The 56717-nt window shown below is 68.3% G+C and carries 48 protein-coding genes, 2 tRNA genes and 1 pseudogene (1 of these 51 running past the window's edge); 20 read left to right on the plus strand and 31 right to left on the minus strand.

Annotated elements, in window-relative coordinates; translation table 11 throughout:
- The first annotated feature begins 158 nt into the window (after positions 1-158).
- From ACFV15_RS28660 to cimA, 3 genes are all read left to right on the plus strand, one after another.
- On the plus strand, positions 159-3512 hold the full coding sequence (locus ACFV15_RS28660; RefSeq protein ID WP_378353918.1) for a S8 family serine peptidase: 3354 nt from the start codon (positions 159-161) through the stop codon (positions 3510-3512).
- Between the two features lie 212 nt (positions 3513-3724).
- Positions 3725-4765: a 3-isopropylmalate dehydrogenase gene (locus tag ACFV15_RS28665; RefSeq protein ID WP_378353920.1), complete on the plus strand. Its 1041-nt coding sequence runs from the start codon at positions 3725-3727 to the stop codon at positions 4763-4765.
- Positions 4766-5360: 595 nt separating this feature from the next.
- A complete protein-coding gene (gene cimA, locus ACFV15_RS28670; protein WP_378353921.1) occupies positions 5361-6989 on the plus strand; it encodes a citramalate synthase in 1629 nt (542 codons plus the stop codon).
- Positions 6990-7032: 43 nt separating this feature from the next.
- Here cimA and sigJ read toward each other — a convergent pair whose 3' ends face one another.
- Positions 7033-7881, minus strand: a complete 849-nt coding sequence (gene sigJ / locus ACFV15_RS28675) for an RNA polymerase sigma factor SigJ (protein ID WP_378353923.1) — start codon at positions 7879-7881, stop codon at positions 7033-7035.
- Between the two features lie 85 nt (positions 7882-7966).
- Here sigJ and ACFV15_RS28680 point away from each other — a divergent pair, with 85 nt between their 5' ends.
- Entirely contained in the window at positions 7967-8530 is a 564-nt protein-coding gene (locus ACFV15_RS28680; protein WP_378353925.1) for a lipoprotein, read from the plus strand.
- A 177-nt stretch (positions 8531-8707) separates the two neighbouring features.
- Positions 8708-9478 (plus strand): fumarylacetoacetate hydrolase family protein, encoded by a 771-nt coding sequence (locus ACFV15_RS28685; RefSeq protein ID WP_378353926.1) that lies wholly within the window; start codon positions 8708-8710, stop codon positions 9476-9478.
- On the opposite strand, the gene ACFV15_RS28690 is transcribed toward ACFV15_RS28685, so the two are convergent.
- On the minus strand, positions 9456-10700 hold the full coding sequence (locus ACFV15_RS28690) for an FAD-dependent oxidoreductase (protein ID WP_378353928.1): 1245 nt from the start codon (positions 10698-10700) through the stop codon (positions 9456-9458). The two genes, ACFV15_RS28685 and ACFV15_RS28690, sit on opposite strands and share 23 nt — an antisense overlap.
- Positions 10701-10964: 264 nt before the next feature.
- Here ACFV15_RS28690 and gltX point away from each other — a divergent pair, with 264 nt between their 5' ends.
- From gltX to ACFV15_RS28710, 4 genes are all read left to right on the plus strand, one after another.
- Positions 10965-12446 carry a glutamate--tRNA ligase gene (gene gltX / locus ACFV15_RS28695; protein ID WP_378353929.1) on the plus strand — a complete coding sequence of 494 codons (1482 nt, stop codon included), beginning with the start codon at positions 10965-10967 and terminating at the stop codon, positions 12444-12446.
- A gap of 144 nt (positions 12447-12590) precedes the next feature.
- On the plus strand, positions 12591-13364 hold the full coding sequence (locus ACFV15_RS28700) for an HAD family hydrolase (RefSeq protein ID WP_378353994.1): 774 nt from the start codon (positions 12591-12593) through the stop codon (positions 13362-13364).
- Positions 13365-13414: 50 nt separating this feature from the next.
- Positions 13415-13486, plus strand: a tRNA-Gln gene (locus ACFV15_RS28705).
- Positions 13487-13543: 57 nt separating this feature from the next.
- Positions 13544-13616, plus strand: a tRNA-Glu gene (locus ACFV15_RS28710).
- Positions 13617-14455: 839 nt separating this feature from the next.
- Here ACFV15_RS28710 and ACFV15_RS28715 read toward each other — a convergent pair.
- The 9 genes and pseudogenes from ACFV15_RS28715 to ACFV15_RS28755 all read right to left on the minus strand — a co-directional run.
- Positions 14456-15466, minus strand: a pseudogene (locus tag ACFV15_RS28715) (recombinase family protein); the annotation flags it as partial.
- A gap of 39 nt (positions 15467-15505) precedes the next feature.
- Positions 15506-15742 carry a hypothetical protein gene (locus tag ACFV15_RS28720; RefSeq protein WP_378353931.1) on the minus strand — a complete coding sequence of 79 codons (237 nt, stop codon included), beginning with the start codon at positions 15740-15742 and terminating at the stop codon, positions 15506-15508.
- Positions 15743-16534: 792 nt separating this feature from the next.
- A complete protein-coding gene (locus ACFV15_RS28725) occupies positions 16535-17275 on the minus strand; it encodes a recombinase family protein (protein WP_378353933.1) in 741 nt (246 codons plus the stop codon).
- A 25-nt stretch (positions 17276-17300) separates the two neighbouring features.
- Positions 17301-18197, minus strand: a complete 897-nt coding sequence (locus ACFV15_RS28730) for a hypothetical protein (protein WP_378353935.1) — start codon at positions 18195-18197, stop codon at positions 17301-17303.
- Entirely contained in the window at positions 18194-18742 is a 549-nt protein-coding gene (locus ACFV15_RS28735) for a VUT family protein (RefSeq protein WP_378353937.1), read from the minus strand. Before ACFV15_RS28735 ends, ACFV15_RS28730 begins: the two co-directional genes overlap by 4 nt.
- The gene (locus tag ACFV15_RS28740) at positions 18739-19659 is read right to left on the minus strand and encodes a hypothetical protein (RefSeq protein WP_378353939.1); all 921 of its coding nucleotides are present in this window, start codon (positions 19657-19659) and stop codon (positions 18739-18741) included. The genes ACFV15_RS28735 and ACFV15_RS28740 overlap by 4 nt, the downstream gene beginning before the upstream one ends.
- Positions 19656-21116, minus strand: a complete 1461-nt coding sequence (locus ACFV15_RS28745; RefSeq protein WP_378353941.1) for a DNA cytosine methyltransferase — start codon at positions 21114-21116, stop codon at positions 19656-19658. Before ACFV15_RS28745 ends, ACFV15_RS28740 begins: the two co-directional genes overlap by 4 nt.
- Positions 21113-22225 (minus strand): TRM11 family SAM-dependent methyltransferase, encoded by a 1113-nt coding sequence (locus ACFV15_RS28750; RefSeq protein ID WP_378353943.1) that lies wholly within the window; start codon positions 22223-22225, stop codon positions 21113-21115. The genes ACFV15_RS28745 and ACFV15_RS28750 overlap by 4 nt, the downstream gene beginning before the upstream one ends.
- The gene (locus ACFV15_RS28755) at positions 22222-23322 is read right to left on the minus strand and encodes a hypothetical protein (protein ID WP_378353945.1); all 1101 of its coding nucleotides are present in this window, start codon (positions 23320-23322) and stop codon (positions 22222-22224) included. Before ACFV15_RS28755 ends, ACFV15_RS28750 begins: the two co-directional genes overlap by 4 nt.
- A gap of 547 nt (positions 23323-23869) precedes the next feature.
- Between ACFV15_RS28755 and ACFV15_RS28760 the strand changes: the two genes are divergently transcribed.
- The 9 genes from ACFV15_RS28760 to ACFV15_RS28800 all read left to right on the plus strand — a co-directional run bounded on the left by ACFV15_RS28760 (position 23870) and on the right by ACFV15_RS28800 (position 37190).
- The gene (locus ACFV15_RS28760) at positions 23870-24904 is read left to right on the plus strand and encodes a hypothetical protein (protein ID WP_378353947.1); all 1035 of its coding nucleotides are present in this window, start codon (positions 23870-23872) and stop codon (positions 24902-24904) included.
- A 155-nt stretch (positions 24905-25059) separates the two neighbouring features.
- Positions 25060-25425, plus strand: coding sequence for a pilin (locus ACFV15_RS28765; RefSeq protein ID WP_378353996.1), 366 nt, complete (start codon positions 25060-25062; stop codon positions 25423-25425).
- A 60-nt stretch (positions 25426-25485) separates the two neighbouring features.
- Positions 25486-27684, plus strand: a complete 2199-nt coding sequence (locus tag ACFV15_RS28770) for a hypothetical protein (RefSeq protein WP_378353949.1) — start codon at positions 25486-25488, stop codon at positions 27682-27684.
- A complete protein-coding gene (locus tag ACFV15_RS28775; protein WP_378353950.1) occupies positions 27681-28874 on the plus strand; it encodes a PrgI family protein in 1194 nt (397 codons plus the stop codon). The genes ACFV15_RS28770 and ACFV15_RS28775 overlap by 4 nt, the downstream gene beginning before the upstream one ends.
- A complete protein-coding gene (locus tag ACFV15_RS28780) occupies positions 28871-30814 on the plus strand; it encodes a VirB4 family type IV secretion system protein (protein ID WP_378353952.1) in 1944 nt (647 codons plus the stop codon). Before ACFV15_RS28775 ends, ACFV15_RS28780 begins: the two co-directional genes overlap by 4 nt.
- Positions 30815-30868: 54 nt before the next feature.
- Positions 30869-33499 carry a helicase HerA domain-containing protein gene (locus tag ACFV15_RS28785; RefSeq protein ID WP_378353954.1) on the plus strand — a complete coding sequence of 877 codons (2631 nt, stop codon included), beginning with the start codon at positions 30869-30871 and terminating at the stop codon, positions 33497-33499.
- 723 nt (positions 33500-34222) lie between these two features.
- Complete coding sequence (locus tag ACFV15_RS28790) at positions 34223-35284, plus strand: replication-relaxation family protein (protein WP_378353956.1); 1062 nt, start codon at positions 34223-34225, stop codon at positions 35282-35284.
- Positions 35281-36231, plus strand: a complete 951-nt coding sequence (locus tag ACFV15_RS28795; protein ID WP_378353958.1) for an NlpC/P60 family protein — start codon at positions 35281-35283, stop codon at positions 36229-36231. Before ACFV15_RS28790 ends, ACFV15_RS28795 begins: the two co-directional genes overlap by 4 nt.
- Before the next feature lie 275 nt (positions 36232-36506).
- Positions 36507-37190, plus strand: coding sequence for a GIY-YIG nuclease family protein (locus ACFV15_RS28800; protein ID WP_378353960.1), 684 nt, complete (start codon positions 36507-36509; stop codon positions 37188-37190).
- 582 nt (positions 37191-37772) lie between these two features.
- Here ACFV15_RS28800 and ACFV15_RS28805 read toward each other — a convergent pair.
- Genes ACFV15_RS28805 through ACFV15_RS28815 form a run of 3 tightly spaced genes read right to left on the minus strand, consistent with a single transcriptional unit; the run spans position 37773 to position 40332 of the window.
- Positions 37773-38213, minus strand: coding sequence for a hypothetical protein (locus tag ACFV15_RS28805; protein WP_378353962.1), 441 nt, complete (start codon positions 38211-38213; stop codon positions 37773-37775).
- Between the two features lie 50 nt (positions 38214-38263).
- Positions 38264-39400, minus strand: coding sequence for a hypothetical protein (locus tag ACFV15_RS28810; protein ID WP_378353963.1), 1137 nt, complete (start codon positions 39398-39400; stop codon positions 38264-38266).
- Entirely contained in the window at positions 39397-40332 is a 936-nt protein-coding gene (locus tag ACFV15_RS28815; protein WP_378353965.1) for a hypothetical protein, read from the minus strand. Before ACFV15_RS28815 ends, ACFV15_RS28810 begins: the two co-directional genes overlap by 4 nt.
- A 318-nt stretch (positions 40333-40650) precedes the next feature.
- On the opposite strand from ACFV15_RS28815, the gene ACFV15_RS28820 reads away from it, so the two are divergent.
- Positions 40651-41601, plus strand: coding sequence for a MarR family transcriptional regulator (locus ACFV15_RS28820; protein WP_378353967.1), 951 nt, complete (start codon positions 40651-40653; stop codon positions 41599-41601).
- 74 nt (positions 41602-41675) lie between these two features.
- Here ACFV15_RS28820 and ACFV15_RS28825 read toward each other — a convergent pair whose 3' ends face one another.
- The 14 genes from ACFV15_RS28825 to ACFV15_RS28890 all read right to left on the minus strand — a co-directional run bounded on the left by ACFV15_RS28825 (position 41676) and on the right by ACFV15_RS28890 (position 54116).
- Entirely contained in the window at positions 41676-42317 is a 642-nt protein-coding gene (locus tag ACFV15_RS28825) for a hypothetical protein (protein WP_378353969.1), read from the minus strand.
- Positions 42318-42546: 229 nt separating this feature from the next.
- Positions 42547-42912 carry a hypothetical protein gene (locus ACFV15_RS28830; RefSeq protein WP_378353971.1) on the minus strand — a complete coding sequence of 122 codons (366 nt, stop codon included), beginning with the start codon at positions 42910-42912 and terminating at the stop codon, positions 42547-42549.
- Entirely contained in the window at positions 42912-43226 is a 315-nt protein-coding gene (locus ACFV15_RS28835) for a hypothetical protein (RefSeq protein WP_378353973.1), read from the minus strand. Before ACFV15_RS28835 ends, ACFV15_RS28830 begins: the two co-directional genes overlap by 1 nt.
- Positions 43227-43282: 56 nt before the next feature.
- Positions 43283-43621, minus strand: a complete 339-nt coding sequence (locus ACFV15_RS28840; RefSeq protein ID WP_378353974.1) for a hypothetical protein — start codon at positions 43619-43621, stop codon at positions 43283-43285.
- Positions 43622-43624: 3 nt separating this feature from the next.
- Positions 43625-43969 (minus strand): hypothetical protein, encoded by a 345-nt coding sequence (locus tag ACFV15_RS28845; protein ID WP_378353975.1) that lies wholly within the window; start codon positions 43967-43969, stop codon positions 43625-43627.
- A gap of 126 nt (positions 43970-44095) precedes the next feature.
- A complete protein-coding gene (locus ACFV15_RS28850; RefSeq protein WP_378353976.1) occupies positions 44096-44857 on the minus strand; it encodes a hypothetical protein in 762 nt (253 codons plus the stop codon).
- A gap of 43 nt (positions 44858-44900) precedes the next feature.
- The gene (locus ACFV15_RS28855; protein WP_378353977.1) at positions 44901-45413 is read right to left on the minus strand and encodes a hypothetical protein; all 513 of its coding nucleotides are present in this window, start codon (positions 45411-45413) and stop codon (positions 44901-44903) included.
- Positions 45413-45637, minus strand: a complete 225-nt coding sequence (locus ACFV15_RS28860) for a hypothetical protein (RefSeq protein ID WP_378353978.1) — start codon at positions 45635-45637, stop codon at positions 45413-45415. The genes ACFV15_RS28855 and ACFV15_RS28860 overlap by 1 nt, the downstream gene beginning before the upstream one ends.
- On the minus strand, positions 45634-45912 hold the full coding sequence (locus ACFV15_RS28865) for a hypothetical protein (RefSeq protein WP_378353979.1): 279 nt from the start codon (positions 45910-45912) through the stop codon (positions 45634-45636). The genes ACFV15_RS28860 and ACFV15_RS28865 overlap by 4 nt, the downstream gene beginning before the upstream one ends.
- A 24-nt stretch (positions 45913-45936) precedes the next feature.
- Positions 45937-47694 carry a VWA domain-containing protein gene (locus ACFV15_RS28870; RefSeq protein WP_378353980.1) on the minus strand — a complete coding sequence of 586 codons (1758 nt, stop codon included), beginning with the start codon at positions 47692-47694 and terminating at the stop codon, positions 45937-45939.
- A gap of 50 nt (positions 47695-47744) precedes the next feature.
- Positions 47745-48959 carry an AAA family ATPase gene (locus tag ACFV15_RS28875; RefSeq protein ID WP_378353982.1) on the minus strand — a complete coding sequence of 405 codons (1215 nt, stop codon included), beginning with the start codon at positions 48957-48959 and terminating at the stop codon, positions 47745-47747.
- A 43-nt stretch (positions 48960-49002) separates the two neighbouring features.
- The gene (locus ACFV15_RS28880) at positions 49003-49206 is read right to left on the minus strand and encodes a hypothetical protein (protein ID WP_378353983.1); all 204 of its coding nucleotides are present in this window, start codon (positions 49204-49206) and stop codon (positions 49003-49005) included.
- Positions 49207-50377: 1171 nt separating this feature from the next.
- Positions 50378-53545: a BTAD domain-containing putative transcriptional regulator gene (locus ACFV15_RS28885; RefSeq protein WP_378353984.1), complete on the minus strand. Its 3168-nt coding sequence runs from the start codon at positions 53543-53545 to the stop codon at positions 50378-50380.
- 130 nt (positions 53546-53675) lie between these two features.
- The gene (locus ACFV15_RS28890; protein ID WP_378353985.1) at positions 53676-54116 is read right to left on the minus strand and encodes a hypothetical protein; all 441 of its coding nucleotides are present in this window, start codon (positions 54114-54116) and stop codon (positions 53676-53678) included.
- 182 nt (positions 54117-54298) lie between these two features.
- Between ACFV15_RS28890 and ACFV15_RS28895 the strand changes: the two genes are divergently transcribed.
- Positions 54299-55408: a DUF4037 domain-containing protein gene (locus tag ACFV15_RS28895; RefSeq protein WP_378353987.1), complete on the plus strand. Its 1110-nt coding sequence runs from the start codon at positions 54299-54301 to the stop codon at positions 55406-55408.
- A gap of 62 nt (positions 55409-55470) precedes the next feature.
- Here ACFV15_RS28895 and ACFV15_RS28900 read toward each other — a convergent pair whose 3' ends face one another.
- The 3 genes in view from ACFV15_RS28900 to ACFV15_RS28910 are tightly spaced (at most 46 nt apart) and all read right to left on the minus strand, a layout consistent with a single transcriptional unit that may run on beyond the window.
- The gene (locus ACFV15_RS28900; RefSeq protein WP_378353988.1) at positions 55471-55959 is read right to left on the minus strand and encodes a pilus assembly protein TadG-related protein; all 489 of its coding nucleotides are present in this window, start codon (positions 55957-55959) and stop codon (positions 55471-55473) included.
- Positions 55956-56363, minus strand: coding sequence for a TadE/TadG family type IV pilus assembly protein (locus tag ACFV15_RS28905; protein ID WP_378353989.1), 408 nt, complete (start codon positions 56361-56363; stop codon positions 55956-55958). The genes ACFV15_RS28900 and ACFV15_RS28905 overlap by 4 nt, the downstream gene beginning before the upstream one ends.
- Before the next feature lie 46 nt (positions 56364-56409).
- Positions 56410-56717: the final stretch of a hypothetical protein gene (locus ACFV15_RS28910; protein ID WP_378353991.1), read on the minus strand. The gene runs 535 nt beyond the window's last position; the window shows 308 of its 843 coding nt (coding positions 536-843); its start codon lies beyond the right edge, outside the window — the gene reads right to left on this strand; the stop codon is at positions 56410-56412.

Genomic DNA, 56717 nt, shown 5'->3' on the forward strand with positions numbered 1-56717 from the left:
CCGCCCGCCCTGCGCGGCGGCGGGGCCCCCCCCCCCCCCCGCCCCCCACAAGGGCGCCTCCCCTCTGGTTTGTGCTCCCGCGTTTAACACCGCCCCACACCACTCACGACCCTTTTTACCCTTTTGCGGCGGCTGATCTTCGGGTTAGGTAGCCGCCTATGAGAAGACGCATACCGGTCTACGCCGCCGTGGTGCTGGCAGCTGCGGTAGTCATCGCCGCCCCGCCCGCCTCGGCCCAGGACGTGCCGCTCGCCGATGGGGTCGGCGCGGCGAAGGTCAACGCAGCGGGCATCAAGGGGAAGCTGTCGCCGCGCGTGAGCGCCGCGCAGGGCAAGATCACCGCGTTCGTCGAGCTGGCCAAGAAGCCCGCTGTCGACGCCTTCAACGCGGAACAGCACAAGGGCAAGGAAAAAGCCAAGCAGGCTGCCAAAGCCGCGAAGGCCGAGACGGCCGCCGCGGTGGATTCCGTGCTGGGGCAGCTGAAAGCGGGCGACCGCAGCGCCAAGGTCATCACCCAGACCGCCAACGCCGTTTCCGGCGCTGTCGTGACCGCGGACGCCGCGAAGCTGCGTGAGCTCGCGAAGCGCCCGGACGTCGTGGCCGTGCGGACCGTGGTGCCCAAGTCGCGCACCAACTCCAGCGCCGTGCAGCTCACCAACACCCTCGCGAGCTGGCAGCAGACCGGACGCCTCGGTGACGGCGTCCGCGTCGGCGTGATCGACGACGGCATCGACTACACCCACGCCGACTTCGGCGGGCCCGGCACGCCCGAGGCGTACAAGGCCATCGATCGCACGAAGGTCGACGCCGCGTACTTCCCGACCGCCAAGGTCGTCGGCGGCACCGACCTGGTCGGCGACGACTACGACGCCAACCGCGGCGACACCCCCGTGCCGGACCCGAACCCGCTCGCCTGCGGTGAGCACGGCACGCACGTGGCGGGCACGGTCGCCGGTTTCGGCGTCAACGCCGACGGCTCCACCTTCAAGGGCGACTACTCGAAGCTCAACGCCAAGAAGATCGAGGCGCTGAAGGTCGGCCCCGGCACCGCGCCCAAGGCGCTGCTCTACGCCGTCAAGGTGTTCGGCTGTGAGGGCTCGACCAACGTCGTCGCGCAGGCGCTCGACTGGTCACTCGACCCGGACGGCGACGGCGACTTCACCGATCACCTCGACGTCGTCAACCTCAGCCTCGGCGGCGACTTCAACGCCCCCGACGACCCCGACTCGCTGTTCGTGCGCAAGATCGCCGCGAACAACGTGCTCCCGGTCTTCTCCGCGGGCAACGGCGGCGACCTCTACGACGTCGCGGGCGCGCCGGGCAACACCCCGGAGGCGCTGACCGTCGCCAGCAGCCGTGACCGCTCGATCCTGCGGGACGCGGCCGACATCGTCGCGCCGATCACCGGCGCCAAGGGCGGCCAGTTCAGCCAGAACTTCGCCGGTTTCGACACGCTCGACCTCACCAAGCCGGTCGCGAAGCCCTCGGCCGCCAACGCCGACGGCTGCAAGCCGTACTCGGACGCCGACAAGGCCGCGGTCGCGGGCAAGTTCGCCTGGCTGGAGTGGGACAACAACGACGCGACGCGCCTGTGCGGGTCCGCCGTCCGCGCGAACAACGCGCAGGCCGCGGGCGCCGCGGGCACGCTGCTTTCGTCCACTGTGGAGCACTTCTCGGCCGGTATCGCGGGCAACGCGACCAACCCGATGTTCCAGTTCACCGCCTCGGCCACCAACGCGGTGCGTCCCGGGCTGAACGCGGGCACCCTGCAGGTCCACCTGAGCGGCAAGGGCCGCGCCAGCCTGCAGACCTACGACAACTCCATTGTGGACAGCCCGAGCTCGTTCAGCTCGCGCGGTGTCCGCGGCCCGGCGTCTAAGCCGGACATCACCGCACCCGGTGACACGATCTCGTCGGCCTTCCGCGGCAGCGGCAGCGACCGGACCGTGCTCTCGGGCACCTCGATGGCCGCGCCGCACACCGCGGGCATCACCGCGCTGATCCGCGAGGCGCACCCCGACTGGACCGTCGAAGAGGTCAAGGCCGCGGTCATCAACACCGCCGGTCACGACCTCAAGGACGCCGCGGGCCACACCTACGCGCCGCAGCGCGTCGGCACCGGCCGGATCGACGCGAAGGCCGCGCTGGACAACCAGGTCCTCGCCTATGTCGTCGACAACCCCGGCGCCGTGAGCGTCAACTTCGGCACCGTCGAAGCCGGTGGCCCGGTGAGCCTGACCAAGACGGTCAAGGTCGTCAACAAGGGCGTCAAGCCGGTCGAATACAGCGTCGCGTACCAGGGTGTGAACACCCTTCCGGGCGTGGAGTACCAGCTGGACAAGGACACTGTGAAGCTGAGCCCGCGCGGGGTCACGACGGTCAAGGTGACGCTGAAGATCACCGACCCGAAGGCACTGCGCAAGGTCATCGACCCGACCATGGCCACCGAGCAGGCCGGGCTGGCGCGCCAGTTCCTCGCCGACGCTTCCGGCCGGGTCGCGTTCACCCCGCGCGGCGGCGCGACGGTTCCGTTGCGGGTGGCCGTCTACTCCGCACCCAAGCCGGTTTCGGCGATCGCCACCAGCGCCGAGGCGAACTTCCACGGCGGCGCGCAGGCCGTGGTCAATCTGACCGGCAAGGGCGTGGACCAGGGCAGCGGCGCGCAGCGCTACCGCTCGCTGATCAGCGTGCTCGAACTGCAGGCGGAGTCGCCGCAGCTGGCCGAATGCGACCACTCGACGACCACCGACTGCACGATCAACAACACAGCCAAGGGCGCTGACCTGCGCTATGTCGGCGCCGCCTCGACGGCTCCGCTGGCCAAGCAGCAGGGCGAGCCGGAGAACGCGCTGCTCGCGTTCGGGCTCACCACCTGGAGCGACTGGGCCAACCTCGGCAGCAACACCATCCCGTTCGTCGACATCGACACCACCGGCGACGGGCGTCCGGATTTTGAGACCTTTGTGACGAAGGCGCCCTCGACGGACGTGCTGCTGGCCCAGACCGTCGCGCTGGCGGACGGCTCGGTGGTCGACGTCCAGGCGGTCAACGGCCAGCTGGGCGACGTGGACACCAACGTGTTCGACACCAACGTGGTCACCCTTCCGGTCGCTGTCGCAGCTTTGGGTATCGACGTGAACGGTGCTTCGCACAAGATCAGCTACTCGGTCGGCACGGCCGGTCCGTACGTCGCGCCGGGCACGACCAACGGGCTGATCGACTTCGTCGCAGGTCCGCTCTCGTTCGACGTGCTCGCGCCGGGCTACTCGGTGCAGGGCGGCGGCGACGCGGCGCTCGGGTACACGGCCAAGCCGGGCACCGCGCTCGTGGTCAACCGGAACGCGGCCACGACCGACACCGTGCTCGGCCTGCTGGCGCTGGAACACCACAACGCGTCAGGCGATCGGGTGAACATCATCAAGATCAACACTGGTCAGAGCGCTCCCAGTGAGCCTCTTCCGGTCTCCGGGCCGGGCCGTCAGGGCGGTCGTCAGCCCATCGGGGTCGGTTGATCTTCCGGGTGTGAGGGGGTTCTTTCTGCACTCCGTGCAGGGGGAACCCCCTCTTTTCTACCCGTCTGGGTGTTCCAAACCTCGGGATGATCAGACATAGGGGTGGTGCGGCTACATCGCGTTGTCTACGGCCGGTAACCTTCGGTCGCTGGCGTTTTCTCGAGGATGGGCCATCCGGGAAATCCGGAGGCCTCGTCGACGGAGGTGTGTGGATGCGGCTCGCAGTGATCCCAGGTGACGGGATCGGACCCGAGGTGGTCGCCGAGGCGCTCAAGGTGCTCGGTGAAGTCGTCCCCACGGCTGAGATCACCAACTACGACCTCGGGGCGGCGCGCTGGCATTCGACCGGTGAGCTGCTTCCCGAGTCAGTGCTGGGCGAGCTTCGCCAGCACGACGCGATCCTGCTCGGCGCCGTCGGCGACCCGAGCGTCCCCAGTGGCATCCTCGAGCGCGGGCTGCTGTTGCGCCTGCGGTTCGAGATGGACCACCACGTGAACCTGCGGCCCGCCCGGCTGTACCCGGGTGTGCGCGGACCTCTCGCCGACAACAGCGAGATCGACATGGTGGTCGTGCGTGAAGGCACCGAGGGCCCGTACGCGGGCACCGGCGGCCTGCTGCGCAAGGACACCGAGCACGAGATCGCGACCGAGGTGAGCGTCAACACCGCGTTCGGCATCCGCCGCGTGGTCGCCGACGCGTTCAACCGCGCCGAGGCCCGCCCGCGCAAGCACCTCACGCTGGTGCACAAGACCAACGTCCTCGAGTACGCCGGCGGCCTCTGGTCCCGGATCGTCGAAGAGGTCTCGCTGGAGCACCCGGACGTCACGGTCGCCTACTCCCATGTGGACGCCGCGACCATCCACATGGTCACCGACCCGTCCCGCTTCGACGTGGTGGTCACCGACAACCTGTTCGGCGACATCATCACCGACCTCGCCGCCGCCGTCACCGGTGGCATCGGCCTCGCGGCCAGCGGAAACCTGGACATCACCCGCCGCAACCCGTCGATGTTCGAGCCGGTGCACGGTTCCGCCCCGGACATCGCCGGCCAGGGTCTCGCCGACCCGACCGCAGCGGTCCTCTCCGTCGCGCTCCTGCTCGACCACCTCGGCCAGAAAGAGGCCGCGCGCCGCATCGAGGCGTCGGTCGCCTTCGATCTCGCGACCCGCGACCAGGCCAACCCCGGCCCGACGCACTCCATCGGTGACCGCTTGGCCGCACTGGTCTCGTCGAACGTCCGGCCGACCGTTTAAGTAGCCCGAAAGCCACTTTCGTCAGATCCGAGCTGACGAAAGTGGCTTTCGTGGTTTCGCGGGATAAATCCGCGTTGTGCCAGCGTCGCGGTGACTGCCGTGACCAAGCAGACGAGTTCAAGCTCTCGACGAGCGAGCGAGACGTTCCGGCTGTGAAGAACGCCCGCTTCTACGCGTTGCCCTACGCGGCCGCGCCGCGGTCAAGGCTTTCGTCGCCTGCCTGCGGGGCGACGCCGGGTTTTGTGAAGGCTCCCTTCACGCAGCCTGAGTGGGTGAGGGAGGCCCTCACTAACTTGGCTGGGTGGGGGAGGCCCTCACCCAGGCCACCTTTCCCACGCGAAACCCGGGGTAGGCCCGCTTCACCCCCGCTCCCACCGGAGCGTGACTGGACTAGACCAGCGTCCAAAGAATGGGATAGGGGCCCGAGGCTTGGAAAGCTTGACGGGCTGTGGCATGATGCCGTTATGGCTTCCTTCTCCATCATTATTGCGCAGCGCGCCGGTTAGGTGCTCCACAAGAGCACATCGGCGCGCAAACCTCTCGCACCCCTGCGGGAGGTTTTTTTTGTTGCCCTGCCTCAAGAGGAGATAACCCAGTGACCCGCCAGGAGCCCGCCGATACGCCGCTCGGCGACGATTTCCACCTTTACGACACCACCCTGCGCGACGGTGCGCAGCGTGAAGGAATCACCTATTCCGTCGCGGACAAGCTGGCCGTCGCCAGGTTGCTCGACGAACTGGGTGTGGGTTTCATCGAGGGCGGCTGGCCGGGCGCGCTGCCGAAGGACACCGAGTTCTTCGCCAAGGCCGCGGCGGGCGAACTGCAGCTCAAGCACGCGGCGCTGGTCGCGTTCGGGGCGACCCGCAAGGCGGGCGCCAAGGCCGACCAGGACAAGCAGGTCAGGGCGCTGCTCGACTCGCAGGCGCCGGTGATCACGCTGGTCGCGAAGTCCGATCTGCGGCACATCGAACGGGCGCTGCGCGTCGACGTCGACGAGGCGTGCGAGATGGTGCGGGACACCGTGAGCTTCCTGGTGGCCGAGGGGCGCCGGGTTTTCGTTGACCTGGAACACTTCTTCGACGGCTTCGAGTACTCGCCGGAGACCTCGTACCGGGTGCTGGACGCGGCCGCGGGCGGCGGTGCGGACGTCATGGTCCTTTGTGACACCAATGGGGGACAGCTGCCGCTCGGGCTCGCGGAGACCGTGCGCACGATCAAGGACAAGACCGGATTCCGGCTCGGAATCCATTGCCAGGACGATACTTCCTGCGCGGTGGCGAACTCCATCGCCGCGGTGCAGGCCGGCGCGACGCACGTCCAGTGCACCGCCAATGGGTACGGCGAACGGGCAGGCAACGCCGATCTGTTCGCTGTCACGGGAAACTTGGTGGCCAAGCTCGGCATGGAGGTGCTCCCGACCGGACGCGCCGCCGAGCTCACCCGGGTCTCCCATGCCCTTGCCGAAATCGCGAATCTCGCACCCGACACCCATCAGGCGTATGTCGGTTCGTCTGCTTTCGCCCACAAGGCGGGACTGCACGCGAGCGCGATCAAGGTGGATCCGTTGCTGTACAACCACATCGATCCAGCTTCTGTCGGCAATGACATGCGGGTTCTGGTCACCGAGATGGCCGGCAGGGCCAGCCTCGAACTCAAGGGACGTGAGCTCGGGGTTGACCTTGCCGGTCAGCCCGAAGCCTTGACGCGCTCCGTGCGCAAGGTGAAGCTGCTGGAGTCGGAGGGCTGGTCGTTCGAAGCCGCCGACGCCTCGCTGGAACTGTTGCTGCACCGCGAAATCGGCAGCGGCTTCCTCGACGAGCCGCCGTTCACGCTCGAGTCCTACCGGGTGGTGATGGACCACCGCGCCGACGGCGAGGTGGTCTCCGAGGCGACGGTCCGCCTGCACGTCGCCGGGCAGCGCGTCATCGCGACCGCCGAGGGCACCGGGCCGGTCCACGCGCTGGACGCCGCGTTGCGCGAGGCGCTGAGCCCGCACCTGCCCTGGCTGGACACGGTGGAACTGGCCGACTACAAGGTGCGCATTCTTGCTGGGCATCCCGGTACTGACGCGGTCACGCGAGTACTGGTCGAGACCACCGACGGCCGGACGGAATGGACGACCGTCGGCGTGCACGGCAACATCGTCGAGGCGAGCTGGCTCGCCCTTTGCGACGCACTCGTGCACAAGGCCGCCACCATCCGCGAATCCTTGGTCAGCAAGTAAAGGGGTCGTGAGTGGTATGGCCGGTTAGAACCGGCCGTACCACTCACGAGTCCTTGACCTCCAACCGCTCGAGCCGTTCGGGGTCGGCCAAGATGTGCAGCTCGGCCACAAGGCCGTCGCGCACCGTGAAGGCCATGACCGACGCGGGCTTTCCCTCGGGCGCGGTGAGAATGCCCCAGGCGCCGTTGATGAGCGCGGGCCGTGAATACGGCGCGAGCCGCGAGAACATGAGTGCCTGACCCGCGACCTCGGCCGCGCCACGCACGAGCTTCGAGAACGCGCCGCCGTCGACGTGCAGCACGACGTCGGGATCGAGCACCGCGACGAGCGCGTCGAAATCGCCACCGCGCGACGCGGCGATGAACGCCTCGACGACCGTCCGCTGGCGCGTGAGATCGGTCTCAGGCGCCGGAACACCCTGCACCCGACGCCTGGCGCGACTCGCGAGCTGACGCGTCGCGGCGGGCGTGCGGCCCGCGATGGTCGCGATGTCGTCGAACGGCACGCCGAACATGTCGTGCAGCACGAACGACAGGCGTTCGGCGGGGGAGAGGGTCTCCAGCACGACGAGCAGCGCGAGGCCGACCGAGTCGGCCATCAGCGTTTCCTGCTCGGGATCGAGGCTCACGATCGGATCGGGGACATGCACGCCGAGCGGCTCCTCGCCGCGTGATTTGCGTGAGCGCAGCATGTCCAGGCAGACGCGGCCGACGACCGTGGTCAGCCAGGCGGCCAGGTTCTCGACCTCGCTGGTGTCGGACCGGCTCAGCCGCAGCCAGGCCTCCTGGACGGCGTCGTCGGCCTCGCTGGTCGAGCCCAGCATCCGATACGCGACCGAGCGCAGCCGGCCGCGATTCTCTTCGAAGCGCCCCGCCAGGGAGAAGTCGTTCATCATGTCCCCTCGACGTGTGAAACCCGGCAGACGTGACATGGCCGCCAGGCTAGGGTGATCATGCCTGAACATCATGGGGGAGATCATGAAGAAGATCGCACTGCTCGCTGCCCTTTTCCTGGCCGCCGGATGCGGCTCGGAAAGCACTGGGAACACGGGAAGCGCCGACGCCAAACCGCAGCAGGCCGCGGCGGGCGCCGAGATCGGCGCGGCGGGCTCGGCCTGCCCGATGCCGGTCACCTTCAAGGTCGCCGAGAAGTGGAAGCCGAAGGCGGTCACTTCGGCCGACGCGCGGATCGGCGACGCCACGGTGATCTGTGAGGTCGACTCGAAGCCCGCGGGCAGCTTCGGCTTCCTGCGGGTCTACAAAAACCCGGGCAGCGACGCGCAGGCGGCGCTGAAGGCCCTTTCCGAGAAGTCGAAGGGCTTCGGTGCGCAGAAGTTCACCGACGTCTCGGTCGGGTCCGTCGCCGCCAAGGAAGTGAGCTACACGGTCACCGACGACGGTGATGTGACCCCGAAGCGGATACTGGCCGTACCGGTCGCAGGCGGTCTGGTGTTGCTCGAGGTCGGCTGCATCGACAAGGAGACCTTCGACACCAACGTCAAGGCATACGAGCTGGCCAAGAGCACGCTCAAGTTGACCTAGGTCGCGTTTCTCGGCTCGGGCACGCGATAGCCGCGCCCAGGCGGCCCCTGGCGGCACCGTGGGATCGCGCGAGTACAACCCGGTACGAGCCGCGACCCCACGGCGCCGCCAGGAGCCACCTGGATCACGACTCTCACCCACCCGAGCCGAGAAACACGACCTAGTAAGCTCGCCCGCGTGCGCTTAGCCCGTATTGCTCATCCCGGTGGTGTCGCCTTCGCTTCGGTCGAGGGGGACGGTGACGACGCCCAGGTGCTCGAGATCGCCGAGCACCCCTTCGGTACCCCGAACTTCACCGGCAAACGGTGGCCGCTGGCGGATGTCCGCCTGCTCGCCCCGATCCTGCCGTCGAAGATCATCGCCGTCGGGCGCAACTACGCGAAGCACGCGGCCGAGTTCGGCAATGAGGTTCCGGCCTCGCCGATGACCTTCATCAAGCCGTCGACCACGGTGATCGGCCCCAACGCGGCCATCAAGCGGCCCGGCAACGTCGGCCGGATCGACTTCGAGGGCGAGCTGGCCATCGTCATCGGCCAGCCGATCAAGAACGTCAGCGCGGCGCGCGCGTCGAGCGTGATCCTCGGGTACACCGTCGCCAACGACGTCTCCGCGCGTGACCTGCAGAAGTCCGACGGGCAGTGGGGCCGTGCCAAGGGCTACGACACGTTCTGCCCGCTGGGCCCGTGGATCGAGACCTCGATCGACGCGTCCGACCTGGCGCTGCGCACCGAAGTGGACGGTGAGCTCAAGCAGGACGGGCGCACCTCCGACCTGGTGCACAAGATCCCCGAGCTGGTCGAGTTCGTCTCCGGCGTCATGACGCTGCTGCCCGGCGACGTGATCCTGACCGGCACCCCGGAGGGGGTCGGCCCGATCGTCGACGGGCAGCAGGTTTCGATCACCATCGAGGGCATCGGGACGCTGACTAACCCTGTGCAGGCTCTGTAGCGCGCTTCGCGAAGTCCGGTGCGTGCTCGGGGCGGAAGCCGACGCCGAGCATGTACGCGGGCAGGATCGACAGGCGCGGGAACCGCTCCATCAGCTTGATCATCAGCGCTGGCGGGCCATTGCGCCTGCCTTCCATCACCGGGCGCATGACCGCTTTGTGCAGCAGCCGCTGCAGGCCCTGCACCGCGACAGTCGGCATCCAGCGCCGCGCGCGGACCTTCGCCAGGTCCTTGCCGGTGATGCTGCCGGACAGCAGCGGCTTCGCCAGCAGATGCGCCGTCGCGACCGCGTCCTGCACCGCCAGGTTGATGCCGACGCCGCCGACGGGTGACATCGCGTGCGCCGCGTCGCCGATGCAGAGCAGGCCCTCGACGTGCCAGCGGTGCAGCCGGTTCAGCTTGACGTCGAGCAGCTTGATGTCGTCCATCGACTCGAGTTCGCCGACGCGGTCCGCGAACTCCGGGAACAGCCCGGCGACGGTCTCCCGGAACTTCTCGATGCCTTCGACCCGCAGGTCCTCACGCTTCGGGGCCAGGTAGGCGATCTGGTAGTACCCCACGCGCGGCAACGGCACGGCGAAGCGGCGGTTCTTCATGACCGGCATGATCGAGTAGCCGGTCAGCCCGGTGACGTCCGGCCGTGACAGGCGGAACCACCAGGCGTCGAACGGCACGCCGAAGTCCTTCGGCCGCAGTCCCGACTCGCGCCGCGCGAGCGACCAGCGCCCGTCGGCGGCCACGACGAGCCGGCTGCGCAGTTCGCCTTCCTCGCCGCCGTTCGTGCGGTAGCGCACGCCGGTGACCTTGCCGTGCTCACGGATCAGCCCGGTCATCTCGGTGCTCATTCGCAGATCGAAGGTCGGCTCGGCCTTGCCCGCGTCGGCGATCAGGTCGAGGAAGTCCCACTGCGGGACCATCGCGACGTACGGGTGCGGCACCTTGAGCCTGCTCAAGTCGCCGAAGGTCAGGATGCCGCCGTCCGGCTTCGGGAAGCCGACCTGCTTGATCTCGCTGTGCGGCAGCGCGTGGAACTTCTCGCCCAGCCCCAGCTCGTCGAGCAGCGTCAGCGTCGACGGGTGCACGGTGTCGCCGCGGAAGTCGCGGAGGAAGTCGGCGTGCTTCTCCAGCACGGTCACCTTGACACCGGCCCTGGCCAGCAGCAATCCCAGCACCATCCCGGCCGGTCCGCCGCCGACGACCACGCAGTCCGTGCGCTCGGTCATCTTCATCATCCCCTTATTCATCACTTGTTGAATAAAATGAGGATGCACCGGCACCTTCGATGCGTCAAGGACTAAAGGGGGTGTTTCTCGGATGAGGCACGCGATAGCCGCGCCCTGGCGGCCCCTGGCGGCACCGCGGAATCGCTCGAGTACAACGCCGGTACGAGAGCGATCCCGCGGCACCGCCAGAAGCCACCTGGATCACGACTCTCACGCACCCCATCCGAGAAACACCCCCTCAGGGGCAGATACGCTGATCGGGCTATGACTGAGACCACGCCTGTTCGCGCCCGCTTCTGCCCGTCGCCGACCGGAACCCCGCACGTCGGGTTGATCCGCACGGCGCTGTTCAACTGGGCCTTCGCCCGTCACCACGGCGGCACGCTGGTGTTCCGCATCGAGGACACCGACGCCGCGCGCGACTCGCAGGAGTCGTACGAGCAGCTGCTCGACGGGCTGCGCTGGCTCGGCCTCGACTGGGACGAGGGCCCCGAGGCCGGCGGCGAATACGGCCCGTACCGCCAGAGTGAGCGGCGCGACATCTACGCCGATGTCGCCGCCAAGCTCCTCGCGGCTGGCGAGCTTTACGAAGCCTTCTCGACCAACGAAGAGGTCGAGGCCCGGCGCAAGGCCGCCGGTCAGGACCCCAAGCTCGGGTACGACAACTTCGACCGAGACCTCACCGAGGAGCAGCGCGAGGCGTTCCGCGCCGAGGGCCGCAAGCCGGTGCTGCGGCTGCGGATGCCGGACGAGGACCTCGGCTGGACCGACCTCGTGCGCGGCGACATCTCGTTCCCGGCAGGCACGATCCCGGACCCGGTGCTGGTGCGCAACAACGGCGAACCGCTGTACACGCTGACCAACCCGGTCGACGACGCGCTGATGCGCATCACGCACGTGCTGCGCGGCGAGGACCTGCTGCCGTCGACGCCGCGTCAGATCGCGCTGTACGCGGCACTGCGCCGTATCGGTGTAACCGATTTCACGCCGGAGTTCGGCCACCTTCCGTCCGTGCTGGGCGATGGCAACAAGAAACTGTCCAAAAGGGACCCTTCGTCGAACCTCTTCAACTACCGCGACCGGGGTTTCATCAAGGAAGGCCTGCTGAACTACCTGTCGCTGCTCGGCTGGTCGATCGCGGACGATCACGACATCTTCAGTGTCGACGAGCTCGTCGCCGCCTTCGATATCTCGAAGGTGAGCGCGAATCCGGCGCGCTTCGACCTCAAGAAGGCCGAGTCGATCAATGGGACGCACGTGCGTGCACTGGCGCCGGAGGACTTCGTCACCCGTGTGGTGCCCTACCTCGTGACCGCGGGCGTGCTGCCCGCCGAGCCGAGTGACGAACTGCTCACCAAACTCCGTGCGATCGCGCCGCTGGTACAGGAACGGGTGACCGTGCTGTCCGAGGCGGCGCCGATGCTGGGCTTCCTCTTCGTCGACGAGGAAAACTTCGCACCGGAGCCCGATGCGGCGTCGAAGAACCTCGGCGCCGACGCGGAACCCGTGCTCCAGGCGGCGATTTCGGCGCTGGAGGCGTTGCCGTCCTGGGAGACTTCCGCAATCGAGGAGGCGCTCAAGGCGGCCCTTGTGGACGGTCTGGGTCTCAAGCCGCGCAAGGCTTTCGGACCGGTCCGGGTGGGGATCACCGGACGTACGGTTTCCCCGCCGCTGTACGAATCGATGGAGCTGCTGGGCCGCGAGGTCTCACTGGGACGGTTGCGCCGCGCGCTGCCCGGTAACTGAAAGATCGCGTCTCACCAACTGGGAGTAGTACCGGTTCGTCGAAACAGACCCCTGCTAATCACCTCCTTGGCCGAGTCGGAGCGGCCGGACTTGGCCTAGCCTCGCTAAGTGGATTTTGCGCTTGCCTCCCCGACGACACCGCAAATCGCCCCCGCTCCGTGGTCGCCGCCAGAGTTACGTCTGGTCTGTTTGGACATTGACGACACGTTGATCGACTGCACGGCGGCGATCCGTTTCACGCTGGGCGCGTTGACCGGGCGGCCGGACATGTGGCCGTTGTGGGACTTGATCACCGAAGAGCACGTGGCGATGGTGGTGGCGGGCGAGCTCGACTACGCCACCATGCACCACCGCCGCACGGAGTGCTTCCTCGCGGAGATGGGCGTGCTGGCGGCCGCCGAGGACGTCGCTGACTTCGAGCGACGCCGTCGGGAGCTGCTGGCCCGCTCGTTCCGCCTCTTCGACGACGTGCTGCCCTGCCTCGACTGGCTACGCGCGGCCGGCGTCCTCATCGCCGCCGTGACCAACGCGTCCGGTGTGCACCAGCGCCGCAAGATCGCCGACCTCGGCCTCGCCTCGTACTTCGATCACGTCGCCATCGCCGGCGAGCTCGGCGTCGCCAAGCCGCACCCTGTGATGTTCCACTCGGTCTGCCACGCGGCGGCCTGCGCGCCCGCCGACACCGTGCACATCGGCGACAAACTCGACACCGACGCGATCGGCGCGCACAATGCGGGCCTGGGCGCCGTCTGGCTCGACCGCGACGGCACCGGCCACACCGTGCCCGAAGGCGTGCACACCATCCGCGGTCTCGACGAGCTCCCTGAGCTGCTCGTTTCGGAGTTCGCGAGCGTCGGAGTGCCTGCTCAGCGAGCACTTGGCACCCCCGCTGTCAGGCTTGGGAAGGCGGTACTCTAGTATTTCTTCTCGTTGGACGGCACGCCAGCAAGATCGGCGAGTCACTCCGATGGGGTATGGTGTAATTGGCAACACGACTGGTTCTGGTCCAGTTATTCTAGGTTCGAGTCCTGGTACCCCAGCTGCAGAGCGACAAACCAGCCTGGTAAGTTCTCTCTCGCAACAAATGAAGTTCCTAAGCCCCCGTCGTCTAGCGGCCTAGGACGCCGGCCTCTCACGCCGGTAGCGTGGGTTCGAATCCCATCGGGGGTACGCGCAACATCCACACTAATGCCGCCGACCATATTGGTCGGCGGCATTAGTGTTTTCGGCTGGCTATCGGTGATCTGTTCAGTGAGGTGGATCATGTCTGCTACCCGGTCTGCGGGCAGCTTGATAGTGATGTTCACGTGGTCGCCGCCCGGTTGCAGCTGAAGGGTGAGCTGGGTTACCTCGAAGAGTCGGGCGAGTAGTTGCTGGGGTGCTTGTGCCAGGTTCACCGTGAGGTAGGGCAAAGCGTCGAGTAGTTCCAGGTCGGTGATGCTGGGGCGATCGGCCTGGTCGTCGGTGGCAGAGTCCAGTTCGGCGATGGTGTCCAGCGTGATGACTTTCTGCGCTTCGAGTTCGTTGTAGGTTTGCCGTAGGCCTTTGGTGAACGGATCGTCGGTGTCGGCTTCCTGGGCCTGTCGGAGGATCGAGTTCTGTCGGCGTGCCAGATTGGCGATCGTGCGCTGGAGACGCTCTCGTTCCGCCTGGCGTTGTTCGTGTGCGCGATCGTCGACGGTGTCGAGGTCGGCGGCCAAGATGTCGCGGCGGCGGGGGCCAAGGACGCGGTCGGCGAAGAAGTTTGAGATAGCGTCGAGTAGTGCGTCCTCGCGGAGGCGGATCGACTTGGGGTGGTCTGGGTCTGTGACGGTGCGGCCTCGGTTGTTCTTGGCGGGCCAGCATAGGTAGTGAGTGCGGTTGTGCTGGTAGTCGCCGGTCATTTTGCGTTCGCAGAAGCAGGTCATTCTGCTGCGTAGTAGGTAGGTCCGGCGGGTGGCTGGGTGGGTGTTCTTGGTGTCGCCGTCGCGGGAACCGCGTTTCTCTACTGTGGGTTTGGTGGTAAGGGCGTCGTACATCCACTTTGGAATCAGTGGCTCGTGTACGGGTTCGGGGGACCAAACCCACTTGTAGGGCTCGTTGACCTTGCCGTTCCTGGAGCGCATTGCACGCCGGTTGAACACTTGATACCCGGTGTACTTCGGGTTTCGAAGTACACCGGCGACGCTGCTCTTGCTCCAGGCGCCCCGGGCCCGCGCTTTGGACGGGGGCTCGGGTGGCGGGTGCTGGTCGGGTTTAGCGTTGAGACGATCGGCGATCGTGTTGTAGCCGAGGCCTTCGTGGTACCGCCAGTGGGCGATCAGAGTCACTGTCTCACTGCGCGTGCCATCTGGCTCGAGCCGGGTCTTGGTATGCCCCTTGTCTGCCTTGCTCCTGTTCGGGTGCGGGACAATCTTGGCCTTGTAGCCGTACGGGGGCATGCCGATGTTCCAGCCATCACGCACATGCGTGCACAGCCCGCCCCAGGATTGTTCGAGGGTGTTGAGGACTTCGTACTCGGCGATTGACTGATTGATCCGCCGCTGCAGGATGCGCTGCGCATGGCTACCCGAGATGCTGATCGGCTCGTTGGAAGCGAACAGCGGCACCCCGGCGTGTTCCAGCGCGCGCTCGACTGAGAGGCCTTCAAACGTGCGACGAGCTACGCGGGAGACGCTTTCGCAGATGACAACGTCGAATCGCCGATCGGCCCAGGTCGCTTCTTTGAGTAGGTCGGCGATACCGCCGTCGCGGGCAATTGGGATGTCGAACCGCTCGTAGTCGGTCTTGTGGCCTCGCTGCTCTAGCTCCATGCGTCCGGACTCGACGTCGTAGAAGTGTGCCACGATAACCCAGGATTCGGGCAGGGCGTGCTTGCAGTTGCCCAGTTGGCGCATCGCGGACTGGCGTGGATCCTGCTGGTCTTCTGTCGATGTGCGCGCCAGGAACGCGACTTTGACTTCTTGCTGAAAGAGTGCGGCGGGCATTCCGAAGGGTGACACCGCATAGTCGGACAGGTTGCCAGGATCTGTTGCGCTCATTTTGCTGCCCCTCTTTCCGTTGCTGCAAATATGACGTGATCATACCTCCGGCAACTGGGGTGTATTGGCGTTCTCTGATTCGGGGGTTTCTGGAGTTTTCTGTGACGACGACCATGTCAGAAGATCGCGGATCGCGATAGCGAGTTCACGTCGCAGGCGGTCGCCTTCCTGGCCATCTACTTGGATAATGTCGCCTGAATAGAGAAAATCGCTTTTGGATTCGCGTTGCTGGCGGTACCGCCAAAGCGAATCTGGCCGCTGTTGCTGTGTCGTCATGCCGCAGCTCCGCAGAGTTCGATGTCATCGCCGTGTTTCGCCGCGCCGGCCAGTCTGTCCGTGATGATGTGCTGAGGGGACAAGTCACGATTGTGGCGGGACATCGTTCGGCTGCGGCGACCTCGGATAACTTTCGTTGCATAGTTCGTTGTCGAATTTCCGCTGCAACGCGCTGCGGCCGCTCTTGAAGCAACGCCCGGATCTGAGGCTCGAACCGATCCGCCACCGACCACGCGGCGCCCGCCGATTCTGCGGCGGACCGTCCGAAGCCAGCGCGCGATCTCCTTGATCGGAACCTGCTCAGCCCGATTCAACCAGCGGATCTTTGCCCAGTCCTCCACGTTCAACACCCCGCATTTGATCATGGAGTGTGGTGACGAGACCTAGAACCCGAGTAACTCTCAGGGGTCAGTTTTCACGAGTCGGCGACACGCGGTCGCCGATGGGACGCACCTGTTGTTGGCGCTACTCGCGCGCGGCCGCTGCCGGTAGGAGCCGCTGTTTCGAGTGCGTCGCCCGTACTGCCGTCGCCGAACCACCGGCAGCACGGGCGACACCGGGTACCGTGACACCTGTTCGCGGCAGCTCCAGCATCCCTTGCCTGGCGGGCCCGGGGCTTGCTTGGGCGAGCGGTCAACCGCGGCCCTTTCGGTGCAGGGCTGGGTGGCTTGGCGACGACCGCTGGCCGCGACTCAACGAGATAGCCTTCTCGCCTGAGTTCATCATCGACCTCCCGCTGCAGCTCGGTGATGACGTCGATCGTCAACCCGTCCGGATGGTGGTTCGCGGCCATCACGCGGCCCTCCCGCGATCAGGCGGCAGCACGATCGACAAGGCGCCTAAAGTTCCGGCCGACGCGGTGGCCTGCCACGAGCGCCGGTCCGCGGAGGCGAACTCCTCGGCGGTCACCAACGGCGGGTGGACTCCGATCTCTGACCAGACCCAGTCGGCTTGCGGAGTTGGCTTTCCGAGGTGGGTGCGTCCCCAGACCTGGCGGCCGAGGTATTTCGGGTTGCACAGGATTGCTCGCACCATCGCCACTGTCCACATGCCGGGCTCGCCCGTCTCGGGGTCCAACGGCGCGGGGTATCGGGACGCGGCGAGTCGGCGACGGATCTCCGTGGTGGACAAGCGATCCTCGCCCCTCCACACGAAGATGATCCGCACCGTGGACGCTTCGACCGGTTCGATCAACAGTCGGGTGCGCCAGCGCGGTCGTCGGCCCGCCGGAGTGACCCGGACCCGCCGGGCGCGATAGCCGTAGGGCACGTCTCCGGTGTTGAAACCGGCGCGCACCAATTCCTCGGACACGGTGCGGGCCGCAGCGAGGTTCGCGGCGTGGTAGTCGCGCAAGACGTGCTGCCGCACGTGCCACGACGGCGTTGCCTCGCCTTTGTCCGGGTCCGTCGCTGACCGGAACAGCCGGGCGCCCATCGCTGTGAGGCGCTGCCCGAGGGTCTGGTGGCCGGCGGTCGCAGCCCAGCGCGGAATGCGGTCGCCGGACTCATCCTGCGCGGTGTTGTTCGAAGGCATGGCGGTTCTCCAATTCCGGGAAGGGCTATCCGGCGGTCGAGCTCTGCGCGCGAGCGGTTGTCCGGCCTCCGGCCTGGCGCGGGCGCGGCGAGCCAGGGCGGGTGCGTCCGGTTCTCTGGCCGCGCGTTCGCGGTCCCTTGCCGCGCGCGGGAGTCGGCCCACAGTCGGGCTGCTGGCCGGGTTCTTCGGTGCGTAAGGAGGTCAGAAGCCGGGTGTGCCAGGCCAGCGCGAAGCGCAGGCAGTTGGATTCGCTGCGGTGGCTGGGCGTGCAGCCGGGGACATACCGCCCCCGGAAGCTCCACGATGCCGAGTCGCTGCTGGAGATCGCGTCGGCATAGCGTCCCAGCCCGAGCACCTTTGCCCCGAAAGCGTGCAAGCGGTAGCCGCGTGCCGCCAGCGATCGCATGATCTGCTCGACTTCGGCGGTGTGCTGGCGGCGGCACACGCTGCCCACCCCGACCAGCGGCAGTGCGGCGAGATCGACGCCGTTTCGTTCGTAGAGATCCGCGCATCGGTTGTAGTCCGTAATGGACTGTCCTTGCAGCACGGGGATGATCGGTAGCTCGGGCGCGAGATCGCGCAGCCGCAGGTAGTTGGCGACGGTGCGGTGCTGGTGGACACGCACCGTCGCACCGGTGCGTGCCAAGACATGGCGCTCCGTCATGTGGTCCATTGGCGCGGCCCACGCGAGGTTGCTGATCTCGTTGGCGTAGCGGCGAAGTGCCGCGACGTAGCCGCGTTCGTCGGTGCGCCACCGGCCGTGCATCGACAGCTCCGTGAAGCCTCCGGAGTCGCAGGCCCACGGCCCGGTCGCGCGCGGCAGGCTGCGCCGCCCGGCCAACCTGCGGTGGGAAACCAGCAATGGGACGCCGAGATCGCGGGCGAGCCAGGACGGCTGATGGGTGCCGAGGAAGAACCTCATGGCGACACCGCCCGCCGAGCGGTCTTCGCGAGCAGCGACACCGCGACGGTGAGCACGGTCGCGACCGTCTTACCGAGGATCTGACCGGGCACCGCGGCGAAGGACCCGAACGCCAGCGGCACGAACAGCACGCTGTCGCTCACCAGTCCGACGACGTTCGAGCCGACGACTGCGCCCAGCCGCGACCGGACCCGAATCCGGCCGTAGATGACCGAGTCGACGCACTCGGACACGGTGAACGCGACGACGCTCGCGACGGCGATCTGCGGTGAGGCCAAAGACCAGGACAGCCCCGCCCCCGCCACGATCGCGGCGAGAACGCCCGGCGTGCCCAGGGCCTCGTGCAGCAGGTCTCGCAGCGTCAGCGTCACCCCGGCCCACAGCGTGCCGGCGGGCACGGTCAGCGAGCCGACGAGCAGAGCCGACCAGTGCGTGGAGGCCCAGTTCGCCATCACCACCGAGCCGCCGTAGGCGGCCGACACCGCCAGACCCGACCAGGGGAGTCCGTGCCCTGCCTCTGCGCGTGAGCGCGGCAGCCCTGTCATGCCGCACGCTCCTCGGCGACCGGGGCGCCGGAACGGCACGACCACGGCGAGCAGCCCTCGGGATCGTCGCCCTCCACCGCTTTAGTGGAGACCAGCCGCAGGTGCCGCTTTCCGGGAGCGGGCGAGTCGAGGTCGACTTCGTCGAGCGGCCGGCAGGACCGGTGCAGGAAGTACTGCCCACGCAACTCCTGGCCCTGCTCGGTGGCGTGCGGATAGCCGTCGCGGATGGCCTTGTCGAACTCGACCGCCTCGGCCCAGCCGGCGGAGTCGTTGTCGCGCAGCCAGCGCCAGCCCGCGTTGCCGTGGAAAGGGCACCCGACGCAGGCCGACTTCACGGTCTCCCCGAATCCGCGCTGGGCGAGGTAGTCGGCGCACCGGGTGCGGTCCCAGCCGAGGTTGATCAACGGGAAGACGTTGCGCAGGTAGCGCACGCCCGAGTCCTTGGCGCGGGTGAACTCGTCGGTGCTGATGCCGATGGCCTGCTCGACGTACACCCCGCGCGGCACCCGCCGCGGATGCGGGTACCCGAGCAGTTCGCGCGCAGCCTTCTTCAGCGGCGAAATTTTGTACTCACTAGTACATTGCCTACGCGCCAAGCCTCGACTGCCGTCGGGGTTGAGCACGTGCAGTGGCATCGACACGAACCGGTGGGCCGGGTCGAGCGCGTCGTCGCGGATGTTGCCCGCCGACACCGTGCGCACCGGAATGCCGAACTTCTCCGCGTGCGCGCGGAGCCGGGCGAGGTTCGCGTATACCGCCTTCGGTTCCCAGCCGGTGTCGGCGAACAGGGCGACGTCGAAGCGCGGAATGACACCTTCGCAGGCCAGCAAGAGGACGGCGCTGCTCTGGACTCCGGCGCCCAGCGAGAGGCACCGCAAGGCTGGACTGGCGTCGTGGGCGGAGGCTGGCTTGGTCATGCCGCGTTCGCCTCCTCTGAGTATTCGGAGGGTTCGGTGGAATCTGCGCTGAGGAGCGCGGCGAGGTCGGCGAGCAGCAAGCCGACGGCGTACGTGGCCTGTTGCGGGACGACGCCATTGCCCAGCGCCCGAAGCTGCGCGGTGCGTGGCAGCGGGAGACCCGTGACGAGGCCCGGCTCGAGCCCTTGGAGCCACTCGACGAAGGCAGGAGCCAACACGGGACGCCCATGAACGCCCGGTTGAGTGGGGAACGGCGCTGGTCGCCCGAGCACCTGCTCCCAGCGCCGCACGGCCGGCGCGTAGTCGCCCCAGTCCACCTCGCGGTGCACCAATGCCGACGAGGCGAGATCGGGGTCGGTGACGGCTACGAGATGCCGCCGCCCGCGTCCGGAGCGAGCAGGCGCATCACCGCCGACGGCAGCATCAGGTCGCCCTTCGACCCCCGCTGCGCCGGGCAGCCTTTCGTCCCGTCGGTCGCCCGCGGCGTTGGCAGGAACGCCTCGGGGTCGACTAACGGAAGCACTTGCTGCGACAGCGGCGGACGGAATCCCGCACCCGCCCGGCGCCCCGCCGTGCCCGTGTCCGACGCCCTCGGCGTCGGCAGCAGCCGCGCCTGGTCGGGCAGCGACGGACCGCCAGCCGACGTCCTGTGTGTGCAGTTCTTCGAGTCCGAGGCGGTCGGCGTGGGCAGCAGCTTCATCACCGCGTCCACCGCGTCGTGCAGATTCACTTGATGCCCACCGGCTCGACGTCGCACCGGGTCGGCCGGACCTCGGTTGTCGCCGTCGCGAGCCTGCGGGGTCGGCAGCATCCGGGGCGGCAGCGGTGCGGGGCCAGGCGAGCAGAAACACCCTCTCGCGGCGGTGTGCCGCGCCGATGTCGGCGGCGCGGACGCTACGCCAGAGCGCGTCATACCCCGCTTCGGCCAGGTCGCCGAGTACACGGTGGAGGCCTCCGTTTTTCCAGCGAAGCGCGGCGACGTTCTCCACGACGCACAACGCTGGTCGTAGTACGCGAATGCCGTCCACGATGTCTGCCCACAGTCCACTGCGCGCTCCTTTCTCGATACCTACGCGCCGCCCGGCGGCGGAGATGTCCTGACACGGGAACCCGGCCGTGAGCACGTCGACCGGCTCGACGCATCTCCAGTCGATGGCGCGGACGTCGCCGAGGTTGGGGACGCTCGGCATCCGGGTGGCGAGGATCTCGGCGATGTGCGGGTCGGGGTCGGCGCACCAGGCGAGGCGTCCGCCGCCGAGCGCGGCGAGCACTCCGAGGTCCAGTCCGCCGTAGCCGGTGCAGACCGACCCGACGACCGGGCCCGGAACGTCGGTGTCCCGCGACCGCTGGCTGGTGGCCGCCCGCACCGCCCCCGCCGCCGCCCGGGTGACGGCGACGAGGGCGGGGGCGGAGTCGCGCCCCGACCGGGCTCGTGTGCGGCGTGGCCGGGTGGTCATGCCGCCCAGCTCTCCGACACGCCCGACTCGCCCCTTGGGTTCGCGGCGTGTCGCGCTCGGCCGGTGAGGAACCGTCGGGATTCCGGACGGTCCGTCGAGATTCCCGAACCCGCCGAGCGTGACAGCGGCGTGCGGAAAATCTGCACGTCTTCGTGCGAAATGAGGTGCAGGGGCAGTCCGGCTTCGCGTTGTTTGCGGATGAAGTCGCGCTGGAAGAAGCTGCCGCGCGCGACGAGGTCGGTCTCGGCCACGCGCGCCAGCAGCGCGACGCACCGTTCGACCGGGATCAGGCCGGCGTGCAGACCACACGCGAGGATCTGGGAGGGCAGGTCGATCAGCTCGGCGTGTTCGCGCCAGGGCCGGATGGTGATGGCGATGTGCCCGCCCGGCCGCAGGAACGGCACCAGCCCGGCGAGGATGCGGGTGAACCCGGCAAGCAGCCGGTGGTGCCCGATGTTGGCGAGGTTCCCGCGGTCGAGGGTGTTGCCGTAGAGGTGGTGATACTTCTGAATGCCGACGGTGCGCGACACGGAGACCTGGCCGTGCGTGGAGGGCCCGTACGGCGGCGAGGTGACCACCAGCGCCGCCTGCCCGAGGTACTCCGGCGGCAGCAGTGACGCGATCTGGCGGGCGTCACCATGGAACACCCGGCCCTCGTACTCCACCCCGGTGTCGTGGGCGAGCGCGAGGTTGGCGCGGGCGACGTCGACCCAGTGCGGCTCGTATTCGATGCCGGCCGCGCGGCGCCCGGCGCGCACAGCTTCTACGAGGGTGGTGCCGATGCCGCACATCGGGTCGAGCACCAGATCGCCCGGCTCGGTGTAGTGGGCGATCGCGTGCGCGGCCACGGCCGGGAGCATCTTCGCCGGATGCGCGGTCGACTCGGGCGTGTAGCGGTCTTTGCGCTGCGCGGCGGGGGAGGTCTGCGCGGTCGTCCACACCGACACCTCCGGCTCCTGCGCCGAGTCGCCGACAGTGTGTTTGGGCGGGATGCCCGTCGTGTTGTCGAGGTTGTCGATGACCGTGCGGGGGATGCGTTGGGTCGGTTCATCGGCCACGAGCATGCCTTCCTGGTGGTCTGCGGTGTGCGGGGTCTGGTCGCTGGTCATCGGATGACTCCCGTCTCGGACGCCCGCACGGCCGGATCCAGGCGAGGTGGCTTGTGGTCATGCGGCTGCGCGAAAACAAGGACGTCGGAATGAATGCGCTGATGCGGCGTGGGCAGGCCGCGCACCTGCGCGCGATGCGCGGTACGTGCCTCGTCGTCGGCCGACGCGCCACCTGGCTCGGTGTCGGAGGCGACGGCGAACCGGCCCTCGCGCACCGGAGAGTGCAGGGCGACGATGTGCTGCAGGTAGAGCAGGTCGGCGTTCTGCGCGGCGGCCACCACCGCGCCAGTTGGATCACTCAACTCGCCCGCTGACCAGTCACAGTGGGTGATCACTACGAGGATTCCGCCGACCCGCAACAGCCGGGCCGCGACCAACGCCACCAGATCGCTGGTGTGGTCGCCACCGTCCTGCGGGCGCAAGCTCGTGACGATCAGATCGGTGTCCGCCGACGCGGCCTCGGCACCGTCGAGCACCCCGCCGTCGACGTCCGAACGCGCTGGCACGGAGCCAGTCACGGCTGAGCCGTCGGGGCCTTGGACAAGGTCAGCCCAGAACGGCCGCGACCCCGGCCCTGCCGCCGTCTGGTCCACCGGGACGCACACCACGCGAGCGCTTCGCTGCAGGCCCTCGACGGCGGCACGCGCGGCAGCCACCTGACTGTCCGGCTCGGCCGCGGCGACGTGGGTGGGAACTCCGTCGGAGAAGACCGGCGCGAGCCTCGGACGCTGACTGGGGGCGGGTGGAACAGTCGGCCAGGGCAGCAGCGCGACCCGTTCGCCGGGTTTGCTGAACGCGTCGACGATCTTCTCGACGATCGGTACCGGCCACCTCGCCTCGAGGTCGATCGGGGCCGGGCCGGCCGTCCACACGGTCGCCGGGGTCGGTGTCGTGGCCTGCCCGCGTGAGCGCGATCGGGCGCGCGGCGAGCCGGGTTTGGCGGGGCTGACCCGGGTGGTGGTCGACGCAGTCGGATAGGGGCGGCGCTCGGCCCCCCGGCGGGCACCTGGGTCGATGCTTGCCAGGCGGGTTGCGTCGCCGCGTCGCTTCGGGCCGTGCGGTGCGGACCGGCGCGCCGGGCGGTCGGACTGGTGCATGGGTTCCTCGCAGAGTCTGGAGATGCGCGGCGCCTCGACGTGGCGCCTGGTGACACTCCTGGACTCCGAAAAACGGCCCCTTTTTCAACAGTCCGTACCCAAATTTTTTGAGAAATCGTGCGCCCAGCACATTCAGGCGGCGCAGAAAGAGGCTCGCGTGCACCCGCGCGAGAAACCTGAAGAACACCCGCCGTGACAGAAAGTCGGCGGAGCAAATCCGTGACGGGGGCTTCCTCTGCCTCCGGCGTACGCCCGTGTCATGCGGTCCGGACTTCCAGACCGCCACCGGATCGCCACCAAAACGGAACCAAAACACTATTGCGGCAGCTCAAGGGCTATTTCTGCCTTTCACGAAACGATCTTGAAAATGGCCCGGAGTTGCTCTTCGTGACCCGCTAGATGATCTTGGTGGCGGCTCGGGGTGGCCGTTCAAGATCATCGGTGGCGGTGTGGTGGCACTCCGGTGGCGGTGTGGTGGCGTTTCGGTGGACTTCATTTGGCTTCCTTGTCTGGTCGTTGTTTATCCGGCCTTTCAAAGGAGCCGACTATGCCGGTGAATCGTGTATTCCGTAGCGCGCCTTTCGAGCGCGACTCCCTGCCTCTGGACTGCGCGCGCAGGGCGTTCAGGTGGCTGGTCACCGGACCTGAACCGCTCTGGATCGACGGCCGTTTCTTCCCCGGTCTTCCTCGGCGGCGGGTACGGCTCGATGAGCTGAGCACCCTGCTGCGCGACCCGCAGCTGGCGATGTCGACCGTGGACTCGGCCTGGGTGCACCTGGTCACCCGGTCCCGCGACGAGGGCGGCGCCTGGACGGTGGCCTGCGTCGGGCTGGCGCTGCACGCACTGATCCCGATGGCCGCCACAATGTCCGCCCGCTACGCCGACGACCCCAGCGACATCCACGCCGCCGTGCTGACCGGCTTCCTTACCGAGCTGGCCCACATGGACCTGGGCCGCCCGTGGGTGATGTGGCGGCTGCGCTGCGCCGCGTTGCGCGCCGGACACGTCTTCATCCGAGACGCGCTCGACCGCCCGCCGCCCATGGACGAGGACTTCCACTCCAGCGAGCCGACCCTGCCGTGGGGACACGAGGACATCGTCCTCGCCCGCGCCGTGGCCGAGGGCGTGATCACCGGCGAGCAGGCCGAGCTGATCGGCTCCACCCGCCTCGAGCCGGAGTACACGCTCACCCAAGCCGCCACCGACCGCGGCGTGAGCTACAAGGCCATCGAACAAGTCCGCCGCCGCGCCGAACGCAAGCTGGGCGCCTGGCTCATCGAGCAGATCCGGCACGACGACCTCGACCGCGCCGTGGAGCTCCGCGCGGTCCACACGGCGACCATCATCGCCGCCGCCCGTGACGCCGCGCGCCCCTCGACACAACCACCCGAGCAACCACACACGGTGACGACGCTCGGTGGAAAGCCGTCGAAAAAAGTTCGGGGTCGCGTGTTGAAAAAGACCCCGAAATCCGGAGTCCAGTGCTGCGGGAGGAAACCAGCCACTCCCGCGCCCACCGCCTCGCCCGATCGGCCGGACACGCCCTCGGACACGACAACGGAGGACCCGCGATGCGCCTGACCAACTCGCCCGTGCGGCACCGACGCCACCACCACCGCGACAGTCGCCCGCCTCACCGCGGCCCAGTCCGTGTGCCCTGCGGCAGGGCACGCCGAGCACGCCGACCCGAGGTCCGCAGGTCCCGCCCGTGTTCCGGCGTGTCGGCGACACCTCTGATGTTTTCCGGATCAGCACGGTCGCGCCGCGCCGTGCGTCGAAGGCTCGCGGCGATCACCCAACTGGCCGCACTGGGGCTGGTGCTGTCCGCGTCGGCCGCCCGCGCGGACACCGTGCAGGTGCTCTCGCTGGCCGGTTCAGTCGATGAGGTTCTCGACAACATCCGCAAATACGTGATGGGCATCCTCGCCGGACTGGCGACCGTGTTCCTGACCATCGGCGGCGTCCGCTACGTGTTCGGCGGCGGCGACCCCGGCGAGATCGAGAAAGCGAAGACCAGCTTCAAGGCCGCGGGCATCGGCTACGCCCTCGCGGCGCTCGCGCCGCTGGTCGTCACCGTCCTCAAAGGCATCGTGGGGGCGTAGGCGATGACCACGTCCACGAACCGCCGAGCCCCTGCCAGCTCCAGTGGCAGGGAACGGACGATGCTCGCTCCACCGACCGTCCGCCGCCGGCGTACTCGGCTGACACGCGGCAGGTCGTTCGCGGCGCTCGCGGTGAGCCTGATCGTCCTGATCGGCGGCATTGTCGTCAATGCGGCGGCCGCACCCGGTGCGGGACCTGTGTCCGCGCAGCCACCGTTGCCGCTGCCGACCGGCGCCTCGTGCGAGCCGAACTCACCGCTGCCGATCTGCCAGCAGCCCGCACCGACCACGACGCCTGTGCCGACGGGGATTCCGCTACCGCTGCCGACCGGACTACCGAGTCCGGTGTCGTGTTTTCCCGGCTCGCTGCAGCCCGAGTGTCAGCAACCATCACCCCCGCCGTGCACCGGCGTGGGCTGCCTTCCCCAGCCCACTCCGACCACAACACCGCCGCCTGGCGGCAACCCGATCGATCCGGGAATGGAACAGGCCGAGTGCGGGCTGCTGCACATCGGCGGCTGCATCACCAACGCCATCAACGGCTTCTTCTCCGGCATCGTCACCGCCGCGCTCAACCCGTTGCTGGACCTGCTGTCGAACTCGCTGCTGACCACACCGACCTTGGACGAGCTGCCGGGGATCGGGGCGCTGTGGGACAACTCGTGGCAGATCCTGCTCATCTCCTACGCGCTGCTGATCCTGATCGCCGGGGCGATCCTGATGGCCCACGAGACCCTGCAGACCCGCACCTCGGCCAAGGAGATCGCGCCCCGACTCGTCGTCGGATTCCTGACCGGCGCGCTGTCGCTGTGGGTCGCGGCCAAGGGAATCGAGATCGCCAACGCGATGGCGAAAGCGGTCATGGGCGACGGGCTCGACCCGAACACCGCCGGCCGGACGCTGCGCAACCTCGTCCTCGGGTCGCAGAACGGCGGCACCTTCCTGGTCATCCTCGGGCTGGTCCTCGCCGCGCTGATCGTCGTCCTGCTCGTCACCTACATCGTGCGCGTCGCGCTCACGATCATCTTGATCGCCGGGGCACCACTGTTTCTGATGTTCCACGCGCTGCCGCAAACCGAAGGCATCGGGTTCTGGTGGTGGAAGGGCTATGGCGGCTGCCTGGTCATCCAGATCGGCCAGTCCATGACCTTGGTGGTCGGGCTGAAGGTGTTCCTCGCACCCGGCGGATTCACCCTCTTCGGCCCCAGCAACAACGGCCTGGTCAATGTGCTGGTCGCGCTGGCGCTGATGTACATCCTGTTCAAGATCCCGTTCTGGGTCCTCGGGTCCATCCGGGGCGGCGGGGGCCGGTCACTGGCCGGGTCGCTGGTGCGCGGGTTCCTCGCCTACAAAGCCTTCGGCCTGCTCGGCGGCAGGGGCGGCGGTGGACGCCAAGGCGTGTCATCTCGACGCCGAGGCGGAGGCGGAGGTGACGGGGGAGCGGCCGATCCGTACGCGAATACCCGCGTCACGCCTAGCGGCCAGTACGTGCTGCCACTCAAAGGCGTGCGCCGCGTGCGCCCGCCGAGTAAGCCCCGACAGGGGCCCGCGCCGAAGCTCGGCGGCACCCAGGGACGTCAGCTGGCGTTGCCGCTGGGTGATGACTGGCCGGAGAACAAACCGGTCCTCGGGCGCGATGGCCAATACCGGCTCCCGCTCGACGCGCCCCGAGTTCCCCGGCCCGCGCCGCCGGAGCCTCCTGCCTCACGACACTCCGGCGGGAGTCGTCGCGGCGGTGGTCAGATGCGTTTCCAGTTCGATCCATACGCCGGTAACCGGGCGACGAACACGGGGCAGTACCCGCTGCCCTTGGCGGGCTTGCGTCGCGTGCCACACCCGGCGAGCCCGCCCTCAGTCACACCGGCGCCGGCATCGCGACGGACTGTGCAACCCGAACTTCCTTTCGATCCCTACAAAGGCAACCGGGCAACAAGCTCTGGGCAGTACCCGCTGCCGCTGCCGGGTGTGCGCCGCACATCGCGCCCGAGCCCACCACCACAACCACCCGCGGCGGCACCGCGGGTGCGGGGCGTGCAACCCGAGCTTCCGTTCGACCCCTTCAAGGGCAACAGGGCAGACCGCGCCGGGCAGTACCCGCTGCCGCTCGAGGGCGTGCACCGAGTTCCACGCCCGACACCGCCGCCAGCCGCGCCACGAGCCGAGCCCACGGCACCGGCGGGCCGCCAGCTTCGACTGCCGGTGGACCTGCCGAAGAAAACACCCCGCACACCACCAAAGTCCGGAGGCACGAAGTCATGACCACGCCCATCCGCATACCCGCAGACGTCGACATGCGAGACCGCGTCCTCGGACCATTGACACTGCGCCAACTAGTGATCCTCTCGGTGACCGGCCTCGCCCTTTACTGCGGCTGGGCCACGACTCACGCATTCGTGTCGCTGCCGGTCTTCCTGGCGCTGGCCGTGCCGATCGCCGCCGGCGCGGCGATCCTCGCCCTCGGCCACCGCGACGGAGTGTCGCTGGACCGGCTCGTAGTCGCCGCGATCCGGCAGCGCATGGGACCGCGTCACCGGGTCGCCGCTCCCGAAGGCGTCCGGCCTGCGCCGCGGTGGCTGACCGACCACGCCGCGAGCACGAGCCGCGCACACGGCAGGGGTAAGGACGTGGTGTCGCCGGCAGCGTTGCGGTTGCCAGCCGAGGCGGTCACCGACACCGGAGTGGTCGACCTCGGACCGGACGGGCTGGCGGTCGTCGCGGTGGCCTCCACAGTCAACTTCGCGCTGCGCACCCCGTCGGAACAGGAGGCGCTGGTGGCGTCCTTCGGCCGCTACCTGCACAGCCTGACCGCGCCGGTGCAGGTTCTGGTGCGGACCGAACGGCTTGACCTGTCCAGCCAGATCAGTGAGCTGCGGGCACGCGCGGGCGGACTGCCGCACCCCGCGCTGGAGGCCGCCGCCGTCGAGCACGCCGACTACGTCGCGCAGCTCGGCGAGCAGACCGACCTGCTGCGCCGGCAGGTGCTGCTGATCCTGCGCGAACCGATGGGGTCCGCCGCTCCGGCCGACGGACTCGGCGGCCCCAGCCCGCGGGCGGTGCTGTCGTCGCTGACCCGCCGCACCTACCGAGAAACCGCGCAGGCGAGCGCGGGGGCGCGGCGGGCGGCGGAATCGCGGCTGGTGCGCCGCCTGGCCGAAGCGATCGAACTTCTCGCGCCCACGGGAATCGTCGTCACCGCGCTCGACGCCGGGCAGGCCACGGCCGTGCTCGCCTCGGCGTGCAACCCCGACACCCTCCTACCGCCCTCGGCCGACTTGGCCGGCGCCGACGAGGTCATCACCACCGCAGGCGGTACCGATCTCGACGATGGCGCCGCCTGGCACATCAGCGAGCACGGCCGCGACGACGGCGAGTTCGACGACGACTGGGACTACGACGACAGCGAAGACGAGGAAGACAACGACTTCCCGGAAAGGGGGCGGTTGCTATGACCACCCGAGGACAACGAACCCGCCGCGGTCTGCGGCTCGCCGCGAACAACAGGGCAGCCGCGTTCACCCCGGATGCCCTGTCCGTCGGCGCGCGGCACCTGGAAGTCGGCAACGAGTGGGTCGCCACCTTCGCCATCACCGGATTCCCGCGTGAAGTCCACCCCGGCTGGCTCTCCCCGCTGCTGACCTACCCCGGCCGGTTGGATGTCGCGGTGCATGTCGAGCCGATCGACCCGGCCACCGCCGCCGACCGGCTGAAGAAACAGCTCGCGAAACTCGAGAGCGGCCGCCGGCACACCGCCGAGCACGGGCGCCTGCACGACCCACAGGTCGAAGCTGCCACCGAGGACGCTTATGACCTCTCGGCCCGCGTCGCCCGCGGCGAAGGCAAGCTGTTCCGCGTCGGGCTGTATCTCACTATCCACGCCCAGACCGAGCGCGCGCTCGACGATGAGATGGCCGCGCTGCGGTCGCTCGCGGCGAGCTTGCTGCTCGATGCCAAGCATTGCACGTACCGGTCGCTGCAGGGCTGGGTGTCGACGCTGCCGATGGGCCTGGACCTGATCGGGATGCGCCGCACCTTCGACACCAGCGCGCTGGCGGCGGCGTTCCCATTCACCTCACCCGACTTGCCCGCCGCGGATCCGACCAGCGTCGCGGCGCCGTCCGGGGTGCTCTACGGCTACAACGTCGGCAGCCAGGGATTGGTGCACTGGGACCGGTTCGGTGAGGGGATGCACAACCACAACTCCGTGATCCTCGGCCGGTCCGGCGCTGGCAAGTCGTATCTGGTGAAGCTGGAGCTTCTTCGGTCGTTGTATCGGGGGATCGAGATCGCGGTCGTCGACCCGGAGGACGAGTACGCCCGCCTCGCCGCCGCAGTCGGCGGCACCTACGTCCACCTCGGCGGCGCGGGCGTCCGGCTCAACCCCTTCGACTTGCCCATCCACACCCGCGCCGACGGACGCCGCACCGCACCAAAAGACGCCCTCGTCCGCCGGACGTTGTTCCTGCACACCGTCATCGCGGTCCTCGTCGGCGCCGAGTTGCAGGCAGCCGAACGGGCCGCACTCGACCGGGGCATCGCCGCCACCTACCAGTCGGTCGGCATCACCTCCGATGCTCGCACCTGGACCCGGCCAGCGCCCACGTTGCGGACCTTGCGCGATGAGCTCGCCGCTGCGGGCCAGGCCGGCGACCGCGCGGCGGCCGAGCTTGCCGCACGGCTGCACCCGTACGTGGAGGGCGCTTTCAAGCAGCTGTTCGACGGGCCGACCACCACCAATCCCGAAGGCCACCTGGTGGTGTTCAGCTTGCGGGACCTGCCTGACGAGCTCAAATCCATCGGCACCTTGCTCACCCTCGACGCCGTCTGGCGGCGCGTGTCCAATCCCGCGATTCGCCGCCCACGGCTCGTGGTCGTCGACGAGGCGTGGCTGCTGATGAAAGAACCCTCCGGCGCGGAATTCCTTTTCCGCATGGCCAAAGCCTCCCGCAAACACTGGGCAGGGTTGACCGTCGCGACGCAGGACACCGCCGACGTCCTGGGCAACGATCTCGGCAAAGCCGTTGTCGCCAACGCCGCCACCCAGATCCTGCTGCGGCAAGCGTCCCAAGCGATCGACGAGATCACCCAGACCTTCGACCTGTCGGCAGGGGAACGGCAATTCCTGCTGTCAGCGGACCGAGGCCAGGGACTCTTGTCGGCGGGAACTCAGAGGGTGGCCTTCCAGAGCATTGCCTCACCCACCGAGCACTACCTCGTCACCAGCAACCCGGCCGAGCTCGCCGGATACGCCGCGGAGATCGATCCCGGTGAGCCGGACGCCGAGACGCCTTTCGTCGACTTGGGTTTCGCCGACGCGCCGACGTTCGCGGCCGAGGGCGACGAGTTCGGTTCGGTCGACGCCGATGAGGACATCGAACTCGACGCTGGCTGACTGGTCGCCTCGTTTCTGCTTGATCGTTTCCTACCTTCCCTGGGAGGGCCCGCCATGCCTGTCTGGATACCTGCTGCGCTCCACTATCCCGAGTTGTTCATTTCCTCGGCCGTGCACGGAATCGGCCGGACTGACTTGAGCACCGGGTGGCTCGGGGACTATCTGCGTGACCCCGGTGGCGCTCTGCTGCGGATGCTCGGTCATCTGCGGGAGTGGGCGCTCACGTGGGGGCCGATCGTCGCGCCAGTGCTCGTACTCGCCACGACGGCGTTCGTGGTCGGCCGGCGCCGGTGGGCGCGGCGTTGCCACGCGAGGCTGGTCGCCGATGCCCGCCAGGTCACCGTGCTCGCCCCGCCCACCGTCGACCCCGCGGGCGGGCAGGCGTTGTGGTCCAACCTCGTCGGGCTGCTGCGTCCAGCCTGGCGCCGCTGGTTCACCGGGCAGCCGCACGTGGCGTGCGAATACGTGTTCTCCGAGGCCGGGGTCGGCATCCGCCTATGGGTGCCCGGGGTGATCCCGCCTGGCCTGGTCGAACGAGCCGTCGAGGCGGCCTGGCCCGGCTCACACACCCGCGTCGGCACCGCCGAGCCACCCTTGCCAGCGCCCGATGCCGGGCAACGGCGGCTGGTCGTCGGTGGCGAGCTGCGCCTGGCCCGCTCGGAGGCGCTGCCGATCCGCACCGACTTCGACGCCGACCCGCTCCGCGCCCTAATCGGCGCACCGGCGGGGTTGGGCCGTGACGAGTACGCCTGCGTGCAGATTCTCGCCCGCCCGGTCACCGGCCGCCGCGTCGCGAAAGCCCGCCGCTCCGCGCGCCGAGTTCACACCGGTGGCTCCACCCGCATCGTCGGCCGGCTGCTCGACCTGGTCACACCCGGCGTAAAGACGAAGTCCGCCCGGAATACGACGAAGTCCGGTGCGCTGCACACCGATCCGCAAACCTCGCTCGAGTACTCCGCGCAGAACCGTGCCATCGTCGCCAAGCAACGCGGCTCGCAATACGAGACCGTCATCCGCTACGCCGTCGCCACCCTGCTGCCCGCCGACGCGGCCGAGAGCGAGGTCCGTGCGGCGCGGGAGATCGCCCGAGGGCGGGCGCACGCGCTGGCCTCGAGCTTCGCGTCCTACACCGAGCACAACCGCTACAATCGCCGCCGCGTCCGCCGCCCCGGCCCAATGCTGGCCTACCGGCGCCTCGGCACAGGCGATCTGCTGTCGGTGGGCGAACTCGCCGTGCTGGCGCACCTGCCGACCGATGAGGCGATCCCCGGCGTCCAGCGCGCCGGAGCCCGCGCGATCGCCCCACCACCCGGCATCGCCACACCGGGACCGCAGGCCAAGCCGATCGGCGTCACCGACACCGGACACGAACGCCCCGTAGCGCTACGTGTCCCGGACGCGCGGCACCACCTGCACGTCATCGGCGCGACCGGCTCCGGCAAATCCACGCTGCTGGGCAACATGATCCTGGCCGACGCCGAAGCCGGGCGCGGCATCGTGCTCATCGACCCCAAAGGCGACCTTGTCACCGACGTGCTCTCCCGGCTGCCGAAATCGGCCGGCGATCGCGTGGTGCTCTTCGACGCCGACTCCAAGGCCCTGCCCCCTTGTCTGAACCCGTTGGACGGCGGGGAAACCGACTTGACCGTCGACAACCTCGTCTCGGTGTTCCGGCGGGTGTACTCCGCGTTCTGGGGGCCACGTACCGACGACGTCATGCGGGCCGCGTGCCTCACCCTGCGCACTCAGGAAGGCGTCGCCACCCTCGCCGACCTGCCGAAGCTGCTGGCCGACCCCGCCTTCCGCTCCCGCGTCACCTCCGGGGTCACCGACCCGGTGCTGCGCGGGTTCTGGTCTTCCTACGAAGAGCTCACCGACTCTGGTCGTAACCAGGTGATCGGCCCGCTGATGAACAAGCTGCGCGCGTTCCTGCTGCGGCCGTTCGTCCGCGACGCCATCGCGAGCGGACACTCCACAGTGGACATGGCGAGCGTGCTCGACGGCGGCATCTGCCTGGTGCGCATCCCCAAAGGCAGCCTGGGGGAGGAAACCACCCGGCTGGTCGGGTCCCTGGTCGTCGCCCGCACGTGGCAGGCCACCACCGCCCGCGCCCGCATTCCACAACGGCAGCGCCTGGACGCGTCGCTGGTGATCGACGAGTGCCATAACTTCCTCAACCTGCCTTATCCGATCGAGGACATGCTGGCTGAGGCCCGAGGTTTCAGGGTCGCGATGACTCTGGCGCACCAGCACCTCGGGCAGCTTCCCCGTGAGTTGCGGGAAGGCATGTCCACCAACGCCCGCAGCAAGATCTTCTTCAACGCTTCTCCAGAGGACGCGCGCGAGCTCTCGCGGCACACCGCGCCGCGGCTGTCCGAGCACGACCTGGCCCACCTGGGCGTCTACCACGCCGCCGCACGCCTGGTCCTCAACGGGGAAGAGGCACAGCCCTTCACCCTGCTCACCCAACCGCTTCCACGCGCGATCCCCGGCCGCGCTAGGGACATCCGCACCACAGCCCGCCACACCCAGCGCACCCGCGCCACCGCGCCTCCGTCCGGCCCGCATTCTCGGCCTCCGCAGCGGCCAGCGGCGACCTCGGGACAGCCGCGGCTCGCTACCCGCGACCGTCGAAGCCAGCCGCACGTCAGGCCACGCAGCGCCGACCCGCGCCGCAACACCTGATCGCGCTGCCGGGTACGGACGTCATCGCCATTCACCGATTGGGGAACGAGCGGTATTCGAACGGTGCACTATTCGACGAGCCGGACGAACAGCAACCTCCGCTACACGCTCAGGACCCCCGGGTGTCGGCCACGGCGGAGGGTACTCGCCAGTGGCTACAGGCCCGCGTACTCGCTGCCGTCCTGATTGACCAGACGCAACCCGGCGATTCCATGCCGTGTACACCAGCTCAATTCGAGATCAATAGGAGTGACGTCAAATGGAGTCTCCAGTACGTCGAACGCGAGGCCGTACTGCGGTCCCCGGTACGTGGTTACTGTATTCTCGCTTCCACATTCCGAGCACGGCAGCCCCTGCTCAACGGTGCGACCGAGAAAGTTTCCACGGCCACCCTATTCGCAGCTCAGTGCGAATGTCGCCAGATCGGGATACTGGCTAGGGATCACAAATTCTGCAGCCATGAACCAACGTTGCCAAAACAGCCGGTTGATGACAGCGCCACCATGGAGTCGAACCGTGACTCGTGCAACCCACTGGACCTCGGCGCTGCCAATGCATGACGTTAGACAGGCATCGATATGACCGGTAGCAAGGCCGCAGGTCCACAGGGAACTCATCCGTCTCAACGTCAACTCAGTTGTCGTGCCAGACCGGCGACAAAGCGTCGCATCCAATTTTCTATCCGATGCAAATTCCACTCATTTTACTTTCCGGAGGTACCCCGTGATCACCAACCCGACAAGGCAACGCGTACTTCGAGGCCACAAGGCTGCCCGGCCGACGCCGCGTGTGGCGAACACCGCCGATCATCAGGCGGTGCTGGCATGGCGGCTGACCCCACGCGACCGGTGGATCATCCGGATGCTGCACGAACACCGCGTGCTCACCTCGCACCAGATCACCGCGCTCGCGTTCCCGTCGTTCCGCTCGGGCCGGATGCGGCTGCGGGAGCTGTTCCAGTGGGGTGTGGTGGACCGGTTCCAGCCGTTCATCACCCTCGGTACCGCGCCGATGCACTACGTCCTCGCGCCCGCCGGCGCTGCGGTCCTGGCCGGCGAGGACGGCCTGGACGTCAAAGAACTCGGCTACCGCCACGACCGAGCCTTCGGCATCGCCCACTCGCTGCGCCTCGCGCACACCGTCGGCGTCGCCGAATGGTTCACCGCCCTGGTCGACCGAGCCCGCCACGCCGACGCCGCCGAGCGCGCGGCGCTGGGCGCCTGGTGGTCGGAGACCCGCTGCGCGAGGCACTTCGGAGACCTGATCAAGCCCGACGCCTACGGCCGCTGGGCCAGCGGCGGCCAGGAGATCGAGTTCTTCCTCGAGTACGACTTCGGCACCGAGGTGCTGGCCAAGCTCACCGGGAAACTCACCGGCTACGCCGCGCTCGCCGCCGCCACCGGGATCACCACACCGCTGCTGGTGTGGCTGCCGACCTCGCGCCGCGAGGCCACCGCCCGCCGGCTCCTGCACCGCGCCTGGCGCGACCTCGACGACCCGACCTCGGTACCCGTCGCCACGGCCGCGGCCGACCAGCTCAACCCCGAGGCCACGCACCCGAGCCCCGCGGACTCTGTCTGGCTGCCCCTGGACGCGTCCGGCGGAGCTCCGGCACGGCGCGCGCTGCATGACCTGCTGGGAGCCTGGCCGCACGTCTCACCACCGACCACCGAGACCGTGGGTAACGCGGGGCTGGGCTCGCCGCTGCTCATCGCCCCGCCGCCGGCCCCGATGCCCCCGGCCACGGTGCGAGGTCCGAGCCTCCCAGTGCGGGAGCGGCGATGAACGCGAAGGTCGGTGCCGCCGCGCTCGCAGTGATCCTGCTGGTCCCGCTGCTGATCGCCGCCGGAACCTCCGGAGCGATCTCAGCCGTGCTCGGCGGTGGGCAGCCCTCAGCCGCGGCCATGGCCGACATTCCGGCGGACTACCTTGCCCTCTACCAGGAGGCGGCTGGGGCCTGCCCCGGGCTGGACTGGTCGATCCTCGCCGCGATCGGCAAGGTCGAGACCGACCACGGGCGACTACGCGCTCCCGGTGTCACCAGCGGGGAGAATTTCGCCGGGGCGGGCGGGCCGATGCAGTTTCTCGCGGGAAGCTTCGCCGGAGTGCTTGCCCGCCATCAGATCCCGCCCGGCGGTGTCAACCCGCCGTCGCGGTACAACCCGCACGACGCCATCAACGCCGCCGCGTTCTACCTGTGCGACAACGGAGTCAACCGAGGCGACCTGCGCGCGGCGATCTTCGCCTACAACCACGCCGACTGGTACGTCAAGAAAGTCCTCGATCAAGCCAGCAGATACGCCGATGCCGCGACAATCGGCACCGGAGACTGCAACGCCGTCGCGGCCACCAACGCGGCCGCGACGGCCGCGATCAACTACGCCTGCGGGCAGCGAGGACTTCCCTACGTCTGGGGAGGCAATGGACCCGACGGCGGGCACGCAGGCTTTGACTGTTCGGGCCTGACCAAGGCCGCCTACGCCGCCGCCGGGGTAAGCCTGCCGCGTACCGCGCAGACCCAATTTAACGCCGGACCCCACGTTCCGGCTGGACAGCCGTTGCTGCCGGGCGACCTCGTATTCTACGGCACCCCTGCGCGCATCCACCACGTAGGCCTCTACATCGGTGGAGGATCCATGGTGGACGCACCGGACTTCGGCCAAGTCGTGAAAATCGAGCCCTACCGGTACAAGGGTGACGACTATGCGGGCGCTACCCGTCCCTCCAATTAGGCGATGGTGTACGTACCGCGCGAGAATGACAGTTTCTGCGTGCAGATGGTAGTTGTCCGAGCTTTTGGTCAGGTGGCGCGGAAAGAGTAACTCGGCCCGCGCTACCGGACATGTCGGTTCGTCAGCCCGCCAGGCGAGCCGAGGCTCCTCACCGACTGATTCTGAACCCGCCAGATGGCGCCGCATCGCGAACGCGCACGCTCGACCACTCCCTCCCCGTTGACGGGGACGTGGTCTTGCATAGCTTTGTCGGTGCAGCTGGCTACGGTGTCCTCATGTCGGTGTCGTGGTCGGTGAACCCAGATGATGAACTGCGTATACCTGTACTGGTTCCAGCATGGCTGGTGCTGTCGGATGCCTCCGCGCAAGCGGTGAGGCTCTACTGCCTCTACAAGCTAACCGTTCCTAACTTCAGCCGGCCTCCTGTGCACTTCCCTCAGCACCCACGGGAGATCGCCGCGGCTCTTCAAATTGACCTCGAGCAGTGCGAAGCTGTACATCAGGAACTGATCGCCGTGGGGGCCGTTGAGGAAGGCCATCGCGTTGACGAGGCTGGCAACCCCAGGACGGTTCTTCTTATCAACGACTTGAGCCCGAGCCAGCGAGCTGAGGAGGCGAGGCGCCAGACGAGACTTGCCGAACTTCGAGCCGAGAAGGAGGCCAACGACCAAGCCAGAACGGTCGCCAAGGGAGTCGTGTACGTCATCGCGCAGGTAGGAACGAGCCGGGTGAAGATCGGTTACACGCGGAACATCGCCAGCAGACTGAAGACGCTGCAGACTAGTAACCCCTACAAATTGGAAGTGCTTTGGCAGACGTCTGGGGACATGCGTCTGGAGGAGGCACTGCACAGACGATTCGCGAAACACCGCTCTCAGGGTGAGTGGTTCGAATTCGGTCGCTTGAACCCAGTGAAGGCGGTTGAGGCGGCCGTCAACGAGATCCAAGCGGCCCAGTGAGGCCATTTCCGTACGCGAATGACCACAAACTGATCACTTGGAGAGACGCTTGTAGTAGGTTGAAAGTGCAGCACGAAACGACTGCCCGCAGACCCATCACACGCAGTGCCGCTGAGCGGTCGCGCCTGCCCAGGACGCAACCCGATCAAAGTAGAGCGGACGCCAGGCAGCTGTCGAGCGATCCGCATCGGGCGGAAACACCTGGCCAAGCATTCAGACTTGGTCATGTTGGCGCGGAATGTACAGATGGACGGATGTCTCGGTCTTTGATCAGAAGGCTCTATCCGGCGGGTGGTGCCAGATGGCGATCGATGAAGTCCTCGATCCGTTCAGGCCCTGTATAACGGCGAGATGGGCATTTGGCGTTCTCATACTCGTTGAGGTCGCTGTGGCACTTCTGACTTTGAGGGTCATGGAAGGCCAGATCATGTCCGCAGCCGCTGGCGGCCTGCGCTGGTTCGCGTGGGGCAGTGAGAATGCGGGTGGCGCGCCCTGCGGTCCAGCCTGCGGCCAGTAGGCATCCGCCGACGACAAGGCTAATGGGGGCAAATACTGAGTTCCCGTTCCTTCCGAGGCTTGGAGCTACTTGTGCGCCAGTTGACCTTGGTGTTGAGAGAGGGGTTCAACGTCGCCGATGCCGGTACCCACCAGCGCGGAGAACGGTACGCCATCGGCGTCCATGAGCAGAATGCGTTGTGTGAACAATGGCGGAGTGGTGGCGTCGAGGGCGACGATATTGTGGTAGCTGGCGAGTTCGAAGAGTGTGTGAGTCACCTCGCGGATGGTGGTGCGATCGGGGTCGGCCTCGACGGAGAGGCCCTCGACGCGGATTTCCAATATCCGGTCCTGGGGCAGCACCGCGATCACCACACGCACCTGCGTCGGGATGCCGCCGTCGGCACGTAGTTCGGCTATGTCCTCGACCAGCCGGACAGCGGCGGCCTCCATGGTGTAGCCGGGGCCGATTCCCGCATGCGCGCCGCACAGCCCTAGCTCGTCCAGCGCGGACACTGATGGTGTCATGTCATGGCTCCTTGCTCGTGGTCGTGGTCGTGGTCGTGGTCGTGGCGAGTTCATCGGCGGAGCACGTTCACGCGTTCGCCGCCGATCAGCGGTTTGTCGTCCGGGCCTGCGAGGTGTGGGGCGATCCAGATGGGGCGGTGGTCGTCGCGGCTGGGGTAGTACTGGTTGCGCCAGTGGCCGCGCACGATCCAGCGGTGCCGGTAGTTACGCGTGCGGCCTGTGGAGTCATCGCCGCTGCGTTCGGACGGTTCGGTGCGGGCGCGGCGCAGGTCGATGTAGCGCACCGAAGGGTCCAGGTTCCGGTCGAGGCGCTCGATACGGCGGCGCGCGGGGCGCGGGGCGTTCATCCGCTCGGAGCGCGCGAGGGTCTGGCCCATGAGCAGCCAGGTCGCGAGAATGGTGCGCTGCAGGGCGATTCCTGCGTCCTCGTGCGGGGAAGGTGTGGAGCCGGACACCGGTCCGGGCCAGCCTTCCATTTCGGTGAACTCCATCGGGGTGAGTGAGCACCACTCGTAGCCATGAGGCGGCGTAAATGACGGTGGTATGGGAGCGCGTTCAAGGCTGTCCAGGAATTGACTGAGAACTCGGTCCACGATTTCGTCGGCGGCTTCCGAGACGTCGGCTGGCTTGTTTTCCGGTGTCGGGTCCGGCAGTTTTCGCGTGACGGCGTCTCTGGCGCGGGCGAGCATCTCGTGGTGCGGTGCTCGCGCTAGCGCGCGTCCGATGCGAAGAATGGTCTGGTTGGAGGCAGGGTAGGTCGCCCAGGTGTTCACCCAGAGGCCGCCACGTCCCGGGCCCCAGGAGACGATGGAGACGGGATCGTGACGCGGGGTGGCCGTCTCTTCGACGGGAGGGTGTTCATACGCCATGATTCCGACTGGTGCTGGCAGATCCTCGGGGTGCAACCGGTAGTCGGTCAGCGTGTCGGCTGCGTGGCGGGCGAGGTTGGTCATGTCGGCCGAGACGTAGAACAGTTCCGCTGCGGGTAGTTGTGCCGCGAGTGTGCGCGCGATGGTCGCTCCGACATCGTCGACACGGTCGAACGCCCGCGAGTCGGTCGCTCCCTCGGGGCTGGGACCGAGAAAGAAGCGGAACCAGTTGCCCGCACCGTCTTTTCCGGGATCACGTGTCCACTCGGTCATCGTCGCGCGGATCTCCGGTACTTCGCGCGCTGTCAGGCCGATCATGAGACGATTCCCTTGCCATGAAGGGGCCGCTGCTGGCTTGATGGACGCTTTCCTCGCCGTACGCGCAGTTCTGCCCGCAGCTCACCCAGTGTGCGCCCGTCGGACATGCGCGAGAAGATGTTCCAGCCGTTCTGGAAGCTGCGGCACAACGCGGCGGCGGCACCGCATGGGTTGGCGAACGTCCGGCCGTCGGCGAGGATGAGCGCGCCGTCGGCCCGGATGCGGGCGGTGTGGCGGACCCCGAGGATGCGGCGGTTCCAGACCAGTTCGTCGCCCGCTGTGACCAGCCCGGCTGCGAGAAGTTCGGCTATCGCGCTGCGTGCCCACCTGATCAGCGGCGGCGAGGTCGGGGGCGACGCGGTGTCGGGCCGCATCACGGCCTCGGTGGCGTCGCTGTGCAGGCCCATTACGGCGGCGGCTGTCGGCGCGACGACACTCGGCCAGCTCCTGCCGATGCCGTGCCACTGGCCGATCCGGTGCCAACGACCTTGGTAGGCCAGCAGCATCTCGACATCGGCGGCGCGATTCCTGGTCAGCGTGAACGATGGGGCGGTGGGAGCGTTCAGGCGTACGACGAGATCACCGTCGTACAGGCCGCTGTCGACAGGAGGCTCTTCGCGCACCCAGGTGCCCGCGAACAACGCCACCTCGCCCGCGTGGTCGGGGTCGACGTCGCTGATGATGTCGACCGCTGTCACGAGCATCGCCCACGCGCTATCGGGGCATCGCATCGGCGGCGGCCCGAACACTGGGGAAAGGATCATCGCGTCCGGCGGTAGCCCCTCCCATGCACGCAACGTCGCCTCGTTGTGCGGCTGTGCCGCCCCATCGATCCCTAGGGTGTGCCTGGGCGCGGCGTCCCGTGGTGGCGCGTGTACAGCGGCGTCGAGGGTCAGTTCGGGTGGTGTGTGGGTGTCGTGGTCGGTCGCCATTGTCTCTGCGCCCCTTCGGTTTCCACTGTCGCGGCTGCGCGGTCGACATGTATGGACGCTTCGTTGCCGCGTGGTTGTCAACCGATATGTGCGCCACGTGCCCGCAGTGGACCCTTATGGGGTAACGATTTCCACGTCAGGGCACCGTCTACACGAGACAGTCGTCTTGTTTGCCGAACCTGCTTGACTTCGTGGGCCGAAGGAAGCGTTCATAGTCATGTAGCCCGCACAACACCGGCAGCGCACCGGGGGCCACACCCGCTCCGGCCGGGGCATGACCACCCGCCACCCGAGCACGACCGCGAATCGAGGGATGTCATGTCCAGCAAGACCCGCACCCGCACAACTCGAACCACCGCCACCACGACCGGAACCGCCCGGGCACTACGGTCGGTTCCCGAACCGACCGCAGCGAAGACCCGCACAGAAGCCGAAGACAAGTTGTGGGAGGCGTTGCACGCCACGCCGAACAAGACCGCCGCCGACCTGTCGGGGACGGCGAAGATCGGGAAGTCGACCGCGCAGAAGATCCTCGGAAAATGGGCCGCAGACGGCAGCGTCACCCGCACAGCCGGAATCGTCGAAGGCGGTCGGCGCGCCGCCGACCTGTGGGCGATTGCGGAAGTTGATACGGGCAACGCCGATCCGGCCCCGAAAGCCAACCCGGCCGGGAGCGATGCCGACACGACCGTCACCCCGGCCGAACCCGAGGCTGAGGTCTGCGCCGCCACCGATGGGGCCGACCTTGCGGAAGCCGCGCCTCCCGTCAGCGAAGGGAGCGACCTTGCCGCCGCTTCGGTCACACCTGACGACGACGGCTCCGCCGCCACCAAGGAAGACCCCGCCGAGCACACGGGCACCACAGCCGATGATCAGCAGAACCCGGCCGACGCCGATGAGACACGCCCGACAGACGCCGAGCCTGCCGTCGCGGTGGGGAGCGTCCCTGCTGTCGCGAACGGCGCAGGCGATGCGACGACCGAGGGCGACACGACGACGCAAGATGGCACGGATAAGACGAGCGAGAGGAAGGAACGATTAGCACCCGGTGGGTTGCGCGGGATGGTCGAGGACTACCTGCGTGACCACCCCGGTGACCAGTTCGGTCCCACCGCGATCGCGAACGCGCTAGGCGGGAAGTCCTCAGGGGCGGTGAGCAACGCGCTGGACAAGCTGGTCGAAGGCGGCGTGGCGGTCAAGACACAGGACAAGCCGAGGCGTTTCGCGCTCACCCCGTCCGAGCAGCAGGCTCCTGCACCGGCGAAATAGTAGCCGACGACACGGCGAATGTGGTTGTGTTCCAGCAGAATCTGTTGGAACACAACCATATTCGCGTCCGCTCGCTATCCGGTTGGCAGGTCTCCGGGATACGGGGACGGGGAGTGTGCCTGCTGGGCGAGATGCGCCCACCACGACTCGAGGTTCAGGGCTGGCACGGAAACCTCAAGCGCGGCCAGTACCCGGAGCACGTACACCTCGATGAACGAGATCTGGTTGCGCACGATCGCGCTCATCGCCGCGATGTCACCCGCCGCGTCGTTCCACGCCTGATCGGCGGCCCGGTTGTCGCGATCGGCCGCGCACAACGCCGTCAAGACGGGCTCGAGGGCGACGGTGTGCCCCGCTTCAGCAGCCCAGGCGACGGCGGTCTTCGCGATCTCGGTCATCGCCCTGGTGTCGGCGACCGCCGCCCGGCCCGCACTGTCGGCCGGGGCGTTGAGCACCGTGATCCACCGATGTCCGAGGGGACTGTCGGCCAACAGGAGCGCGGTGTCGCTGTCGTCGATGACCGCGATCAGCACGGGCGCGGCGGTGCCCTCGACCAGCGCGGCGGCCCAGCCGGGTACGTCGGCGACCTCTCCCATGACGGCAGCCAGCTGCCAGAGGTCGTCGAGGCGGCCAACGAGCTCGACCTCGTGCGGTGCCAGCAGGTCGAGCAGCGAGACCCGGGAGCGGCCGAGGATGAGTGAACCGGTGAAACCCATGATGGGAACCCTTCGTTCGAGTAGCCAGCTCAGGGGGCAACGGGTGCCGTTCGTGGATGGTGATGCCCTCTGAGGACAGGACGGGAAGGTCGTGCGCGGGCTGGACCTTTCCAGCGACGCCGAGAAGACGAAGCCCGCCCTCGCCCGCGGGGTGCAAACCCCAAAGCCTCACCCCGCGGGGGCCGGCGGGCGGGCCCCGCCCAGAGTTTGTCGGCAAGCGTGAGCAAGGTCAGTTGGACTTCACCCACGTGCATCGTGCGGGATCCCAGGTCGCCTCGGTGTAGAGGCGATTGAGGTCGGGAAGCCCAGGGCCGATCATCCAGCCGCGTTGTTCGCAGTCGAGGAGGCCGGGCCACCATCCGGTCCAGACGTCTCGCCCGCAGTCGTGGTCGAGGTCGCACATCAGCCGCTGCAGCCCGGTGACGAGGCAGCGTGCGACGTCGCAGCCGCCGTCGTGTTCGTCGTAGTCGTGTGCTTCGCCGACGGCGACGGCGCAGTCAGGGCACGTCGCCTCGAAGTCCATGACGCGTATTTGTTTGCGCTGAGTACTTTCGTTGTGGTTGTTCATCTCGTTGTCTCGTTCTGCCGAGTTCATCATCGTGCTCGTCCGAGTAGTTCGGTCCACGCCCAGGCTTCCCTTCCTGCGTCGGTGTGCCCGACGCCTCGGTATGCGGGGCCTTCCTTCGCCACGGCGTACTCGATGGCGAGCGAGGCTCCGCCAGTCACCACCTCGGCGATGCGCAGGTGCATCGAGGCCCATTCCATACGCCGCCGGTATTCCACGTCAGACTCGCCAGACTCGTAGAGTTGCTGGGCGCGGGTGAACTCGTTCTCGGCGGCGGCACAGTGCTCGGCGGCGGACATCGGCTGTGCGCGCACAGCGGTTTCCGTGGATGTGGTCTCGGACATCGCTAGCTCCTCGCGTGCTCGTGGGTTTCTGGGTTTGTGGTGATCGTTTGTTCGGTCTACTGGGTGGCGTGGTGGTGGGCACGTAGCCACGCGTGCCCGGTCGCGATCCACACCCGACCGTGGTCGAACGTGAACACCCAGTCGGTGTCGCGGCTGTCGGGCCACAACCACGGCCAGCCATATCGCGGGTGGTAGCCGTGGCCGTGGTTCTCGTCGGCCCATACCTCGAGCAGATCGGCTGCGGCGTCGGCGTAGGTGAGCGGGTCGGCCGCGTCCAGCAGCAGCCGTCCACAGGAGACGGACCGCACGGTGGCGGGGTCGGCATCGCCCTGAAGGGAGCCGAGCCAGACAGCGCGCGATCCCCGCCCGTCGTAGAAGTCGGCGGTCGTGGCCACCGATCACCACCGGGGCGCGCGTGTGGCGTCGCGTAGTTGCCGGTCGATCTCGTGCGGGTCTTCTCCAGTGAGGATGGTGGTCAGCACGATCACGGCGGCACCGTCGGAGACCGGGTTCACGGGTCGCCCATCGAGAGTGAGGTGTTCGCCCTGGGCGGTGACGATGCGCCAGTCGCGTTGGCGGATGCGGTCGGCGCAGTAGTAGCTGCCAACAAGTACCCTGTCGCGGGTGACGGTGCCGTAGAGGACTCGTTGCGCGTCGGCGGGATCGGAGACGACTCCGGTCACCACGCAGCCGTTCTCGGTGAAGCGTCGGACCACGGTCTCGGGAACTTCGCAGGGGGGCATGGGCGATCTCCTTCGGGTTGCGGGGTTTCTGTGGTCGGTGTGGAAGATCGATGTGGCGTTCGCGGCTCTCAGCGCTCCGGTGGGGCAGCCGCTCGGCTGGCGGACCCAGCACGCGGGTCGCTGCGGTCAGCGGAGGGCGAGTGCGGCACGCAGCTCGGATAGCGGGCGGTTGTCGCGTGCTCGTCGCCAGAAATGCCAGCCGTTGACGGGGTAGCCCGCGAGGCTGGTGGCCAGCGAGGTGACGGTCGAGACAGTGGACTCGAGCGGCCCGTCGTCATGCAGCAAGCCACCTTCCCGGACCGTGGCGGTGTGCGTGCCCCACACGAGTTTTTCGCCTACTTTGACCAGTCCTGCCTTGATGAGGTCGGCGAGGGCGTCCGGTGTGCGGCGAGGGATCACCGCGGGGCAGTGCGGGCAGCGCGAGGCGCCGATCGATCCGGTGATCGTCAGCCATTGAGCGTCGTACTGGGCGGCGTCGGCGTTGCGGCGCATCTGCCGGGACAGTTCCCAGGCGATCTCGTGTGGCCATTGTGCGGTCATCGATTGCCTCCAGGCGCAGATCGTGCGCCATTCGCCCTGCTCGGCGCTGAAGTAGCCGACGTTGGCCCTCTTCGGGTCGTTGGGGTTTCGTTCGCTGTACGGAGGTTTCAGCCGTACGACGACGTCACCGTCGTATAAGTCGGCGGGAGGCTGTTCGGGCAGCCAGATCCCCGCCACGAGGTTGGCCGTGATGGCGTCGGGGGCCTGTGCCGCCACGATGACCAGTCCCCACGCCTCGTCGGGTGGGCGTAGCGGCACGGTGTGCGGCGGAGCCGGGACGAGCACAACGGCCCCGGGCGGGAGAGCGAGCTCGGTAGGTGTGGCGGTGGCGGGCGTGGTGGCGGCCATGATGGGTTCCTCCTGGCGTGTATGGGATGTGACGAGGTGGGGTTCAGCGGTGCGCCGTAGTCCAGGCGAGACCGCAGCCGGGCTGGTGGTGCGACTCGTCGCGAGCTTCGTCGGCGATCGTGGCGTCGTAGTCGGGGTCGAGGTATTCACCGAGGTCGCCGAGGGTGGCGATGCGGGTGACGGGGACTTCGTTCTCGCATTCAGGGCAGCGGTCGAGCAGCAGCCAGCCGCCGCCGGGGGTGGTGACGTCCGGGATGAAACGCCACACGTCCCCGGTCGCCGGGTCGGTGACGGTGATCAGGTCACCGGGTACCGGTCCGGTGCGGGTGCGGTACTGGCGTCGCGGGTCGTCGGTGACGAGCACACTGTCCACAGTGGTCTGTAAGGCGGCGGCGATGGCACGGGCCTTGCGGGCGCGGTGTGCCCAGCGGGCCCAGTGGGCGGGATCGTCGTGGCGGTGGTGGAACCCGTCGGGGTCGGCGGCCCGGTGGACGCGTGCGGCGTGGATGGCACGCTCGGCCAGTCCGGTGGTGAGTCCGGGTGCGGTGGTCGTCATCACGACCACCCCAAGGCGTCGGCGGCGAATGCGGGCAAGTACCCGATCTGCTCGCCCGCGCCGAGCCACACCACGGGCGACTCGGTGCGGGTGCACGTGACCCGGGCGAGGGTGTTCGCCAGCGGGTAGCCGGGTTGTGTGGCGAGCCGTACTGGGGTGGTCAGGTCGTACCGGTCGAGGGCGGCGATCAGGTCACCCACGGTCGCGACGGTGGTATTGGTCACCCCATGTCGAAGTCTTCGGCGAGGAGCTCGTCAAGCTCGCTGGCCTCCCGAGCCACCAGTTCGCCCGCATGGCTGAGAGCAACGGCCAGAGGGCCCGCTAATCCGGTGCTCAACGTGCGGTACTGGCGCGCCAAAGCGCTCGCGGCCTGCAGCCTGGTTTCATCGTGTTTTTGCCCTATGCCAAGGGTGCTGGCGTGTGCGTGTGCGGTTTGGGCGCGGTGGAGGTCGGCGAGCTGTCGGCGTGGCAGGCGGGTTGTGTTGCGTCGGGTGAACATGTGATCTCCTGTGGTGTCGTCGGGTTAGTGGGTGGTGCGCAGGGCGGTGGTGGCGGCGTGTCCGATGGCTCGGGCGGTGGCGGTCGGGTTGGTCAGTTTGTGGACGGTGACGCCGTCGAAGGGGTCGTCGCGGTCGTCGGTGGTGAGCCACAGCACGGCACAGCCGGACGCGCGCAACCGGTCGACCTGTTTGCGTCCGGCGCGGCGTTCGTCGCGGTCGTAGTGCCCGTCGGACACGATCACGAGCAACCGTGCCGCGCCGGGGCGGGACAGCCCGAGTGCGCCGTCGAGGGCGGCGGTGGCGGCGGCGATCTCGTGGGAGCCGTCCTCGGCTTCGAATTCGGTTACGACGTCGGGGACGGTGCCGGGGTGGGTGATCGGGCGGACGTGCGCGCCGTAGATGACGGTGGCGGTGGTGACCTCGGCGGTGGCGCGCGTTCCGGCGTGGGCGAGGATCCACGCGGTGGAGGCGACCGGGCCGCGCAGGTAGCCCATCGAGCCGGACACGTCGCACGCGATACCCAGCCTTAGCGGCGGTGCGGGCGTGACGAGCCGGGTGGTGCGGGTGAACGGTTCGGCGGTCACGGCCGCTCCGGCGGCGCGTTGAGCGTCGGCGGCGAGCGCGCCGCGCATGCGCAGCCGTCCCGGCGGGATCGGGGAGGTGGACTTGACCGCGACGCGTTCGCGGACTCCGGCGGTGGACAGGGCGCGCGCGAGCACGCGGGCGGCGGTGCGTTCGTCGGCGGTGGGCGGGCGGGTGCCCGCCGTGGCGGTGTCCCCGTAGCCCTGGGGGTTGTAGTGCGCGCCGGAGAACACCGTGCGCGCGGTGGCTTCGCTGGCTTGGTGAGCGGCGTCGTCGGCGGCCTGTTGTGCGGCCGCCACGGCGGCGGGGTCCTGCGGCGGAGGCTCTTTCGCCACCGCGCGCGCCACGTTCGCCAACGCCTGCCCAATGGCCTGGGTCAGCGGTGACGGCGCGCCCGATCCGGCCGACGCGTCCGGGTCGTCGCCGGACGAGCCAGGGTCCGGGTCGGCGTTGTCGGGGTCGGTGCCGATGGCCGCGCACCACCGCCGCCCGAGGTCGATCATCGCGTCGGCGTCGTCGTCGGCGGAACGTAGCGCTTCGCGCCACAACCCACGCAACTCGGTCAGAAGGTCCGCGCCGAGGATGGTCTCCACCACGGTGGCGACGGGGGCGGTTTCAGCGGTGGTGAGAATTCCTCCGTCCACCCGTGCCAGCAACAGAGCGGCGGTGCGGGCGGCGTCCTGTTTGGTCATTTGCGGTGCGCGGGCGGGGTCGGTGGCGTCGGTGTCGGCGAGGATCAGGTCGGTGGCCGACGCGCGCAACCAGTGCCTATCGTCAGGGCGGCGGCGGACCTGCGCGGCTTCCATGCGCGGCTCTTCCAGCAGCATGGCGGCCTCGACCACAGCGGGAGGCACGTCGTCGGGCGGTTCCCACGCGGTGTGTTTGGCGTGCCCGCATTCGTGGGTCAGCAGTCCCCACGTGGTCGCGTAGCGGGCACGGTCGGCGAGGTTGGCGGGGTCCACGGTGGCGGGGTCCACCCCGAGGTGGGTGCCGTCTACTTCGATCAGCGCGCGGGCGGGGTAGAAACACGCTGGCGCACCACCGCCCGCACCAGGCACGATGCTGACCAGCAGGTCCTCGCGGTCGGCGATGATCTCGACCTCATCGACGAGTGCGGCGGACAGTGTCAGCCAATCCGCGCGGGCGGGGAACACGGCGGCACCGGTCGCGTCGGGATCGGCGAGCAGATGGGTAGTCATCGTGGGTGTGTCCTTTCGCGACAGCGGCGGGTGGTCGGTGGCGGATGGGGTCAAATGCGGGCACCGAGTGCCAGTGGTGACACGGTGGTGCCGAACACGGCTTTGACGGTGGCGGCGACGATCTCGCGATCCTCTTCCGGTGCGATGCCGACCAGGTTTCCGGCGGCGGCGTCCGCACCCAGCACGCCCGCGATCTTCTGAAACGCGATCAGTTCGCGAAGTTGCGGTGCCCACCCGATCTCGCCTTTGCTGTGGCGGGTGGCGAGGTTGCGGGCGACTTTCACCGCCCGTTTGTCGACGTTGAGCTGCGCGGCGAGGTCGTAGTCGGTGGACACGTGGACCTGAACGGAGAACCGCGATGACAGGGCGTCGGTGAGGATCGCGCCATGCACCCCGGGGTTGTGTCCGGCCACGACGTAGAAACCCGGTGCGGCGTCGACGATTTCACCGCCGTTGGCTTTGATCACGATCTGTCGGCGTCCGTCCATCGCGGGGTAGACCACCGCCAACACCGTGGGTGCGATGAGTGTGGCGTCGTCGATGAACAGCGGCACGCCCTCACGCATCGCGCGGACGAGCGGGCCGTGCACGAACACGTAACGGCCGTCGTCGGTCTGGGTGTACTCGCCCACGAAGTCGGCGACCGTGGTGTCCCCGTCACCCTGCACCGTCAACAGATCCGGGAACGCCGCCTCGATCACCGACGTCTTCCCCGTACCGGGCGGCCCGTACATCAGCGCGGACACCCCGGCCACGCGCAACCGTTGCAACGCGGTCACATCCGGCATGCCGGACAGCATCCGGGGGTGGTAGTCCAAGCCGTTGGGGCGTTTCACCGGACCGGTCGCCACGCGCACCGTCGCACCGGTAGCGGTCCCGCCCGATCCCGGCGGGGTGGCGGTGGTCGCGGGCGCGGCGGTCGGTTGCGGGGTTTTCGGGCGGGGCGTGCGGGGCGGTGCGGGGGTGATCGTGGTCGCGGCGGCGGCCGCCGTGGTCGCGGTCGCCCGGTAGGCCAGCGGTGCGGTTGAGGCGATTGCGGCTTCCCCCTTGTCCGCCAACGCTTTGCACGCGTTGCCGACCGCCCCGGATGACCGGTTGAGGGTGTGCGCGATGGCGCGCGGGGTGAAATGGGTGCCCGCGCTGTCGGCGAGGACTTTCGCGACCATCGCGCGGAGTTCACCGTTGCGTAGCCGGGAAACTGACGCACCCGCCGGGGTGGTTGGCGCGGCGGTGGGTGCCGTGGCGGACGGGGTGGGCGTGGTCATCGCGGGTTGTCCTTTCGGGACTAGTGCGGGCGGCGGGGAAACGTCACACGTCGGCGGTGTGGTCGTCAGCGTCGGCGGTGTCGGGCGTGTGAAACTGGGCGTACGGGTCGGCGTCGGCCAATTCCTGGTGGGCGTAGGCGGCGACGTCGGCCGATTCCTGGGTCGCGTGGCCGTAGTCATGCCACCCGCAGTAGCAAAACACGGTGACCGTTCCGTCAGTTTCGGTAGTGGTATCGACAATGCACATAATCGGCTCCCTGTTTTGCATATGGCTCGCGCCGGGTGTGGTATTAGGCGTGGTTCCCGGTTTTCCCGGTAATTCAATTATTACTCCGCCGCGCGACCCGCGCAATAGAAATGGGCGACGAATTTCAAGACTTTTGCCATTGTCCCGATTCCTATTTTCAACATATCGAAAGTCGACCGTGTGGCCGCAATTCCGACCGTCGCCACGTCGATTTGCGCAGGTCAGGGGGCCGGTGGCGCGCCGGCGACCACGGACGGAAACGCCAGGGGGTGGCGCTGGGAATAGTGCCAACAGGCGACAAGAAATAAAATAGATGAATAAGAAAGGCGAGTGATAGTTGGGATGAGTTGCAACAACAGGGTGACCAATGGGAGTGAATCGAAGCGCTGACCGCCTAGCCCGCCCCGATGTGTCTACCGGCTTGTGGACAAGCGAGTCTGGGACACCAGCGGATCCCCCTGTTGCCGCCACGACCAGCGTCTTTCGCGTGCGGCGGGGGTACCGCTCTAACCTGAACCCCCGTATGAACCCCATCCTGATCCCCCGTATGAACCCCCGACGGAAGTTGCTGTGCGTGCGGCCGACCATCGACTCGACTACTCGCCGCAACATCCGGCCACACGTCGCTCCGCGCCTAAATGTCGCGAGCGCACCTGGCTTAAGCACGACCTGACCTGCCCTGCCGCGGGGAAGCGCGCATCTGCCACCCCGGCTGTGTTCCCGGGTGGCCACATGTGGCGAAAAGTAGCTCTTTTCACGATCGACTCGTATCTCGGCGATAAAGAATAGTTGCACAAACGCGCTGTATCGCACGATAGCATTCCGTCGCGTCGACGAAAAAAAGAATACCGAAGAGTGGTCTGAGTGGAACTTGTGGCTGCAGGACGACTTCTTCGTCGCCGCGGCTTGACCTTCTAGGCGGAAAGTCGTGAAGGTCGGGACGCGCTGTCGGCGGCGCTGGCTGCCTGAGCCGAGTAACGCCAGGGACTCGTCGTGCGAGATCAGGCGCGCAGTCTCAAGAATGGAGACGGAAGAAAGGTGCTTGGCGGAATTGCCGAGCGGGGAATTCTCGGTCTCACTGACGCCGAAGATGACGACTAGAGCGATCGGGGAGGCGGCCGCTCGGTGCGGGCGGGCGTCGCCAGGTTCGCACCGTTGTGATGCCACCGGTTCAGCTGGCTGCGCTGTGACCACGTTCGCCGTGCCCGCGCGACGTTGTGACGGTGCCAGGGATGTCGTCGTGGCGCTGGCCCAGCCGGGCGGCCAGGCCACGAGCCTGGGCGGTGGGCGTCGCGTCGACCTCTGCCAGCCGGGTGGTCAGCAGGGTCAGTGTCCGGGGGATGGCGTCGAGCTGCCCGAGGCGTTCCTGCAGCCGCATGATGTCGCGGTAGAGCAGTTCGTTGTGCGGATCGAACGCCCGCGCGACTTCGAGCAGATCCAGGGTCTGCTGTGGATCGGAGTCCACCAGGGCGCGGGCCAGCGCGGCGACGGCGTCGATCGCGTCGCGGCGGGTCGCCTCGCGAGCGGGCTCGATCCACTCGCATGCCATGCCCTCGGCCAGCGCGCCGCCATAGCTGTTGACCACGTCCCGGTAGGCGTCGACACGGGCCTGGTCGGTGACCGCGACGCGGCGTGCGGACACAGCGCGCGCGAAGCGCCAGTAGTCGCTGCGCACGGTCGCCGGGTCAAGCAGGTACCGGTCGTTGCCGGCCGAGACGATGTCGGTGACGGCGCCAGCGGTGGCGGCGGCCACCGCGTGGCGCAGCCGTGACAGCGCGGTGTGCAAGGCGTTGGTCGGCCGGGCCGGCGGGTCCTGACCCCACAACGCCGAGACCAGCGTCTCACGCGTCGCGCCCGCAGGGTGCAGCGCCAGCAACACCAGCAGTTCCTTGGTCCGAGGCTGCAACGTCCCGGTGATCTCCCGCGAACTGCCGGCGTCACCGGGTTCGGGATGCCAGCGCACGCGCAGGCCACCAAGCACGTTGACCGTGATCGACGCGCGGTCCGTGTCCTGCTCGCCGGGGGCGGTCGGCGACGTGTCAGTCGCGGGGCTGCTGTGCTCACCGGTCGACGCAGGCTCCTGGTCGGCCTCGCTCGCGCTCAGGTGGCTCGCCTCGTCACCGGCCGCAGGCGGCACGGCGAGACGCTGATGATTCGGGTTCCCCGGCTGAGGCCGGACGCCCCGTGTCCGGTCATGTCTGGGAACGAGGATCTCCAGCGCGGTGTCCGGTGGGGACGGCTGCGCGACCGCGGCCGTGACCTCCAGCTCAAGCTCACCTGTGTCCGGGGGACTGGTCTCGAGCCGGGCTGCCTCGACCGTTGTCATCTGGTCGTTGCCGGCGGGGTGCGTCATGACGCTGCGAGAGCGCGGCCTGGGCGGCGCACCGGCAGGGGCACCGGTGGCGGGTGACTCGGGCTCGGCGTCGTGCAGCAGGGCCAGCAGGTCGGCGGCGTCATCGTCGCCGAGGCGGAACATCCGGGCGCCGCGCAGGGCCTCGCCCAGACCGGGGCCGGTGGACGAGATCGTGCCATCTGACCGGACGTAGCAGGTGACGCCAGGTTGCCACTGGCCCAGCAGCAGACCGGTGACGCCGAACGGCGCGCCGTTGTCCAGAACCGCCTGCAACCGCCCAGGCTGCGCCGGTGGCCGGGCCACCAGCACCAGCGGCAGCCACGTCCCCGCCTCGACGCCGGGTTCACGGCTCGCCGAGGCACGCACCAGCGTCTCGGCCTCCACCACGTCCAGCGCCTCCTCCAGATCGTCGACGACCCGCACGGCCGAAGGCAGCCGCTGCTGGGTGGCGCCGCGTCCGAGGACCGCGACCAGGTCGTCGACCGGGGCGATGACGATCGCCGCGTCCGAGGGCGCCGTGCGGCCAGGTGCGGTGGCGAGCGCGGCGACCAGCAGCGCGCGGGCCGCGGCGGGAGCGCCGGCGCCGATCAGCCCGAGACCGCGGGCGGTCGCGAGGTCCAAGGCGACCTCGCGACCGTCGCGGACACCCAACCCCGGCACAAGGCCCTCGGCGCGACCAGCGCCGGTCGCAGACACGCCCACAACGAGGGGCGGCGCGGCCGGGACACAGCGGGAACGCTGTTCCCCGTCTTCGGGACAGTCCTCGTCGAGGTCGATCTCGTCGTCGGCCTCGGCGCGAAGGTGCGCCAGGCGCAGCTGGTAGACCACCGGCGCCACAGGCAGGTCGTCGCGATCTCCGCTGCCGGGCCGGTACTTGCCGCGGTAGCGGCGGCGGGCGGCCAGCAGCGCCGCACCGACCGCGGCCGCCAGCCCAAGTCCGACGAACAGTTCCGTTCCCCACCGCAGGCCAGGCGCACCCGTCATCGCGTCCGGATGCGTTTCGGTCGCGTCCGTACGTGCTTGAGGGGATGCCGCCGGTGGCGCTGCTGTGGACGGCCGGATGCTCGTCGGAGGCGCAGCGGTGGCGGGCGGAGGAGGCGTCACCGGCGAGGGGGAGGACTGGTCCGGGACGGCTGGCCGCGGCGGTTCGGTCTGCGCGTTGGCATTCCGTGGCAGTGCGAGTTCCTCGCCGGGAAAGATCAGGCTGGGTTTGGTGAACGTATGCCCGTTCGGCTGGGGTTTGCCCTGGTTGGCTTCGAAGATCTCGGGCCAGCGGGTGCCGTCGCCGAGTGTGCGCTGGGCGATGCGCCACAACGAGTCATGGACTCCGCCTCGTGGTGCCAGCACAACCACCGACTCGGCATGCGCGGAGGCACGCACGGTTGTCCCGCCCCCGACAATGGCCTGGGCGGCGTTGCGGACGGCCATCGGCTCGTCGGGTGCCGGGTGCTGCCATGCCGGGGCGGTTGCCACGACCTGCGACCCGGTCCCGAGCGCGGCAGACAACGCGGCGGGAGGGGCTGGGACCGCCCGGTTGCCCAATACGGCCAGCAGGACCGCGCCGACCAGCAGCCCCGCCAGCGCGTGCATCGGGCCAGCAGCGGAGAAATCCGGGCGCCGGGTGCCGTGGACGCCGTTGCGGGCCGCCTCCACCGCGCAGCGTGCGACGTCGAGAGTGAACGCGGCCCACGTCATCCAGCACAGGCACGCGAGGAAATCCAGCAGGAAAGTGGCCGTCATCGGGCCGAGCAGCACACCTTCGACCTCGGCCCACATCGGAACATGGTTCGGCAGCGGCCACCCGATGTAGTGCCACAACGCCCACGGCACACCCGCGACAAGCACGAGCAGCACCGCGGCGGCGGCGAGCCCTTCCAAGGTCCGGCAGAGAAACCGGAGAACGCCGGCCAGCGCCCACCAGTCGCCGCGATTCGCACGCGGTGACCGCGTGGGCTCCCGGCGGGATTGGCGCGATGTCGCGGTCACAGCAGGCTCATTTCCTTGGCAATAAAGGGCTAACGCCCCGTCGCTCACCGCGCTACAGGCCATGAAGCGCGCCTGGCGCCGAGGGCGAGCCTGATGTGGCGGCTCGTCACCGCGGCACCGCCGCGCGTTGTCATGGCACGCCCGCTGTGGCGCGCTCCGGGGCGTTCACGGCCTCGGTGCGAGGTCCGGTCTTGGGCGGCGCGGATGCCTTGACGTTCGGCGGTGTTCCTGCGATGGATGGTCCGCAGCTGGTGGTGCCCGACTCGCCGGTGGGTGGCTTCTTTCGCTTGGCGCGGGCCGGTTTCCGGGCGGTGAGCCATCCCGTCAGTTCGGCTGCGGGAATATTGGTGAACCGTGCCAGTTCGTCGATGTCGAGTACATCGCTCGACTCGGCGAGTACCGCACCGAGTTGCCGTTCGACCTCGTCGAGTTGCTCGGCAAGCACCGCTCGACGCCGTGCGAGTTCACCGATCTCCTGTGCCGCGGCGGATCGCTTCGCGCGCCGGGCGGTGTCGGCCGCCTCGATACGGCGATCGATCTCCTCAGCTGTGGCGATGTCGCTCGTAGTCATCTGGATTTCCTTTGCGTTGGCGTGCCGGCGACATACTCCGACTCTGCGATCTGTTCGGCCTGTCCGTCGGTGGTGCTGAGCACTACACCGCGGTCCCTGACCCGCCTGATATCGACGAGCCCAGGCCCACACTGGCGATATCCAGTCGCGGAATGCACGCCTTGCGCGGGACCATGCCTCTCATGGACAACTCGTTCATCCCAGGCCTGGAATTGTCGCGCCGCTTCTACCACGAGGCAGTGCGGCCGCTGCTCCATGAGCACTTCGGAGACCTGCCCCATGCTGCTGCGCGGATCGGCGGCGGCTCGGAGGTCCTCGGATTCGACACCGCCCGATCCGCTGATCACGAATGGGGTCCGCGCTTGCAGCTGCTCCTGCGCCGCCACGACGCGGACCAGCATGCCCACGACATCGGCGCAGTGTTGAGCAACGAGCTGCCAAAGACGTTCTACGGCTACCCGACGAACTTCGCCTCCACCGGGAACGACCACATACGCCACATGGAGGTCACCGACGGGCCGGTCTTCCACCGCGTCGACGTGACCAGCCTCGACGTGTGGCTCACCCAGCACCTGGGATTCGATCCACGCGACGGCATCGCGACGCTCGACTGGCTGTCCACCCCGACTCAGACCCTGGCCGAGATCACCGCCGGCGCGGTCTTTCACGACCGAACAGGTGAACTCACCTCCGCTCGTTCGCATCTCGCCTGGTATCCCGAGCAGATCTGGCGCTACGTCCTGGCCTGCCAATGGGAGCGGATCTCCCAGGAAGAGGCGTTCGTCGGACGTTGCGGAGAAGTCGGCGACGAACTCGGCTCGGCCGTCATCGCCGCGCGCCTGGTCCGCGACCTCATGCGGCTGAGCCTGCTGATGCACCGCCGCTACCCGCCCTACAGCAAATGGCTTGGCAGCGCATTCGCCCAACTCCCGTTCGCAGCCACAGTTACTCCGGCACTGACCGGAGCGCTCGCCGCTACCACGTGGCGCGATCGGGAAGCCCACCTCGCCACGGCATACTCGGCCACCGCCAAGCTGCACAACCAACTCGGACTCACCGAGCCGCTCGACCCCGGCACCCGCCCCTACCACGACAGGCCATTCCAGGTCTTGCACGCCGGACGATTCAGCCAGGCGCTCCTCGCCAGCATCACCGACCCTGGCCTTTGCGCTGTGCCGCTCACCGGGGCCGTTGACCAATTCGCCGACAACACCGACTTGCTCGAGGATCGCGCAGCGACTCGCACCGTGACCGCCGTTCTGACCGCAGCGAGGTCCACGCCAGACGCCTGATCTGGCCGAAGCCGGACACGACTTCCCGTCGGTTGCGGAACCGAAGCGTGCAGGTACCGTCATCACGCACCACCGGCACTTCTGTTCCCGCTGTTTACCACTTCAGAATTCGCGAACCCGAGGGAAATGGTCACGACGCCGCGTTGGGGATGTGCGCTGCCGGTGCCGTGGATCGGCAGGCTGGATATGCCGACCAGGCCGAGCAACTGGGTGGTGTGGGACGCGGTGATCGAGACGGTGACCGTGTTACCGGAGACCGTCACCGAGCCGCTGGCGCCGGTCCCGGCGAGGTAGCTCTGGGCGGCGGACACGGCTTGCACGGGAACTAGCTGCAGCCGGCCGTTCGCGCGGTACACCGCGAGGTCGATGGCTTGTGCCCCGGCGCGGGCCGCGGCTTCAGCCTGACCGGTGGCCCTGACCTTGGCGGCCAGCGCCAGGCCACCGTCGAGCGTGAGCCCGGCCAGCGCGAGGATCCCGATCGTGAGCACGACAACGAACTCGCTCACCCGGCCCTCATCCGCGGCCCACCACCGCCGTGCGGCCTGGATCATGAGCCGCTCCCAGCCGTGGTCAGGGCGGACCGATAGGTGTCGACGGGTTCGGTCGCATTGGCAGATAAGCGTTTCTCGCCGGGAACACCGAGTATCAGCGCGTCACCGAAGTCGACCGAGCAGGACACGGTGACCGTCACGGCGCTGCCGGGTACCTGGCTGCCAGCGGTGTCCACAGTCAGCTGCTGGCAGCTGATCCCGGCCGCGGACAAGGCATTCGAGGCCGTTGTGTGTGCCGCGGCGGCGGCCGTCGGCGAGGTGCGTTCGATACTGGCTGCGCGGGCGGCCTGGTGCGCGGCGCCGTTGAGCCGCAGCCGGGCGTCGACACCGCGATGGATGACCACGGCGACGAACACCAGCAACATGATCAGGAAAGGCGTCACCAACGCGATCTCGGCGGACACCGAGCCACGATCCGCTCGCCACCAGGCGGCCCACCGCCTTCGCGCATCACTCCACATGACGCTCTCCTGCAAGCACGCGCGCCTGTGCACGACGTAGGAACACGGAGAGCGTGCCTGAGTGGGATGCTGGGTGTTCCCAGGCGAACGGGCCCGCGTCGAGGACGTCACGGGCGGCTGTGACGTAGGCGAAGACACCTTCGGTCATCTCCGCTGCGGAGTGCTCGGCGGATGCGAGTGAGCCGGACTCGTGGTGGGCCAGTTTTGCTTGCCACGCCTCGGCGAGTTCGGCGCTGTGCTGAAGTGACCGCAGAATCCGGCCGATGCGGTTGTCGATGACGGCGATCTCCCACGTCG

This window comes from Amycolatopsis sp. NPDC059657 (genome assembly GCF_042734395.1).
In the GTDB taxonomy this organism is placed as follows: domain Bacteria; phylum Actinomycetota; class Actinomycetes; order Mycobacteriales; family Pseudonocardiaceae; genus Amycolatopsis.

What these genes read in the sequence shown, in the direction of transcription:
- ACFV15_RS28660 (WP_378353918.1), top strand. Translation starts at nt 159, where the DNA reads ATGAGAAGACGCATACCGGTCTACGCCGCCGTGGTGCTGGCAGCTGCG.
- ACFV15_RS28665 (WP_378353920.1), top strand. Translation starts at nt 3,725, where the DNA reads ATGCGGCTCGCAGTGATCCCAGGTGACGGGATCGGACCCGAGGTGGTC.
- sigJ (WP_378353923.1), bottom strand. Translation starts at nt 7,881, where the DNA reads ATGAACGACTTCTCCCTGGCGGGGCGCTTCGAAGAGAATCGCGGCCGG.
- ACFV15_RS28680 (WP_378353925.1), top strand. Translation starts at nt 7,967, where the DNA reads ATGAAGAAGATCGCACTGCTCGCTGCCCTTTTCCTGGCCGCCGGATGC.
- ACFV15_RS28690 (WP_378353928.1), bottom strand. Translation starts at nt 10,700, where the DNA reads ATGACCGAGCGCACGGACTGCGTGGTCGTCGGCGGCGGACCGGCCGGG.
- gltX (WP_378353929.1), top strand. Translation starts at nt 10,965, where the DNA reads ATGACTGAGACCACGCCTGTTCGCGCCCGCTTCTGCCCGTCGCCGACC.
- ACFV15_RS28720 (WP_378353931.1), bottom strand. Translation starts at nt 15,742, where the DNA reads ATGACGACACAGCAACAGCGGCCAGATTCGCTTTGGCGGTACCGCCAG.
- ACFV15_RS28725 (WP_378353933.1), bottom strand. Translation starts at nt 17,275, where the DNA reads ATGCCTTCGAACAACACCGCGCAGGATGAGTCCGGCGACCGCATTCCG.
- ACFV15_RS28730 (WP_378353935.1), bottom strand. Translation starts at nt 18,197, where the DNA reads ATGAGGTTCTTCCTCGGCACCCATCAGCCGTCCTGGCTCGCCCGCGAT.
- ACFV15_RS28735 (WP_378353937.1), bottom strand. Translation starts at nt 18,742, where the DNA reads ATGACAGGGCTGCCGCGCTCACGCGCAGAGGCAGGGCACGGACTCCCC.
- ACFV15_RS28740 (WP_378353939.1), bottom strand. Translation starts at nt 19,659, where the DNA reads ATGACCAAGCCAGCCTCCGCCCACGACGCCAGTCCAGCCTTGCGGTGC.
- ACFV15_RS28745 (WP_378353941.1), bottom strand. Translation starts at nt 21,116, where the DNA reads ATGACCACCCGGCCACGCCGCACACGAGCCCGGTCGGGGCGCGACTCC.
- ACFV15_RS28750 (WP_378353943.1), bottom strand. Translation starts at nt 22,225, where the DNA reads ATGACCAGCGACCAGACCCCGCACACCGCAGACCACCAGGAAGGCATG.
- ACFV15_RS28755 (WP_378353945.1), bottom strand. Translation starts at nt 23,322, where the DNA reads ATGCACCAGTCCGACCGCCCGGCGCGCCGGTCCGCACCGCACGGCCCG.
- ACFV15_RS28760 (WP_378353947.1), top strand. Translation starts at nt 23,870, where the DNA reads ATGCCGGTGAATCGTGTATTCCGTAGCGCGCCTTTCGAGCGCGACTCC.
- ACFV15_RS28765 (WP_378353996.1), top strand. Translation starts at nt 25,060, where the DNA reads ATGTTTTCCGGATCAGCACGGTCGCGCCGCGCCGTGCGTCGAAGGCTC.
- ACFV15_RS28770 (WP_378353949.1), top strand. Translation starts at nt 25,486, where the DNA reads ATGCTCGCTCCACCGACCGTCCGCCGCCGGCGTACTCGGCTGACACGC.
- ACFV15_RS28775 (WP_378353950.1), top strand. Translation starts at nt 27,681, where the DNA reads ATGACCACGCCCATCCGCATACCCGCAGACGTCGACATGCGAGACCGC.
- ACFV15_RS28780 (WP_378353952.1), top strand. Translation starts at nt 28,871, where the DNA reads ATGACCACCCGAGGACAACGAACCCGCCGCGGTCTGCGGCTCGCCGCG.
- ACFV15_RS28785 (WP_378353954.1), top strand. Translation starts at nt 30,869, where the DNA reads ATGCCTGTCTGGATACCTGCTGCGCTCCACTATCCCGAGTTGTTCATT.
- ACFV15_RS28795 (WP_378353958.1), top strand. Translation starts at nt 35,281, where the DNA reads ATGAACGCGAAGGTCGGTGCCGCCGCGCTCGCAGTGATCCTGCTGGTC.
- ACFV15_RS28800 (WP_378353960.1), top strand. Translation starts at nt 36,507, where the DNA reads ATGTCGGTGTCGTGGTCGGTGAACCCAGATGATGAACTGCGTATACCT.
- ACFV15_RS28805 (WP_378353962.1), bottom strand. Translation starts at nt 38,213, where the DNA reads ATGACACCATCAGTGTCCGCGCTGGACGAGCTAGGGCTGTGCGGCGCG.
- ACFV15_RS28810 (WP_378353963.1), bottom strand. Translation starts at nt 39,400, where the DNA reads ATGATCGGCCTGACAGCGCGCGAAGTACCGGAGATCCGCGCGACGATG.
- ACFV15_RS28815 (WP_378353965.1), bottom strand. Translation starts at nt 40,332, where the DNA reads ATGGCGACCGACCACGACACCCACACACCACCCGAACTGACCCTCGAC.
- ACFV15_RS28820 (WP_378353967.1), top strand. Translation starts at nt 40,651, where the DNA reads ATGTCCAGCAAGACCCGCACCCGCACAACTCGAACCACCGCCACCACG.
- ACFV15_RS28825 (WP_378353969.1), bottom strand. Translation starts at nt 42,317, where the DNA reads ATGGGTTTCACCGGTTCACTCATCCTCGGCCGCTCCCGGGTCTCGCTG.
- ACFV15_RS28830 (WP_378353971.1), bottom strand. Translation starts at nt 42,912, where the DNA reads ATGAACTCGGCAGAACGAGACAACGAGATGAACAACCACAACGAAAGT.
- ACFV15_RS28835 (WP_378353973.1), bottom strand. Translation starts at nt 43,226, where the DNA reads ATGTCCGAGACCACATCCACGGAAACCGCTGTGCGCGCACAGCCGATG.
- ACFV15_RS28845 (WP_378353975.1), bottom strand. Translation starts at nt 43,969, where the DNA reads ATGCCCCCCTGCGAAGTTCCCGAGACCGTGGTCCGACGCTTCACCGAG.
- ACFV15_RS28850 (WP_378353976.1), bottom strand. Translation starts at nt 44,857, where the DNA reads ATGGCCGCCACCACGCCCGCCACCGCCACACCTACCGAGCTCGCTCTC.
- ACFV15_RS28855 (WP_378353977.1), bottom strand. Translation starts at nt 45,413, where the DNA reads ATGACGACCACCGCACCCGGACTCACCACCGGACTGGCCGAGCGTGCC.
- ACFV15_RS28865 (WP_378353979.1), bottom strand. Translation starts at nt 45,912, where the DNA reads ATGTTCACCCGACGCAACACAACCCGCCTGCCACGCCGACAGCTCGCC.
- ACFV15_RS28870 (WP_378353980.1), bottom strand. Translation starts at nt 47,694, where the DNA reads ATGACTACCCATCTGCTCGCCGATCCCGACGCGACCGGTGCCGCCGTG.
- ACFV15_RS28875 (WP_378353982.1), bottom strand. Translation starts at nt 48,959, where the DNA reads ATGACCACGCCCACCCCGTCCGCCACGGCACCCACCGCCGCGCCAACC.
- ACFV15_RS28880 (WP_378353983.1), bottom strand. Translation starts at nt 49,206, where the DNA reads ATGTGCATTGTCGATACCACTACCGAAACTGACGGAACGGTCACCGTG.
- ACFV15_RS28890 (WP_378353985.1), bottom strand. Translation starts at nt 54,116, where the DNA reads ATGACTACGAGCGACATCGCCACAGCTGAGGAGATCGATCGCCGTATC.
- ACFV15_RS28895 (WP_378353987.1), top strand. Translation starts at nt 54,299, where the DNA reads ATGGACAACTCGTTCATCCCAGGCCTGGAATTGTCGCGCCGCTTCTAC.
- ACFV15_RS28900 (WP_378353988.1), bottom strand. Translation starts at nt 55,959, where the DNA reads ATGATCCAGGCCGCACGGCGGTGGTGGGCCGCGGATGAGGGCCGGGTG.